General features: G+C 36.1%; 61 protein-coding genes and 1 tRNA gene (1 of these 62 only partly in view). 30 read left to right on the plus strand and 32 right to left on the minus strand.

From position 1 onward, the window contains the following. The 8 genes from EZ428_RS23505 to EZ428_RS23540 all read right to left on the minus strand — a co-directional run. Positions 1–265 (minus strand): hypothetical protein (locus EZ428_RS23505; RefSeq protein WP_131554005.1); only part of this gene is annotated, 265 nt, incomplete at its 3' end. Positions 266–424: 159 nt separating this feature from the next. Continuing rightward, a complete protein-coding gene (locus EZ428_RS23510; RefSeq protein WP_131555793.1) occupies positions 425–1,138 on the minus strand; it encodes a hypothetical protein in 714 nt (237 codons plus the stop codon). After that, positions 1,138–1,713 carry a hypothetical protein gene (locus tag EZ428_RS23515; RefSeq protein ID WP_131555794.1) on the minus strand — a complete coding sequence of 192 codons (576 nt, stop codon included), beginning with the start codon at positions 1,711–1,713 and terminating at the stop codon, positions 1,138–1,140. The genes EZ428_RS23510 and EZ428_RS23515 overlap by 1 nt, the downstream gene beginning before the upstream one ends. A 303-nt stretch (positions 1,714–2,016) precedes the next feature. Next, positions 2,017–2,454, minus strand: coding sequence for an SMI1/KNR4 family protein (locus tag EZ428_RS23520; protein WP_131555795.1), 438 nt, complete (start codon positions 2,452–2,454; stop codon positions 2,017–2,019). A 148-nt stretch (positions 2,455–2,602) separates the two neighbouring features. Further along, entirely contained in the window at positions 2,603–3,091 is a 489-nt protein-coding gene (locus EZ428_RS23525) for a hypothetical protein (protein WP_131555796.1), read from the minus strand. 154 nt (positions 3,092–3,245) lie between these two features. Then, positions 3,246–3,740 (minus strand): DUF4304 domain-containing protein, encoded by a 495-nt coding sequence (locus EZ428_RS23530; protein ID WP_131555797.1) that lies wholly within the window; start codon positions 3,738–3,740, stop codon positions 3,246–3,248. A gap of 146 nt (positions 3,741–3,886) precedes the next feature. Next, positions 3,887–4,273, minus strand: coding sequence for a hypothetical protein (locus EZ428_RS23535; protein WP_131555798.1), 387 nt, complete (start codon positions 4,271–4,273; stop codon positions 3,887–3,889). 109 nt (positions 4,274–4,382) lie between these two features. Beyond that, positions 4,383–4,736, minus strand: coding sequence for a hypothetical protein (locus EZ428_RS23540; RefSeq protein ID WP_131555799.1), 354 nt, complete (start codon positions 4,734–4,736; stop codon positions 4,383–4,385). Positions 4,737–4,971: 235 nt separating this feature from the next. Between EZ428_RS23540 and EZ428_RS23545 the strand changes: the two genes are divergently transcribed. Continuing rightward, the gene (locus EZ428_RS23545) at positions 4,972–5,316 is read left to right on the plus strand and encodes a single-stranded DNA-binding protein (RefSeq protein WP_131555800.1); all 345 of its coding nucleotides are present in this window, start codon (positions 4,972–4,974) and stop codon (positions 5,314–5,316) included. A gap of 464 nt (positions 5,317–5,780) precedes the next feature. Here the strand turns inward: EZ428_RS23545 and EZ428_RS23550 are convergent, their stop codons facing one another. The 6 genes from EZ428_RS23550 to EZ428_RS23575 all read right to left on the minus strand — a co-directional run bounded on the left by EZ428_RS23550 (position 5,781) and on the right by EZ428_RS23575 (position 12,393). After that, positions 5,781–7,826, minus strand: coding sequence for a TonB-dependent receptor (locus tag EZ428_RS23550; protein WP_225871153.1), 2,046 nt, complete (start codon positions 7,824–7,826; stop codon positions 5,781–5,783). A gap of 185 nt (positions 7,827–8,011) precedes the next feature. After that, positions 8,012–9,325, minus strand: coding sequence for a PQQ-dependent sugar dehydrogenase (locus tag EZ428_RS23555; RefSeq protein ID WP_131555801.1), 1,314 nt, complete (start codon positions 9,323–9,325; stop codon positions 8,012–8,014). A gap of 66 nt (positions 9,326–9,391) precedes the next feature. Further along, positions 9,392–9,937 carry a hypothetical protein gene (locus EZ428_RS23560; protein WP_131555802.1) on the minus strand — a complete coding sequence of 182 codons (546 nt, stop codon included), beginning with the start codon at positions 9,935–9,937 and terminating at the stop codon, positions 9,392–9,394. 43 nt (positions 9,938–9,980) lie between these two features. Further along, positions 9,981–10,484: a YcxB family protein gene (locus EZ428_RS23565; RefSeq protein WP_131555803.1), complete on the minus strand. Its 504-nt coding sequence runs from the start codon at positions 10,482–10,484 to the stop codon at positions 9,981–9,983. Between the two features lie 27 nt (positions 10,485–10,511). Continuing rightward, the gene (locus EZ428_RS23570) at positions 10,512–11,018 is read right to left on the minus strand and encodes a GNAT family N-acetyltransferase (RefSeq protein ID WP_131555804.1); all 507 of its coding nucleotides are present in this window, start codon (positions 11,016–11,018) and stop codon (positions 10,512–10,514) included. A 79-nt stretch (positions 11,019–11,097) separates the two neighbouring features. Further along, complete coding sequence (locus tag EZ428_RS23575) at positions 11,098–12,393, minus strand: alpha/beta hydrolase family protein (RefSeq protein ID WP_131555805.1); 1,296 nt, start codon at positions 12,391–12,393, stop codon at positions 11,098–11,100. A 219-nt stretch (positions 12,394–12,612) separates the two neighbouring features. Between EZ428_RS23575 and EZ428_RS23580 the strand changes: the two genes are divergently transcribed. Next, entirely contained in the window at positions 12,613–14,832 is a 2,220-nt protein-coding gene (locus EZ428_RS23580; RefSeq protein WP_131555806.1) for an NADP-dependent isocitrate dehydrogenase, read from the plus strand. Between the two features lie 235 nt (positions 14,833–15,067). On the opposite strand, the gene EZ428_RS23585 is transcribed toward EZ428_RS23580, so the two are convergent. Then, the gene (locus EZ428_RS23585) at positions 15,068–15,583 is read right to left on the minus strand and encodes a hypothetical protein (RefSeq protein WP_131555807.1); all 516 of its coding nucleotides are present in this window, start codon (positions 15,581–15,583) and stop codon (positions 15,068–15,070) included. Between the two features lie 387 nt (positions 15,584–15,970). Here EZ428_RS23585 and EZ428_RS23590 point away from each other — a divergent pair, with 387 nt between their 5' ends. Further along, positions 15,971–16,387, plus strand: coding sequence for a hypothetical protein (locus EZ428_RS23590; protein ID WP_131555808.1), 417 nt, complete (start codon positions 15,971–15,973; stop codon positions 16,385–16,387). Between the two features lie 44 nt (positions 16,388–16,431). Here the strand turns inward: EZ428_RS23590 and EZ428_RS23595 are convergent, their stop codons facing one another. The 4 genes from EZ428_RS23595 to EZ428_RS23610 form a co-directional block, all read right to left on the minus strand. Next, positions 16,432–17,073 (minus strand): response regulator transcription factor, encoded by a 642-nt coding sequence (locus EZ428_RS23595; protein WP_131555809.1) that lies wholly within the window; start codon positions 17,071–17,073, stop codon positions 16,432–16,434. Between the two features lie 107 nt (positions 17,074–17,180). Continuing rightward, the gene (locus EZ428_RS23600; RefSeq protein WP_131555810.1) at positions 17,181–17,957 is read right to left on the minus strand and encodes a sensor histidine kinase; all 777 of its coding nucleotides are present in this window, start codon (positions 17,955–17,957) and stop codon (positions 17,181–17,183) included. Then, positions 17,933–18,592 (minus strand): hypothetical protein, encoded by a 660-nt coding sequence (locus tag EZ428_RS23605; protein WP_131555811.1) that lies wholly within the window; start codon positions 18,590–18,592, stop codon positions 17,933–17,935. The genes EZ428_RS23600 and EZ428_RS23605 overlap by 25 nt, the downstream gene beginning before the upstream one ends. Positions 18,593–18,597: 5 nt before the next feature. Continuing rightward, positions 18,598–19,248, minus strand: a complete 651-nt coding sequence (locus EZ428_RS23610) for a hypothetical protein (RefSeq protein WP_131555812.1) — start codon at positions 19,246–19,248, stop codon at positions 18,598–18,600. Between the two features lie 806 nt (positions 19,249–20,054). Between EZ428_RS23610 and EZ428_RS23615 the strand changes: the two genes are divergently transcribed. From EZ428_RS23615 to EZ428_RS23625, 3 genes are all read left to right on the plus strand, one after another. Next, complete coding sequence (locus EZ428_RS23615; protein ID WP_131555813.1) at positions 20,055–20,726, plus strand: hypothetical protein; 672 nt, start codon at positions 20,055–20,057, stop codon at positions 20,724–20,726. 80 nt (positions 20,727–20,806) lie between these two features. Beyond that, positions 20,807–21,721 (plus strand): hypothetical protein, encoded by a 915-nt coding sequence (locus EZ428_RS23620; protein WP_131555814.1) that lies wholly within the window; start codon positions 20,807–20,809, stop codon positions 21,719–21,721. Further along, positions 21,705–22,220: a hypothetical protein gene (locus tag EZ428_RS23625; protein WP_131555815.1), complete on the plus strand. Its 516-nt coding sequence runs from the start codon at positions 21,705–21,707 to the stop codon at positions 22,218–22,220. The genes EZ428_RS23620 and EZ428_RS23625 overlap by 17 nt, the downstream gene beginning before the upstream one ends. Positions 22,221–22,322: 102 nt before the next feature. Here EZ428_RS23625 and EZ428_RS23630 read toward each other — a convergent pair whose 3' ends face one another. The 3 genes from EZ428_RS23630 to EZ428_RS23640 form a co-directional block, all read right to left on the minus strand. Continuing rightward, a complete protein-coding gene (locus tag EZ428_RS23630) occupies positions 22,323–22,820 on the minus strand; it encodes a PH domain-containing protein (RefSeq protein WP_131555816.1) in 498 nt (165 codons plus the stop codon). A gap of 2 nt (positions 22,821–22,822) precedes the next feature. Continuing rightward, positions 22,823–24,709 (minus strand): DNA polymerase III subunit gamma/tau, encoded by a 1,887-nt coding sequence (locus EZ428_RS23635; RefSeq protein ID WP_131555817.1) that lies wholly within the window; start codon positions 24,707–24,709, stop codon positions 22,823–22,825. A 552-nt stretch (positions 24,710–25,261) separates the two neighbouring features. Then, positions 25,262–26,134, minus strand: coding sequence for an AraC family transcriptional regulator (locus tag EZ428_RS23640; protein WP_131555818.1), 873 nt, complete (start codon positions 26,132–26,134; stop codon positions 25,262–25,264). Positions 26,135–26,305: 171 nt separating this feature from the next. Here EZ428_RS23640 and EZ428_RS23645 point away from each other — a divergent pair, with 171 nt between their 5' ends. The 5 genes from EZ428_RS23645 (at position 26,306) to rplI (ending at position 29,248) form a co-directional block, all read left to right on the plus strand. Then, positions 26,306–26,899 carry a hypothetical protein gene (locus tag EZ428_RS23645; protein ID WP_131555819.1) on the plus strand — a complete coding sequence of 198 codons (594 nt, stop codon included), beginning with the start codon at positions 26,306–26,308 and terminating at the stop codon, positions 26,897–26,899. 147 nt (positions 26,900–27,046) lie between these two features. Further along, a complete protein-coding gene (locus EZ428_RS23650; RefSeq protein ID WP_131555820.1) occupies positions 27,047–27,793 on the plus strand; it encodes a DUF3108 domain-containing protein in 747 nt (248 codons plus the stop codon). 375 nt (positions 27,794–28,168) lie between these two features. Further along, complete coding sequence (gene rpsF / locus EZ428_RS23655; RefSeq protein WP_131555852.1) at positions 28,169–28,531, plus strand: 30S ribosomal protein S6; 363 nt, start codon at positions 28,169–28,171, stop codon at positions 28,529–28,531. After that, positions 28,531–28,794 (plus strand): 30S ribosomal protein S18, encoded by a 264-nt coding sequence (rpsR, locus tag EZ428_RS23660; RefSeq protein WP_055132310.1) that lies wholly within the window; start codon positions 28,531–28,533, stop codon positions 28,792–28,794. Before rpsF ends, rpsR begins: the two co-directional genes overlap by 1 nt. Positions 28,795–28,804: 10 nt before the next feature. Beyond that, on the plus strand, positions 28,805–29,248 hold the full coding sequence (gene rplI, locus EZ428_RS23665) for a 50S ribosomal protein L9 (RefSeq protein ID WP_131555821.1): 444 nt from the start codon (positions 28,805–28,807) through the stop codon (positions 29,246–29,248). 228 nt (positions 29,249–29,476) lie between these two features. Here rplI and EZ428_RS23670 read toward each other — a convergent pair whose 3' ends face one another. The 3 genes from EZ428_RS23670 to EZ428_RS23680 all read right to left on the minus strand — a co-directional run bounded on the left by EZ428_RS23670 (position 29,477) and on the right by EZ428_RS23680 (position 31,084). Next, a complete protein-coding gene (locus tag EZ428_RS23670; RefSeq protein WP_131555822.1) occupies positions 29,477–29,875 on the minus strand; it encodes a DUF1801 domain-containing protein in 399 nt (132 codons plus the stop codon). Further along, the gene (locus EZ428_RS23675) at positions 29,875–30,675 is read right to left on the minus strand and encodes a 3-keto-disaccharide hydrolase (protein WP_131555823.1); all 801 of its coding nucleotides are present in this window, start codon (positions 30,673–30,675) and stop codon (positions 29,875–29,877) included. Before EZ428_RS23675 ends, EZ428_RS23670 begins: the two co-directional genes overlap by 1 nt. Positions 30,676–30,802: 127 nt before the next feature. Further along, positions 30,803–31,084 (minus strand): helix-hairpin-helix domain-containing protein, encoded by a 282-nt coding sequence (locus EZ428_RS23680; RefSeq protein ID WP_131555824.1) that lies wholly within the window; start codon positions 31,082–31,084, stop codon positions 30,803–30,805. A 253-nt stretch (positions 31,085–31,337) separates the two neighbouring features. Here EZ428_RS23680 and mtgA point away from each other — a divergent pair, with 253 nt between their 5' ends. Continuing rightward, positions 31,338–32,072 (plus strand): monofunctional biosynthetic peptidoglycan transglycosylase, encoded by a 735-nt coding sequence (mtgA, locus tag EZ428_RS23685; RefSeq protein ID WP_131555825.1) that lies wholly within the window; start codon positions 31,338–31,340, stop codon positions 32,070–32,072. A gap of 86 nt (positions 32,073–32,158) precedes the next feature. On the opposite strand, the gene EZ428_RS23690 is transcribed toward mtgA, so the two are convergent. Beyond that, a complete protein-coding gene (locus EZ428_RS23690; protein ID WP_131555826.1) occupies positions 32,159–34,588 on the minus strand; it encodes an AsmA family protein in 2,430 nt (809 codons plus the stop codon). 448 nt (positions 34,589–35,036) lie between these two features. Next, the gene (locus tag EZ428_RS23695; protein ID WP_131555827.1) at positions 35,037–35,522 is read right to left on the minus strand and encodes an ABC transporter ATPase; all 486 of its coding nucleotides are present in this window, start codon (positions 35,520–35,522) and stop codon (positions 35,037–35,039) included. Positions 35,523–35,573: 51 nt separating this feature from the next. Here EZ428_RS23695 and EZ428_RS23700 point away from each other — a divergent pair, with 51 nt between their 5' ends. Together EZ428_RS23700 and EZ428_RS23705 are read left to right on the plus strand one after the other, a co-directional pair. After that, positions 35,574–36,056 carry a hypothetical protein gene (locus EZ428_RS23700; protein ID WP_131555828.1) on the plus strand — a complete coding sequence of 161 codons (483 nt, stop codon included), beginning with the start codon at positions 35,574–35,576 and terminating at the stop codon, positions 36,054–36,056. A 441-nt stretch (positions 36,057–36,497) separates the two neighbouring features. Then, positions 36,498–37,286 (plus strand): DUF3050 domain-containing protein, encoded by a 789-nt coding sequence (locus EZ428_RS23705; protein ID WP_131555829.1) that lies wholly within the window; start codon positions 36,498–36,500, stop codon positions 37,284–37,286. A 791-nt stretch (positions 37,287–38,077) separates the two neighbouring features. Here EZ428_RS23705 and EZ428_RS23710 read toward each other — a convergent pair. Continuing rightward, a complete protein-coding gene (locus tag EZ428_RS23710) occupies positions 38,078–38,866 on the minus strand; it encodes a (Fe-S)-binding protein (protein ID WP_131555830.1) in 789 nt (262 codons plus the stop codon). Between the two features lie 140 nt (positions 38,867–39,006). Continuing rightward, positions 39,007–40,302 (minus strand): (Fe-S)-binding protein, encoded by a 1,296-nt coding sequence (locus EZ428_RS23715; RefSeq protein WP_131555831.1) that lies wholly within the window; start codon positions 40,300–40,302, stop codon positions 39,007–39,009. Positions 40,303–40,534: 232 nt separating this feature from the next. Between EZ428_RS23715 and EZ428_RS23720 the strand changes: the two genes are divergently transcribed. The 4 genes from EZ428_RS23720 to EZ428_RS23735 all read left to right on the plus strand — a co-directional run bounded on the left by EZ428_RS23720 (position 40,535) and on the right by EZ428_RS23735 (position 41,820). Further along, a tRNA-Phe gene (locus EZ428_RS23720) sits at positions 40,535–40,607 on the plus strand. Between the two features lie 63 nt (positions 40,608–40,670). Further along, on the plus strand, positions 40,671–40,880 hold the full coding sequence (locus tag EZ428_RS23725; RefSeq protein ID WP_225871154.1) for a hypothetical protein: 210 nt from the start codon (positions 40,671–40,673) through the stop codon (positions 40,878–40,880). A 48-nt stretch (positions 40,881–40,928) separates the two neighbouring features. Then, on the plus strand, positions 40,929–41,192 hold the full coding sequence (locus EZ428_RS23730; protein WP_131555832.1) for a hypothetical protein: 264 nt from the start codon (positions 40,929–40,931) through the stop codon (positions 41,190–41,192). Continuing rightward, positions 41,179–41,820 (plus strand): zeta toxin family protein, encoded by a 642-nt coding sequence (locus EZ428_RS23735; RefSeq protein ID WP_131555833.1) that lies wholly within the window; start codon positions 41,179–41,181, stop codon positions 41,818–41,820. The genes EZ428_RS23730 and EZ428_RS23735 overlap by 14 nt, the downstream gene beginning before the upstream one ends. A gap of 161 nt (positions 41,821–41,981) precedes the next feature. On the opposite strand, the gene EZ428_RS23740 is transcribed toward EZ428_RS23735, so the two are convergent. Further along, a complete protein-coding gene (locus EZ428_RS23740; protein WP_131555834.1) occupies positions 41,982–42,317 on the minus strand; it encodes a DUF2185 domain-containing protein in 336 nt (111 codons plus the stop codon). 142 nt (positions 42,318–42,459) lie between these two features. Next, the gene (locus EZ428_RS23745; RefSeq protein WP_131555835.1) at positions 42,460–43,209 is read right to left on the minus strand and encodes a hypothetical protein; all 750 of its coding nucleotides are present in this window, start codon (positions 43,207–43,209) and stop codon (positions 42,460–42,462) included. Between the two features lie 540 nt (positions 43,210–43,749). On the opposite strand from EZ428_RS23745, the gene EZ428_RS23750 reads away from it, so the two are divergent. After that, positions 43,750–45,774: a PAS domain S-box protein gene (locus tag EZ428_RS23750; protein WP_165501859.1), complete on the plus strand. Its 2,025-nt coding sequence runs from the start codon at positions 43,750–43,752 to the stop codon at positions 45,772–45,774. Between the two features lie 653 nt (positions 45,775–46,427). On the opposite strand, the gene EZ428_RS23755 is transcribed toward EZ428_RS23750, so the two are convergent. Then, on the minus strand, positions 46,428–47,315 hold the full coding sequence (locus EZ428_RS23755) for a hypothetical protein (protein WP_131555837.1): 888 nt from the start codon (positions 47,313–47,315) through the stop codon (positions 46,428–46,430). Between the two features lie 364 nt (positions 47,316–47,679). Here EZ428_RS23755 and EZ428_RS23760 point away from each other — a divergent pair, with 364 nt between their 5' ends. The 11 genes from EZ428_RS23760 to EZ428_RS23810 form a co-directional block, all read left to right on the plus strand. After that, positions 47,680–47,904, plus strand: a complete 225-nt coding sequence (locus EZ428_RS23760) for a hypothetical protein (protein WP_131555838.1) — start codon at positions 47,680–47,682, stop codon at positions 47,902–47,904. 126 nt (positions 47,905–48,030) lie between these two features. Further along, positions 48,031–49,671 (plus strand): ATP-binding protein, encoded by a 1,641-nt coding sequence (locus tag EZ428_RS23765; RefSeq protein WP_131555839.1) that lies wholly within the window; start codon positions 48,031–48,033, stop codon positions 49,669–49,671. A gap of 11 nt (positions 49,672–49,682) precedes the next feature. Beyond that, the gene (locus EZ428_RS23770) at positions 49,683–50,351 is read left to right on the plus strand and encodes a response regulator (protein ID WP_131555840.1); all 669 of its coding nucleotides are present in this window, start codon (positions 49,683–49,685) and stop codon (positions 50,349–50,351) included. 146 nt (positions 50,352–50,497) lie between these two features. Continuing rightward, entirely contained in the window at positions 50,498–50,830 is a 333-nt protein-coding gene (locus EZ428_RS23775) for a hypothetical protein (protein WP_131555841.1), read from the plus strand. Next, entirely contained in the window at positions 50,830–51,120 is a 291-nt protein-coding gene (locus EZ428_RS23780) for a hypothetical protein (protein WP_131555842.1), read from the plus strand. Before EZ428_RS23775 ends, EZ428_RS23780 begins: the two co-directional genes overlap by 1 nt. Positions 51,121–51,337: 217 nt before the next feature. Further along, positions 51,338–52,399 carry a type I restriction endonuclease gene (locus EZ428_RS23785; protein ID WP_131555843.1) on the plus strand — a complete coding sequence of 354 codons (1,062 nt, stop codon included), beginning with the start codon at positions 51,338–51,340 and terminating at the stop codon, positions 52,397–52,399. A 102-nt stretch (positions 52,400–52,501) separates the two neighbouring features. Beyond that, positions 52,502–53,101: a PH domain-containing protein gene (locus tag EZ428_RS24270; protein ID WP_131555844.1), complete on the plus strand. Its 600-nt coding sequence runs from the start codon at positions 52,502–52,504 to the stop codon at positions 53,099–53,101. A gap of 38 nt (positions 53,102–53,139) precedes the next feature. Next, on the plus strand, positions 53,140–54,165 hold the full coding sequence (locus EZ428_RS23795) for a coiled-coil domain-containing protein (protein WP_131555845.1): 1,026 nt from the start codon (positions 53,140–53,142) through the stop codon (positions 54,163–54,165). Positions 54,166–54,174: 9 nt separating this feature from the next. Beyond that, positions 54,175–55,107, plus strand: coding sequence for a hypothetical protein (locus EZ428_RS23800; RefSeq protein ID WP_131555846.1), 933 nt, complete (start codon positions 54,175–54,177; stop codon positions 55,105–55,107). A 2-nt stretch (positions 55,108–55,109) separates the two neighbouring features. After that, complete coding sequence (locus EZ428_RS23805) at positions 55,110–56,684, plus strand: hypothetical protein (RefSeq protein WP_131555847.1); 1,575 nt, start codon at positions 55,110–55,112, stop codon at positions 56,682–56,684. Next, positions 56,684–56,778: the start of a retropepsin-like aspartic protease family protein gene (locus EZ428_RS23810; RefSeq protein WP_131555848.1), read on the plus strand. 469 nt of this gene lie beyond the right edge of the window; 95 of the gene's 564 nt are visible here — the first part of the coding sequence; the start codon lies at positions 56,684–56,686; the stop codon falls past the right edge of the window. Before EZ428_RS23805 ends, EZ428_RS23810 begins: the two co-directional genes overlap by 1 nt.

Consider the following 56,778-nt stretch of genomic DNA (forward strand, 5'->3'; position numbering starts at 1 on the left):
AGTCTTTGTAATACTCAATTCTGCTTGTAAATAAGTCAAAACTTTCAATGTCACAGTTGTCCTTGAGTTTTGTTATTGTTTGGTCTATGTATGTCTGAGCTGCAAATCTTTTGTTTATTAATTCAATATCTTGATAAAGACCGTCAATGAGAGACCAATCGTTATTGTCAAACAGTTTCTTTTCAGACTCACGACCAACTCTTGCAAGTCCGTCAATGTCTCCACCATAACTATCAAATATTTTGATTTTATCTATTGTAATCATCGGTCGTGTTAAAATAGCACATAACGTTTTGCAGATTTGCGATGGGCGGGAATTTTACCACGAATGTTGGTACAGAGCACAAAACTTTCGGCTACCACAAAACTGTTTGCGGAGCAAGAAAACCCGCCTATTGCAAATGTGCTGTTAGCAGCCGTTATTCTATCTGTTTGTCTCAATGTAATTCCTAATTTTGGTGTCCAAATTTTGTTTTATCCATTGTCCATATGCTTTCTCTTCTTTGTCCCTGTCATACTTTTCATTTTTGTAGCCACTTTTGTCAAGCCACTCATTCCAAGGAGAACCGATATTAAAAGTGTCTTTAGAAATTTTTAAATCATAAAGTCCAAAATAGTAACCACCTCTTGAGAAAACTAAATGTCTGTTATTAATTATTTCAAGTTTGGGATTTGATGTAAAAAGTCCAGCTTCGTCATAATTAAATAAAACTTCTTTGCTTCTTATCCACTCTGTGTCCTCAGCTTTAGTTCCTTTATTAAAATTCCAGTTAATATATAATTTTTCGGGGTCAACTTTTTTGTCAAGCTTTAAAACGTAATAACCAGGGTCGCCAATACCAACATTGTCAAAATAGAGGCAATAATTAAAGTTTCCGTCTGGAGATTTCACATGTTGTGAATAGTCCAAATAGTTCGTGTTGCACCCTAAAATGGAGGTCGTTAAAAATAAGGTCAGTGAAAGTTTTATTGTCCTGTTGAGTGGCATGTTTTGTTGTCCGCGGGTTTTCCTAAAATGGCTGCTAACGCCCCAAGGCTTTGCGAAGTTGGCGGCTCGAGATAAACCCTTATGCAATATAACAGGTTGAAGATGATTTCCCGCCAATTTTGCAAAACCTTTGTTAGGTGCAGCAAGCATTATTGTAATTGAACATTGTCTACAGTCCATTTATCTTCGATTTTTGTTAATTCTGATTTTGCAGAGAAATTACCCTTTGCTCCAACAATTGTAAAATAAAATTCAGCGTCCCCAGTTTCATCATCTGCTGTAATTTTACCACTCACGAAAATCCCAAAGTATTTGATTTTACCCGTTTTCAATAAAATTTCTTTGTTGCTTTTACAATAAGCTTGAGTTTCTCTAAACGCATTTGACTGTTTAAATATTAAATCAAAAACTAAAGTACTGATCATCCAAAATACAATTGCTAAAGTCCAAAAGCTTAATACATTTTTAAACAGAAAAATAATGCCATTAAATGGATTAAGTTTCATTTTACTAAGATATTCCTTCCATTTTTTAAAGAAATTTGGGTAATGTCCTTTAGTAGTCTTATAAAATTTTAACCAATAGATAAGCCCTATAATTGTTAAGATAGGCGATAGTAATAGACCTGCTGTTGAGTATGGCTGATAGTTTGCGGTTTCTAAAAAAAAGGATATTATGTAGAGAATGCATCCAGTAGTAATCAGTAATTGATGTTTGAACTTCATTTAGAGCTAATTCTTTTTAATAAAGTTAATATTTTAATGTGTTTTATCTTTAGTTAATGATTTTACCATTTCATTATTTTTAGATAGATAATTGCAGATATAAGAAATGGTGGGTATGCGCCCAGAGTTGCACCTAACGGTTTGCAGATTTGCGAAGGGCGGCATTTTTACCATTAATGTTTATGTGGAGCACAAAATTTTTGGCTACCACTAAACTGTCTGCGGAGTGCGAAACCCCGCCTATTGCAAATGTGCTGTTATAGGCTGCCGTTATTTCTGTTGTCAAATATTTCGTCACGTTATTTATTTACTATTTTCTTTAAACCATTCTTGTCCATTGTCTAAGCGAACTAAAAAGTCTGTGAATGAAGTTCCGATTTCAATGTGATATTGTTTGTCCAGGTCAATAAATGGAGAAAGAACAATTCTATAAATGCCACTGTCAACCAGCTCAATTGCAATAAACTCACTACTCCCGTTTCCGCCTATTCCAAGTGTGTTTGGTAAGTTGTCGAAAATTTCATAGTCTTTATTTGTTTCTAATAGCTCGTCAAAATCCCATAGTCGCATAAACTCTTGTCCGATGTGCCCTTCAAAACCTAAATAGTTTTGAATATAAGTCTTGTAGTCGGTTGGAAGGTTGAATTTTACAATGCTTTCAATTTGGTCAATTGTCGTCAATGGTTTTTCAGTCCGCTTTGGGCAATTATACTTGTTAAGAATTTTTTCAAATATTTCCATTGTCTGCTTGAGTATGTCTATCGTCCTACGGTTGCCTATAACGTTTTGCGGCTTGGCGAAGGTGGCGGCTCGAGATAAACTTACTAAAAAACTGTGAGGGTTGTATAAGACTTCCAGCCACTTTTGCCAAACCGCTGTTATATGCAGTTTAGTCATTTTTCTTATGGAACTTAACTGTCCTAATCGCATCCAAAAAGATTCTCTCATTTTCTGGTTTCAGGTTATGCCCGTTCAGCTGAAATTTGTCAATACCAGATCCTGCTGTCCAAAGGCTATCAATATATATTCCCGTTGTCCCTATTCCAGTTTTTTTAGGTTTAATAATAACTGCTTTTTTATTATCAACAATTTCTACGCTTCTTTTACTTTTCAATCTTTTTTCTAAAGCAACAGTGTCCTCCCCAAATGGGTGTTCTTCCTTTAAGTCATTGGAATACCAACCCAGGTCAAAAGAAAGAGTATCTCTATTGTCTATTGCAATTCTTCCTATGTAAGAATCGATTCCCTTTTCCTTAATTGCAATCCAATTTTTGGGCACTTCAATTGTGAATGTCTTAAAATCCAATGTCTGGGTTTTCTTGTTGCAAGAAAGTATTAAGATCAACACTAGAAGAGATATAGGTATGCGATTTTTCATTGGCGTTTATAATTGCGTATAACATTTTGAGGCTTTGCGATGGGATTTCGAAGCACAAAAGCTGGTTTATTACTAAAGTTTAATTGAAAAACTGCTGTTGGATTTTGCAGTTCAGCCCGCCTGACGCAAAACCCTTGTTAGCTGCTGCTGAATTCTACATTTCAATATTTTCAAGTAAAGAAAGATAGTTTTTTCGTTGCCCTTCAGTAATTCCTATCCAGCCACCGTCTCTCCAAAGTGTAGCCAAGTCACTTGTACTTTTAAGAGTGTCAAAGTTCGGTATTACTTTTTCTATGATAATTTCAATAATTTCATTTGCGGCTTTTTCTGCTGAGTTAATGCTTTGGAGAGTCCACCATTTGTCTTGTTTGTCATCAAGGTAAAATCCTATTCTTCGATTATAATGACATTGATGTTCTATAGGCAAACTTATGTCGTCAAGTTGTGAAATAATTGCAGATGCAATTTCAGTATTCACAGTCAACTTAAGAACATCTGCGGTCGAATTTTGACTGCTTTGGACACCAATGAAATAGGTCAAGTCTCCATTTGAAAAGCTAAATACATTTCCTTTTTTCTTAAAATGTCGCTCTTTTAGCTCAGTTGTCAATTTGTCTGTAATTACTTTTTTATAGTCTTTTGAATTCATTCAGTTTGTCTTTACAGTTGCAGGTAACGGTTAGGGTTTGAGTTGTGCCCGAGTAACAGCACTTCACTGTCGCCCATTAAAAGCAGAAAACTCGAGAACTACATCCAGCGGTCATAACTCAAAATCGATGTTGACTGCTGATTTTTTTAGTCCGCCGCTAATTTTACATAAATTATTAAGGTCAAAATTAAAAGTCCAAAAACGAGTCGTAGGCGCTTTTGCTGCTCTGCTTTTTTTAAATACCCGTCTTTCTTTAATTCCCAGGAGAATAGTACTTCAAAAAGAGTTCCAGCGGGTTCGAAGATAAAATCACCGACAGCGTAAGATTCTTTTGCTCTTTTTAAGTCTTCATATTTATCCGCTTTTTTTGAAAGGTATTCTGCGTGTCGTATTTGGTCTTGAGGAACATTTCTTAGTTTTAATTCTTTTCTCGCTTGTTCCACTGCATCACCGTTCCATTTTTCAATTGCTCCTACAATCTTCAACAACTCTTTAGTCGTCCTTGTTGCTATGGGTGGCTTAAAGTCGGTCATTTTAAATTTGCAGGTAACTCCTAAATATACGCAAGTTTTTTAGAAGACAAATAGTTAGGGTCTACACAAATGGTAACGTAATTAATTTTGATTGCCATATAATTCTCATCTATCTCTCCTCTCTTTTCACTAACAAAAACTCATCATTTTCCAATGGGAGATAACCTTGCTCATAACAGAAAATATAAGTAGTGCCTTTTTGGGTGGCATAGGTATGGGTGTGGTAATTAAAATCGAAGCCTTTACGCAGTAAAACTTCTCTTTTAACTTTAGCCTTTCCATCTGGATTTTTTGACCGTAGAATATCTCGGTTCTTTTTTAAAACCCGATTAACCTCATTCAAGAAACCGTTGTCTTCAGTTCTTAAGTGGTTATTGTAATTGGTGCGACATTGGTCGTCACAGAATTTTTTATCAGCCCTGCCATTAACAACGGCGTTGCAGTCGAGACATAAACGTTCCATAAGGTTTTTGTTTTATCAAGGGCTGATGATTAAAACTACTAAAAAAATGAAAAAGCAAAGAATTTGAAAACGGCTTTTAGATAGCGTAAAGAAGGTTTATCCGTGTTTAAACGTTTATACACGGTTATAAATGTTTAAAATCCGACTAAGTTCCGTAGCTGTTTGCAACTTTGTTCTGTCGGTAGTCGTGGTGACTATTGTTCGTTAAACATTTAGAAACTTAATTTTAAAGATCATGGAAAACGTAGTAAACAGAGTAGTATTGAGCGGATTTGCAGGTAGTGATGCAGAGTTAAAAGCAGTAAGTGGCAATCAGAAATTGGCACGTGTAAACATGGCGGTGAATGAGAACTTCAGAAATGGAGCGGGAGAGGACGTGAGAAAAACCCACTGGTTTTCGCTAAGCTTCTGGGGAGCAAAGGCAGATATCGCAGAGTTAAAGATTAAAAAAGGCACACGTTTTACGATCGAGGGAAGGTTACAAACAAATAACTATGAAGCAAAGGACGGCACCAAACGTTACGTAACTGATATCGTGGTAGAAGAGGTTGAGGTGAAAGAATTAGAAGTAGCGAATTAGTTTTGTTATTAACCGTTAATGGGCACAGATAAACACACGTTTGTTTGTGCCCATTTTTAATAGTTTCAAACACCAAGACACAAACCTGCCTGCCTTGTAGGCAGGGAACACTAAGTATAGTTTTGATTACTTTGCGCACTTCATTTCTTTGCGGTTAAAAAAAGGAAGATCCAGTTTTTTGGCGGACGATTTGCCACAAAGCCACGAAGACACAAACTTTTTTGATGCTAACTCTGTCCTACTTGATTAAAAACAACTGTTCTTTAAATCCCTCTCTTTCAGGAGAGGGAATGCTGTAATTAGCCAACTCACTACCATTAATAGGGTGAGGTTGATTGACCACAAAGGCACCAAGACACTAGGCATTTTGAGGTAATTTTATCTCAATGATTAAAAACCACAATCCTTTAAATCCCTCTCTTTCAGGAGAGGGAATGTTATGATTTTGCCAATGCACAGTCCTTTCACAGGGTGAGGTCTAGACTAACATAATAATTCCTTTTCATTGCTGGATTGAAGTATCTATTATTTGCCGCATTTAAATCATTGCCCAAACTGTAATCTTGATTAAGTAGATTGTTTACGCCAAAAGAAATATCCAAAACTGTTTTACTGATCTTCAAATTTCTTATTCCCGTTTTTACATCTGCCAAATGATACTTCTTGGCAAAAACCGTATTTGCATCATTTAAAGGAATAGTTGATGTGTAATTGTGTTGGGCGAATAAATAAATTCCCTTTTGGAAATTGAACATTAAGCTACTCACAATTGTTTGCTTTGGCACCCCAGTTAATTTATTTCCAGAATAATCTAATCCAGCATTTTTAAAATCATCAAATTTAAAGTGACTATAGGTAAAACTATTGCTAACTAGTAATCCATTTAAAAATTGAGTTGGATTTGCTTTAATTAACCATACACTCATTTGAAACTCTGTGCCCAATTGTTTGGTGCCACCTGCATTGATGAAATATTCAACATCACTACTATTTAATCTTCTAACAATTGCGTCCTTTAAGTGAAAATAGAATAGCATGCCATCAGCAAAAAATCTTTTGTTCTTGGTTTGAAAACGTAAGCCAGTTTCATAATTCCATCCAGCTTCTGCTTGTAAGCCATTATTGATGATATTATCTGATGAACGAACTTCAGCTAAAGTAGGAGGAGAGTATCCTTTACTAACCGAGGCTCTAAAAGTTAGATTCGAATCAACCAAATAAGATGCCGCAATCTTGGGCATCAACCTTGTTTTAAAACTTCTTTGTTTTTCGGCTATGGCAACTGGGAAATAACTTTGATAATCGTAACTGAAGAAATTTAAACTTGAACCAAGTTCAACCAATAACTTTTGTTTAATGTCGAGGTTTAGTTTTAAAAAACCAAAATCCTGATGTGCTTTTAAATCGTCGGATGCTGTTAGATTAATGGCTACACCTTGTGCATTCCCATAATTGTTAATTTCAGTTTTAGTCCTCGAACTTTCTAAACCGCCTTGTATATTGTATTTGATATTATTAGTGATTGTTGCGTATTCTAAAAACGTTCTTATGCCAATGGTACTTTCTTTTCTCTTTTCGTAATTAGTGATGAAAGGGTTCTTGAAGTCTGTATTTGAAGTAAACAAGGCAATAATATGCCGAAAGTGCTGATTAAAGCTATAATTGTTAGATAACCCAGCAAAGAAGGTTTTATTGTAAATGGCTGCTTTTTGAGTTATTGCGCTAGGTAATGTTGGTGTTGCTGGTCTAGCAGCCCTTGGGTTAGTAGCTAATTGAGCTGCGGTTAATCCACCTGGAGTTTGATAATCTAAATCGCTATAAAAAACAAAAGCCTTTAGTTTGCCTTTAACACTATAATCCCACAGTTGTGAAGTCTGAATATATCTTCTTTTTAATTCGCTATTTTCTCTATAGCCATCGCTTTGTTGGTAGCCACCTGTAAAATTGAAATTGAAATTTTTAGTGGACTGATTCAGACTGGCGGTTTGGTGAAATAGGCCATAAGAGCCAGTAGTAGTTGATAAATTTAAACTGTTAGCCTTTTTTAAAGTTGAATTAATTAAGACAGCTCCACCAGTATTGGCGCCGAAGATACTTGCTTCGGGGCCTTTATAAATTTCTAGACTTCCCACGGCTGCAACATCCAATGAGTTTAGGTAAGTATTGCCGCCAGCATCTGTTAAAGGAAAATCGTCAATATAAATTTTTACATTTCTTATCCCAAACGGAGAACGCAATAAACTCCCTCGTAAAGATAAACGGTAGCTGCCAGGTGAACGTTCTTCCATTCTAACCCCAGGAGCAGTGTTTACTAAACCAACTAAAGCACTGCTTGATTGGTTTTTAATTTGGTTGCTATCTAAAATACTAACCGAACCAATTGACCTCATTAAAGGTTGTGTATTGTAATAGCCTTTAACTGTAACTTCATTTAACTTTTTTACAGTGTCAATTTGTGCATTGGCACTGATGGAGAAAAGAATTAGAAAAGCGATTATAGTTTGTTTCAAGGTTATAATATTTTACGTTATATCGAAGGAGGTACGACTGCCTGTCCCGATACTTCATCGGGAAGATATCTCTGAGCTATCACTTGCCATATTGATAACAGTCTGCGAATTTAGGTTGGTGCTTAAGAAACTTAGAGATTTCTCCTCGTGAAGAACTCGTTCGAAATGCCGCAAAGTAAGAAAAACTACTTCGCAGCAACTCTCCAAATAATTCCACTTACATCGTCTGCAACTAGCAAGGCACCGTCTTGCGCAACTGCTACGCCAACAGGTTTGCCATAAACTTCTTTCTCGTCTTTCACAAAACCAGTTAAGAAATCTTCTAATTGCCCAGTGGGCTTCCCGTTTTTAAAAGGAACGAAGGCTACTTTATAGCCTACGAACTGTGAGCGGTTCCATGAACCATGCTGACCAATAAATACACCGCCTTGATATTTAGCTGGGAATTTTTTGGCAGTATAAAAAGCTAAACCCAAAGAAGCAGTGTGTGCGCCAACAGGAATGTCAGGAACAAGTGCTTTTGCTACCAAATCAGGGTTTTGCCCTTTTAATCGAGGGTCTTCATTCTGGCCGAAATAAGAAAAAGGCCAGCCATAAAAAGCACCTTCCTTAACACTGGTAATGTAATCTGGCACTAAATCATCACCTAAGCCATCACGTTCGTTTACTGCTGTCCACAGTGCATTTGTACCCGGAGCCCACGCCATCCCCACAGGGTTGCGTAAACCACTTCCATATATTTTTTCTCCAGTACCATCTGGATTAAACTCTAAAATATTTGCTCTTCTAATTTCATTTGGTAAACCACGTTCTGCCACATTACTGCCAGAGCCTACAGTAACATAAATTTTAGTTTGCGCTGCGTTTACAATTAAATTTCGTGTCCAATGGTTATTGTAACCACCAGCTGGCAATTCTAAAATCTTTTTACCAGCAGCTTTAATTTCTGTATCTCCAGCTTGGTATGGGTACATCCAAACGCCGTCTGTATTGGCCACATAGAATGAGTTGCCTATAAAGGCTGCGCCATAAGGCTGATTTAGCCCTGTTAAAAAAGTGAAGATTACTTCAGGTTTTCCATCTTTATCAGCATCTCTAAATAACATTATCGTATTTACACTCTTGCCTTGAACTTCAGATTTCGCTTTGCCGCTTATTTCATTGGCCGCTTGTTCTACCTTTGTTCTTTGCGAATTAGAAAGTACTACAATAACATCTCCATTAGGTGCAATGACAATATTTCTAGGACTTTTCATACCCTCTGCAAATTTAGTAACCACAAATCCTGCAGGTGCAGTCGGTGTTTTGCCTTCTGGCCAAGCTACCACTTTACTAAAGTTGGTCTTACTAGCTTTTGTATCTGCTTCAGGTAACTCTATAGTTTTGCCTACCCCTGTTTTTACTTTTGCAGCTGGTGTAGTCTGGCTGTTTGAATTGCTATAACTACCCAATAAGATAGCGCTTGATAATAGGGTTAAACGCAGGAATTGATTTTTCATTTAATGACAATTAAGGATGTTAATGGCTAACATTCAAATTTAGAAGTTGTTTTCTTGTTTTTGGTATTAATAAGAGATGTATTCATTTTGTTGCGAAAGTATAATGACAATTGAAGCTAATATTAATAACCACCAAATGGAACCAATAACAATCAGGAAGATTTGTCTGCCATTAAAACGGTCTTGCACAATAACTTCATAACCAGTATCATTCATTTTTGCATAGTTTAATGCTTTAAATGGTTTAATAAAACAGGTTAATGCAAAAATTGACATTAATCCATAGGGCTCGGGTAAATAAGACAATAAAATCAAGAATAAGTACGCAATAAATAGTAAGCTTGGCGAATAATTTTTTTGATAATTCTTTGCTTTTGCAAGATCAATTATCTTGCTAAATAGCCTGATTAAAAAGAAGATACCGAAGATGGTTCTTATGGCAGGCATAATGTCTGTATTTTCTTTTTCTTGAAAAAATCTCCAGGCTTTATAATTCCACCAGATGGAGTAAAGGCCAAAAGTGATAACTGATAAGAAGATAAATTTATTTAAGCTAATGATGTATTGGGGCTCGATGGTTTGTTCTGCAATAGAAAGTTTGTCATCTAACATATCTTTTTAATTGGAAGGTTAAGTTTTGATTTCTGTTAATTGATTAATTTTCTAGCTTAATCTTAACATTCTTCAATTTTTTAAATATTTCACGAAGTGCTAAAATTTGATGTTCATTTAACGCTTTTTTTGATATCAGATTAGTAGAACCTTTTGCCAGGTGTATGATGAACCAATTCTTAAGTTCTTCCACTTTATAAAGGGAGTTTAACTTGATTTTGGAATTAAAGTTCGAACCAATTATCCTTAGATTATCATTATCAAACTGATATTCATTTGCACCATTTAAAACATTATAATTCTTAAAGTTTTTTTTTGCTGAAAAATATATACCCAAAGGCATCATAAAGACAATAACAAGCCCTAATACAGGTTGATATGAGGGATAACCCTCTATAATGTCATAAATTTCAAAAAAATCTATTATTGAAATAGTAATAAATATAATTCCGAGAAGTAATGTCAATATAGAGCCAATCTTTTTATAAAATAATATGTAATTCAATTTCAAATAGTCACTGAATTCAATTTTATTGTGAAAGTTCATTTTCTTTATTCTTTTAATTTTAAAAATCTATCCAAACTTCAATCTCCAACTTAGCAAGTTTCCATCCTCATCCACTTTTTCGAAGTGATTACTTTCTAAAATATGCCAAGAAGCCGGATTGTCTTTTGCGGTTTGGGCGAAAATAGATTTCACGTTGTCTTGCCTTTTGGCCCATTCAATGATACAGGCTACAGCCTCGGTCATGTAACCTTTGCCCCTAAAATCTTCATAAGTTCCATAACCAATTTCTATTTCTCCATCTTCTGCAGGCTCTCCAACAAAACAAATGTCACCAACCATTCTGCTTTCTGCTTTTAAAATGATAGTCCACAAGGTGGAAAAAAGATGATTTTTGCCTGTATCGGCAACGTTTGGCAAGATTGTTTCTGCTAATGCCTCTCTTAATTCTGGCGTAATTATTTTCTTGGTTGGATTTAATTTTAATTCCGCCTCCAAAGAATTGTCATTCGCAATATACTTGATCAATTGGTCGTGAGAAAGCGGTTTTAGGATGAGATTTTGGCTGGAGATCATTAGAAAATATTAGTATCAGGAAGGATGTTTGCTCAAAAATATGAAATATATTGAAGCAAATAAGATTTTAATAATCCTACTACTTTTTACCAATCTTTCTGTCTATTAGCCATTGCTCAAGTGTCTCCCAAAAACCCATTGCGTATTCAAAGCTCAAAGGTTCATTGTAGTAACCATTTTTTGCAACCATCCCATTGTGTGCCATTTTAGGAATAATAGCAACTGTGTAATCATTGTTTTTTGCTAATTGCAAGGCAGATTTAATTCTAGGATAGCTCTTTTGTGAATTTACATTACAGTCTTTTTCGCCCATTAACCATATTGTAGGTGTTTTAATATGCTGTAAGTAATTGTAGCTGTCGTAACTTAAATTCTTGCTTAACCACGTCCACCATTTTAATGAGCTCAAAGTTTTAGTTCTTTCTTGTGGATATACCTTTTTAAACCATTCTTTATCTCTATAACTCAATATTTGTTTATTTCCATCTTCCCAAGTTTTGCCTTTTGCTGCTAAATCCCAATTAGCATGATACATAGCCATGATTTCGTTTATTTCACTGGTTGTAAAGCCATCTGCTAGTAACGAACTTTTATATTCATGGCTAATGGTGTTAAAAACATTTTCACCAGCCCCAACCCTCATTACCAAAAAAGCAAGATCTTTAACTTTTGAGGCAGCAATACTGCCAGTCCATCCGCCTTGGCTATTTCCCATTATCCCTATTTTATGAGGATCAATGCTTTTGCTCGCCTTTAAAAAATCTACACCAGCTATTATATCATTAGCCAACTCATCAAAACTTGCGGTTTCCCAATCACCACTAGATGCTCCTGCGCCTTGTTTGTCGAAAGTAAGTATACCAATTCCCAACTGCAGAAAAAAGGTAGTGAAAAATCCAACACCCCTTGTTGCTGCACCTGAACCATGGGCAAATACCACTACTGGATGTTTTCCTTCTGTGGCGGGTAAGTAAAGATCACCTTTGATTAAATTTTTGCCACTCTGAAACGATATGGATTCAACTTGATGTGGCGCAACCTTTTTGGCAATAGCTTTTGTTTTGTCATTGACAATTGCTAAGCCATCAATTTTGTTGTCTTTTGAAATGAACGCAAATGTTTTGGTGCTATCATTTATGTCTCTAAAATTACCGGGTGAGGTGGGATTGAGCAGTCCAATTTTTAAAGTTTTAAGGTCAAGATAAGCTAAGCTCTGATTTAATTCATCGAAAATCCCAAGCGTGATGCGATGCTCATTTCCAAAATCATATGTGCCTTCATATTGATATAATTCATTTCTTGATATTGACTTTTGCTGAGCTTGACTTACTCCGTAGGTGAAAAAGAGGAGTGCAAAAAGATATTTATAACACATAAAATAGATTTGATTGCTCTTTTGACGCTTTAGTTCAAAAATAGGTTACATCTATTAGCTTATTTCATTAATGATAGCCGTTAGACCATTATGGTCTTTATTCAAAATCCTTAATTAACAATTCAATGTCTTTAAATTCATCTGATTATTTTATCTTTAGGCGATTTTAAGAAAAGGGTTAATTTCAAAACCCAATCCACCTAAACAAATACCAAAATTATGTCAAATACATCTAAGATCATCTACACCAAAACAGACGAGGCGCCAATGTTGGCCACTTATTCCTTATTACCTATTGTGCAAGCTTTTACTGCTTCGGCAGGTATTGATGTAGAAACTAGAGATATTTCATTGGCAGGAAGAATTTTAGCAAACTTCCCAGAATATTTAAAAGACGATCAAAAAATAGGTGATGCTTTAACTGAGCTTGGTGCACTAGCAACAACCCCAGAAGCTAACATCATCAAATTACCAAACGTTTCTGCCTCTATTCCGCAGTTGGTAGGTGCAATTACCGAGTTACAGGCCCAAGGTTACGCCTTGCCAAACTATCCTGATAATGCACAGACAGAAGAAGAAAAAGCAATTAAAGCTAAATACGGCAAGGTATTGGGGTCTGCAGTAAACCCGGTTTTACGTGAAGGTAACTCAGATAGAAGAGCACCTAAAGCCGTTAAGAATTACGCAAAGGTTAACCCACACTCAATGGGTGCTTGGTCTGCAGATTCTAAAACTCGTGTAGCGAGCATGAGCGAAGGTGATTTTTACGGTTCAGAGAAATCTGTAACCATAGCAGATGCCACTCAATTTAAAATAGAATTTGTAGCTGAAGATGGAGCTGTAACTGAATTAAAAGGTTTGGCTAATTTAAAGGCTGGTGAAGTAATCGATAGCTCTGCTTTAAGTTTATCAGCATTAAAAGCGTTTGTGGCTAAAGAAATTGTAGCCACTAGAGCTGCAGGAACATTATTGTCTGCTCACTTAAAAGCAACAATGATGAAAGTTTCTGATCCGCTAATTTTTGGTGCAATTGTAGAAGTTTACTTCGCAGATGTATTTACAAAATATGCAGATTTATTTAAGGAATTGAACGTTGATACAAGCAATGGATTAGGTGATGTTTATGCAAAGATTGCTGGTAATCCTAAACAAGCCGAAGTTGAGGCTGATTTAGCTGCGGCTATTGCAAACGGCCCGGCATTGGCAATGGTAAACTCTGATAAAGGAATTACTAATTTGCACGTACCATCAGATGTAATTGTAGATGCTTCTATGCCAGCAATGATTCGTACATCTGGACAGATGTGGAACGCAGCAGGCAAATCTCAAGATACTACAGCTTTAATCCCTGATCGTTGTTACGCTGGCGTTTATACTGCCACAATAGATGATTGTAAAGCCTATGGTGCTTTTGATGTAACTACCATGGGTTCTGTGCCTAACGTAGGTTTAATGGCTCAAAAAGCTGAGGAATATGGTTCACACGATAAAACTTTCCAAGCAAAAGCAAATGGAACAATCCGTGTAACTGATGCAGAAGGTAAAGTTTTCTTCGACCAAAAGGTAGAAAAGGGCGATATATTCCGCATGTGCCAAACTAAAGATGCACCAATACAAGATTGGGTAAAATTAGCGGTAAATAGAGCTCGTTTATCTGCAACTCCTGCTGTTTTCTGGTTAGATGAAAATAGAGCACACGATAGAGAGATTATCGCGAAAGTGAAAAAATATTTAGCTGACCATGATACTAACGGATTAGATATTCAAATTTTGGCTCCAGTAGAAGCCACTAAATATACTTTAGAAAGAATTAGAAAAGGATTAGATACCATCTCGGTAACTGGTAACGTATTACGTGATTATTTAACAGACTTATTCCCAATTTTAGAATTAGGAACTTCTGCAAAAATGTTATCTATCGTTCCGTTGATGAATGGTGGTGGCTTGTTCGAAACAGGTGCCGGTGGTTCTGCTCCAAAACACATTGAGCAGTTTATTGAAGAAGGCTATTTACGTTGGGATTCATTAGGTGAGTTTTTAGCATTACAAGCTTCTTTAGAGCATTTGGCACAAACTCAAAACAATGCTAAAGCACAAGTATTAGCCGATGCATTAGATGAAGCAAATGCATTATTTTTAGCAAATGACAAATCTCCAGGTAGAAAATTAGGAACCATTGATAACCGTGGCTCTCATTTCTATTTAGCTTTATATTGGGCTCAGGAATTAGCTAAACAAACAAAAGATGCTGATTTGCAAGCAAGATTTGCACCTTTAGCAAAAGCATTAACTGATAACGAAAGCAAGATTGCTGAAGAGTTAATAGGTTCACAAGGTAAACCGCAAGAAATTGGTGGTTATTATCATCCAAATGATAAGTTGGCATATAAAGCAATGCGTCCAAGTGAAACATTGAATGCTACGTTGGCAAGTTTGTAAGATAAAAAGTGATTTCCTTGGTTGGTGGCTCACCAACCAGTAGTATAGATCAGTCGTAGCTTTTTGTTACGACTTTTTTGTTTTATATCTTTTGCCCGCTGATATCGGAGATTTCGCAGATAAGGAATAAAAATCTGCGTCATCAGTGTAAATCTGCGGGAGAAATTAACTGTAAGAAAATCAATTAATTCCCTTGTTTGTGATGACTCGCCAACCATATTAAAAATAACCAAGGCTATCTGGAGTTAATTTGCAATCTAGCTGAAATAACTTTATGATTTTTAAGCAAATAATAAATAGCTGCAAAAAGTAAAGCCAAACAAGCAATAAAACTATATAGCTTTGTATTATTGCCGGGTTTATCAGTTTGATAGATATTTATATCATCAGCTTCTAATGAATAAACTTTTGGGCGTTTTGAGTTAAAATCGGATTTCTTTACCCAAACCTTTACTTGTCCTGCATTTTCTAGGGATAAATCTACTCCGCCAAGCGCATTAAATCCTTGATAAACACTATCAATATTTAATTTTATAGTGTATAGTCTTTTGTCGTCTCTTAAAGTAAAATATAGTACAGCACATTTAACTGTTTTATTATCAATCATTATATCCTCAACAGTATTAATGGGTTTATTATAGAGTTGTCCTTTTATCATTATCAGATTGTTTTCTCCAAACAAAAGCTGAGTGAACAATACATAAAAGCCATAAAAAATGATAAATAAGATGATGATTAATATAGCTCTCATTATATTAACTAACTATTTAGTTAAATATAGTTAACTTATTTATTAAAACAAATTTCCAATCCATTTATTCCTTGGTGTCCTCACCCGCTAATTAAAAGTCCTAGCATCTCGTTACGACTTTTTTGTTTGCAATTTTTGCCCGCTGATATCGGGGATTTCGCAGAAAAAAAGGGATTAAAAATCTGCGTCTTCTCCGTAAATCTGCGGGAGAAATTATCTTGCTTTCATTTGCTAACTATAAAAGTCTCACTATTAAACTTCTCAATTCAATAATCTATCTGTGTCCATCCTTTTTATCCCTGCCTGCCGCCAGGCAGGTGCGGTTAAATTTTCCAAAACAAATTTCCAATTCATTTCGTTATATTCATACCATAAATCGGATATACCATGAGTACAGAAAATCAAAATCATAAACCATCAAATGATAAATTACATCCAAGTGATCTTGGAGAAACCAAAGACTTTAACGATTTATCTTTTGATGAAAATAAACAAAGTTATGAGTTAGATGTAAAAGGGGAGGATAAAGATTACGACCATCCGATGCCTTATGAAACTGTTGCAACTGGTGCAATTGATGATAATTCTACTTTCGATGAAGCGAATCCTTATGTTGGGGATGAATACGCAACTGATGTAGACAAAGTAAACGATAAGTTAGATGAATTGGGAATGCATGTTGATAATACAGGTGAAAGTGTATTGCTAAGCCCTGAGGATGAAATTCTTGCCCGTACTGAGGAAGATGAAAGAGACGACTTAGATGAAGAGGGTTATCCTAAAAATGATGCGCCGAATGCTTAGTTAAGGTATATTATAAATTTATCTTATAAGAATTAGTTGACGGTTTAGCTGTCGAAGCCATTTTTTATGGCATAAACTGCTAAACCCACACGTGTTTTTAGTTCTAGTTTCTCGAATAAACTATCTCTGTAGCCTTCAACAGTTCGTGTGCTACAGTTCATTTGATTAGCAATTTCTTTATAGCTCATTTCGGTCACCGTAAAACGTAAAAACGTTTTTTCTCTCTCGTTAAAATCTTTTTTATCGGATTGTTTGGCTCCGTTACTGATACTCGAAAATAATTTGCTAGCAGCCCAATCTGGGTAGTAGTGCCCGTTTTTGACTAAATGATTTAGCGCATCCGCCAATACTGTAGGGTGTACGTTTTTGAGCAAATATCCCTTAGCACCACTTTTAATCATCTTTATAAGACTATGCTCGTCATCTTGCATGCTTAAAGCCATAATTAACACATCAGGGTAGGTTTCTTTAAGCCAAGCTGCAGTTTCAAATCCATCCATTATTGGCATGCTAATATCTAACAATACCACATCGGGTACATTTCTGGGGTGCTTACATTTCTCTTGCAAATCTTTGCCATTCTCGCATTCGTAAAGTACTTCAAACTGCTCGAAATTTGCTAAGATAGTACTTAATGCCTTTGCAATTAAAATATGATCATCAACGATTACAATGCTAGTTTTCATCAGTATAATTTGTTTTTAATGGTAATGATGTGCCAAAGGCATCCCTTTGGGGCCGTCATAGGTATGGTCACGATGCGTTGTGAACGTATGCCCATAGGAGTTTCATTTTATATCGAAATTTCTATGGTTAATTTTGTTCCATCCCCTTCTTTACTTTCTATATAATAACTACCACCAATTAAGGCTATTCTTTTCTTTATATTACTTAATCCAATACCTTTTCCTGCCATTTTTTCAGTATTAAAACCTTTTCCATCATCACTTAAAGTTAGTATTAATTGGTTATCGTTTTTAACTAAGGTTGCCGAAATTGTTTTACAGGCAGCGTGTTTAATGCTATTTTGTATAAACTCTTGCACAACTCTTAATAATAAACTTTTAGCTTGATAACTTAATGGTATCGACTCAAAATCGACCTTTAAATTAAGTTTGTATTTTTTTAATATTTCAATTCTAGCAAACTCTTCTTTCAATAAAATAGAAATATCGTTTGTGTCAATATGATTGTCTGTCAAAGATTTAGATAAGTGCCTTAACTCTGACAAAGCATCATTTATAAGCTCTCCAATCCCTGTAATCTTATCGTTTATTGGCAAAGCTTCATTTTCGAAAGCTAATTGCTGGGTATATAAACTCGCTAAAGTTAGTTTTTGGCCAACGTTGTCATGTATTTCGCGACCAATGTGTTGCATGGTTTGGGTTTGTATCTCTATTTGTGTAGCTAACAATTCTTTTTGATGTAAAACATGTTGCTGCTGTAATTGAGTTATACTCTCTTTTTTTTTGTTTTTATATTGAATAACAAAGGAAATAGCAGCCACAATAAATGCCACCAAAAAAATATTGAATAAAATAATAACTAATAGATATTCGGTTTGCCCCATATAAACGCTGCAGTAAATAACAAATACATCAAGTGATTAGCGATCAGAAAAAAGGTGTAATAATTACTCCACAAATTAGCTTCATTCAGCAATAAATTATAAAATGAAAAAAATGGTAATGTGCCTACATAAAGTAGCATAATGCCAATATTTATGTAAAACATATAATTGGTATGGAATAAAAGTATTTTTTCTGATTTTATTTGCTTAAAAATTTCTAAAATAACTAAAAACATCAATAGTACCGTGCCAACGGTATAACTTAAAGACAACATCATACCCGGCTTATGAATAATTGTAAAATAAGGTAAAAACGAAACACAAAATAAACCAGTAATAATCCAAAACAATTTTTGCCTGTTTAAAGATTTTACGGCGTATAGCCAATAAAAGAATACAAATTCAATGGGTATAACGAAAAAGTCATAATACGTACTTATGTATGAAGGATAATTTTTTAATCCCCATTTAGCAAATGCCTCCATTAAAAAGATTGCACAACAGTAAACAATAAACCATTTCCAATGACTTTTTTTGAGTGCGGGAAAATGAAATAAAGCAACAAGCGCTGTTGAAAACTGCACCCAAATCAGTGTTTCGCTCAATATCTTTTGGGTATTGCTAAATAATACCATGATTATTAAAAAGATTGCCCCTCCTTTGATGCTGGTGGTATTATTTGCCCATGATTTAAAGACATCACTTCCGTATCATCTCTTTGATCTCTTACCATGATATAACTCATTTGTTTAAGATTTTTCTTCATGAATCCTTCGTATGTATTGACATCTAAAGGATTAAAATCAGTGTAAACGCCTCTTGTGTTTTTAATTACGGGTAACAGAATTAACGTGTGTTTTCTTTCATAAAGTCTAGTAATATCATTGTTTAATAATTTTTTTAAATTTTCATACCCTGGATTAGCCCACTTTGTATTTAATGGATATGCTGCATAATACATTCTTATGGCCAGTTTATTATTTGCATCTGGTTGGTTATGTTTTACATTGCTTTCAATATCATTAATGAATTTTTTTAACGTGTCTAGATCAAATAGGATAGAATTTGCATCATTTTCCACCCCATTTTCTCTGTCATTTTCTATGGCTTTGAGCTGCGTTTGCCTATAATTATTAGTCATTTCTTGTATTAAACTATACCGTAATGTACTTGGCTTAGAACTTGGTGTATTAGGGTCAGTATCTGTTTTTTTTGGTGGATAGTAATAAGCATATACGCCAAAAGCAATAATAAGTACCGCAATAATGAGAGTTAAATGTTTCTTTTCCATTTGATTAATTTGAAATTATATAATAAATATACTTTTTAATTATACAAAATAGCTAAGGTTTAGTTAAGAAAACTAGGGGTATCCGCTCGTTTTTAGTATCGCTAAACAACGGTAAAATTTACCGCTGTTTAAACGTCAAAATTCAGTTGTATAACCATTAACTGTTGCCTCTAGGTATTGCACCTTTGTAAGGTGTAAGACAGTTGACAAATTTTAGTTGTACACAATTTATAAAATAGAATTGATGAGAAAAAACTTTAGAAGAATAAAACAGTTTATCAATTTGGTACGAGTGGAAATAGAATTTTGCAAGACCATATTTTATAAACTATAAAACACCCTACATCTACCAAAACTAATCCCATAAGATTTGGTTATAGTTACCTGTCCTGGTTTCAGGCAGGTAACTTTTTAAAGCTGTTATTCTAGCTATTCTAAACTCCTTGTAGTCTCTGTTTCGGAAAACCGAAGCAAAAAAGCCTAAAAACTAATGTTTGTAAATTCTTATGATTAAGGGTTTGCTCAACTAAACAAGTATGTCTAATCTTTATTCGGTTAAATGCCTTTTGGTGTTTAGGCGCACCTAGCCTAATGTAAGTAGTTAAACAACGGTAGAATTTATAGCTATTTAAACATTCAAATACAGTTTTATGCACATTGATTACCAATCAATTGCGCTGCAAATTTGTGTCAAGCAATCTGTAAACGATGTCTTATAGATGAGTTAACTCATGCATATATTTTAACTAAAAGGAGTATTCCGAAAATCCTTAAAAGAGTAGGAATAAAAATTAAATCTAAATATTATGAAAAAATCAATTCTACTACTAATCGCTTTAGCTTTTAGTACGGTTGCATTTTCGCAAGTAAAATTTACTAAAGCAGAGCAACAACAAATGCAAAGAATTCTCGGTAACGATTTCACCGCAGTATTAGGTAGGCAGGGACAGCTGGCAGTTGTTACACCAGACAAAGTTGGACAATTGACATCTACCGCAAAGGGAAGTTTTAAAGGAATGCCTGGACTTGCGGCTAATGCAGTTTTAGCAGCTAACGAAAAATGGTGGGTTTACAAACAAAGTGGCGATTTGCTTAAGTCAAAATTGGGAGAAGAACGTTTTAACCAATTAAATAAAATCCTTACTAAAAAAGGATTAAATATTAATGCTGTTGAAAAACCAGTAGCATTTACTAGGGCAGAGCAACAACAATTGCAGAAAGTTTTGGGCAGAAACTTTACAGCAGTATTAGGTGAGCAGGGACAATTGGCAGTTGTTACGCCAGACAAAGTTGGACAATTGAAATCTACAGCAAGGGGTGGTTTTAGCGGGATGCCTGGCCTTGCAGCTAATGCAGTTTTGGCAGCGAACGAAAAATGGTGGGTTTATAAACAAAGTGGTGATTTGCTTAAATCTAAATTAGGAGAGGAACGTTTTAACCAATTAAATACAATCCTTGCTAAAAAAGGATTGAACTAAAATTTGCCAGTATAGTGTAGATGCAATTCTACACTATATTAATTTTATTTAAATCAATAGAGTACCTAAAAATACCGAAAATGAACTCATATACAATTAAAAGTGTTTTGAAGGATAATGTTTTTTATAACATTACCTATTGCTATAATGCCAACCAATTAGAGGTTTTTAGAATTTTGGTGGCTCTTTTTGCAATTATCTCAATGTATACGTTGGTTTTAGATTACGATGTTTTTTTTGCGCCAAATGGCATAGTTAATTGGGAAGTGTCTAATGCAAATGCACTTTGGTTTGAGTGCCATCCACAGAAAATTGCCGATTTTTTAAGCATATCGCCCAATTATGTAATGATTGCAATTCTTACGTTGTATTTTTTAGGCCTTATTGCCTTATTATTGGGGATTTATACTAGGCTGTCAGCTATTATTTGCTTAATTAGTTTTACATTAATTACCAATGTAATGTCTTCTTTCGCATTTGGAGTAGATATTTATCAATCAGTATGCTTTTTTTTCCTAACTATATTTCCAACAGGTTATAGTTTATCATTAATCAAAAAAGATAATTATCCTAATCTTAACGAGGTTAAGCAAATATGCATTAGGGTATTGCAGCTATACTTAATTATAACTTATATATCAGCTGGATTTGAGAAAGCATTCATGCAAAATTGGTGGAATGGGAGGTTTATCTATTTCCTTAGCAATGACCCAACCATAATGACAACAAACTTTTTTCCAAAAGACCAAAATAGCCTTTTCTATGTCTTTTTTGGGATTATGGTGGTATTTATAGAATCATTGTATTTCATGTTAGTATGGTTTAAGAAAACTCGACTGTACATACTCATCATAATTATATCAATGCATTTGTTTATTGCACTCTTTATGGACTTGTTGTTTTTTGGGTTGCTACTAATTGTGTTAAATGTAGTTTGCTGGTACCCGGCAATTTTTGCTAATCTTAAAATTAAAGAAAATGATAAAAGCATATAAAATTACTTTCAGAATAATATTGTTAATTGTTTTGTTATCGGTGATGAAAGTTAGTGTGTGGATTGATAAAAATATTGATTGTTATCCCCTTTCAGTTACACAATCCTTTATTTTTAGAATTACCAGGTTGAACTGGCAGTATGGGTTTTTTACCAGTAAGTCTAATAATTATCAATTCATTAAAAGTGATATTAGCTTAGTAGATCCTGCTAATACTTCGAGAAATATAATCATTGCAAAGGACAGTGGTTTGGATAAATTGGTTTTGCCAATAAACGCAGTTAGAGTTAACTCTTCAATTCAACAAATGGTTAGGGATACACTTTATTTAGAGGCTGGATCTAGGTCTATAGCTTTATACTTATTTAAAAATTTTCCATCATATAGAAATATAGATTTCTCTATACAAACCTATAATAGAAAAATTAAAGTGGATCAGACTAGGTTTAAACTTACAACTAAACTCGATACGTTATTTAATCGTAGAATTAGTTATTAAGCGAAAAGACTAAAGTTGATAGTTAGGTCGAATTGTTACTATAGACAATGGAATTTTCAAGAAATTGTTAATGGAGTTTTAATTATCATTAACAATTTGGGCCTATGCTTGTAACTTTTCGATCTCTTCTTTCCAGTGTTTTCTGCCATTAATCACAAATTTTTCTACTTTGCCATCTTTAGTAGTTATTTGTAATCCGTTAGGGATAATTCCCAAAGAATTATAGAGTGTTACTCCTGTAATGCTTGCAATGTCAATGCATTGTTCATGATTTTGAATATTAAAACCATGAGATTTAAATTCTAGCCTACCTTTAAACAGATATAATTTTCCGCCAACTGCCTCTGCACCTTTAAAATGATTGGCTCGTCCAGAAAGAATGATTTCTTCTCCATTGCTATTAATACTTGTTTGCTTAGCTACGGTTTTAGAACCAGCAAAGAAATAAATGAATACCCCAAAAAGCACACCGCCAATTGGAGCTGTAACAGCTGCAAAGGGAATGCTAACCATATAAGTCTCAATAATTCCAAAAACTACAGCGAAGATTACAGCAGCATAAAATGAATCTCTTAAAAGAATTTTCTTTTCAGTAGTCATGATTAAGGATTAATATCCAGGTTAAACCTTTTGCGCATTTCCTCTATCTGTGGATTTTTTTCGACCATATAAGCGTATTTATCTTTGTTGGTATAAATCCTCTTTTTGGTTGTATTTTCACCTTTTTTGGATACAATTTGTAAGTCGTAGTTTTTTAGTGCAGAACGAAGAAAATTTAATAAATCTACCTTTTCATCTTGCAAGGTACTTTCTAAAGCTAAATTCTCTACCAATACCGTAATTTCAGTCCCATTAATAATTGGGTCGTTATTCATTAAGGTATACAAGTGAATCTTATCTGCATCCTTGGCTTTTTGAGTGTAAACTTTCCAAAGGTCTAGAAATTGCTCCTCAGTAAAACTTTCCTTTTCATTGCCCGTAATATATTTAGGCCCTTTATCTTCGTCACTTTTAGCAATGCTTTCTAAATTTGTAAGTGATGGAATTAAGGAAGCAATAGTGTTCGTGCTTAAAGGCTGAATTTTTATTGAACCAGTAGAAGGTTTAGGTAAGGTAATAGGCCTGTTCGGCTCTGGTGCTTTTGTAGGTAAAGGAATATCTAAGTGGTCAGGTAAATCTTGCAATTCTTCTCGCTCAACAAAGTCTTTAAGGTCAGCTACACTAGCGTTCTCAACTTTCAGACTTTCGGACTTTCCGACTTCCTGATTCTCAGTTCTCTGCTCTTCAATTTTCGGACTTTCCGACTTTCCAACTACTCGACTCCCCGAACTAATTAAAGTTTTTTTTTTATCCTGATCTGAGTCAGTTGCTGTAGGTTGGTTTGCAAGTTGGATTACCGAAGGAATGTGGCACATTTTAATGAGCGACAATTCTACTTGCAACCGTTGATTTTTACTGTTTTTATAAACTAAATCGCATTGGTTGGCCAAGTTCAAAGCAGTTAAGATAAATCCTAAATCAGCAGATTTGCTTTGAGCCAAGTATTTTTGCTTAATGGTTTCACTAACTTCTAACAATTGTACGGTTTGCGCATCTTTCCCAACCAAAAGGTTTCTAAAGTGACTAGCCAAACCATTGATGAAGTTATTGCCATCAAAACCATTATTTAAAATCTCATTAAATAAAAGTAAGGTCTGGCTAACATCGCCACTGCATAAAAAATCAGTTAGCTTAAAATAATAATCGTAATCTAATATGTTAAGGTTGTCAATTACTGCTTTATAAGTTACGTTTCTATTGGTATAACTTACAATCTGGTCAAACATTGAAAGTGCATCACGTAAACCGCCATCAGCTTTTTGAGCTATAATGTGTAAACCATCACCATCAACAGTAATGTTCTCACGAACGGCAATTTTGTTTAAGTGACCCGCAATGTCTTCAACCTGTATTCTGTTGAAATCAAAAATCTGACAACGAGATAAAATAGTTGGCAAAATTTTATGTTTTTCAGTAGTTGCTAATATGAAAATAGCATAAGAAGGTGGTTCTTCTAATGTTTTAAGAAATGCGTTAAATGCATTTGCCGAAAGCATGTGAACCTCATCTATAATATAGATCTTATATTTCCCTGCTTGTGGTGGTATACGAACCTGCTCAATTAAGCTCCTGATATCATCAACAGAGTTGTTTGATGCCGCATCTAATTCATGGAAGTTAAAAGAATGTCCTGTTTGAAAAGAAACACAACTTTCACAAGTTCCGCAAGCTTCAGTTTCTGCAGAAAGATTGGTGCAGTTTATTGTTTTTGCCAAAATACGGGCGCAAGTAGTTTTACCCACACCACGCGGACCACAAAACAAAAATGCCTGGGCTAGTTGGTTGTTTTTGATGGCATTTTGCAAAGTTCCCGTAATATGCTGCTGCCCAACTACGGTTTCAAACGTAGCCGGACGATATTTACGTGCCGAAACAATAAAATTTTCCATCGCAACGAAAATAGGAATTTTTGTCGAGGTTGAAATGTTGAAAGTTATAATGTTGAAAAGTTACCTTTTGAAACGGCCGTCATCCGATGAGTATATGGTTCCTGCAAATCTCATCGGATGACTAGTTTTGGTTTTTTTGAAAATCCAAATCAGTGCTATTTGGCGACTGCTGTCCTGCTTTCAGCTATATTTTTTTATGTCCTTCGACTACCTGCCTACACGCAGGCAGGCGCTCAGGATGACATAAAAAAGGATGCCGCTTCAATCCGGTTTATGATTTAAGTTGGTGCTTTCTACTTCTGTTGTATGATGCTAAGCCAACTATGACGGGAAATCTCTGGCCAAGAGCCACTTTCTATGTTATATAAACCCCTGCCTGTCCGGCAGGCAGGCGATAAATGGCGGGACTGAAGTAGCGAGGTAATACTGAGACTGTTTTTCAACCGATAATGTTAATCTGCACTTGATTGTGTCTCATGCTGAGCGTAGTCGAGGCACTCCCAGTAAACTCTTCGACTAAGCTCTGAGTGACATTTAATTTTAGGAACAGAATTATTTAATTATCGATTTCAATTCTTTTCTATATTCAGACGCACTTTTGCCTGTAAACTCCTTAAACAACTTATTAAAATGACTGAAGTTATGAAAGCCACTTTCGTAACTGATGTTTGCAATACTGATGGGTTTTTCGGCTAAAAGTTTAGAAGCATGAACAATTCTATACTCATTTACAAACCTGGTAAATGTCTTTTTGGTAATCTTTTTAAAATACCTGCAAAAAGAAGGAACCGTCATGCTAGACATTTCTGCAATGTCTTCTAAGCTAATCTCTTCTAAAAAATGGTCTTTAACATAGTTAAAGACCATATTAATCCTGTCATTGTCTTGAACTTGCATTTCTAGCGAGAAATTCTGTGCATTTAACAAGGTATAGTCTGATGCTTGTTCAAGTTCTCGTAATACACTTAAGAGCGCAAGTAACTTCTCGAAAGACCATAAGCTATTCATTTTTTCTAAAGTAGGTCCAACAAGTTTCATCGTATCCTTGCCAAAGGCAATACCGTATTTAGCTTTTTCGAATAAGTTGGCAATACCTTTGGTCTCCTTAAGTGATAAAAAGTCGGCCCCTAAAAAATTGGGCTTCATTTGTATAACAACTTCATTTTTGTTGCCAGTGGTTTCATCCGTAAAGCCGCAATGAGGTAAATTGGTGCCTATTAATATCAAGTCGCCCTCAGTATAATAAGAAATATGACTCCCTATTTGGCGCTTGCCAGCCCCGCCATTTACAAATACCATTTCAATTTCTGGATGATAATGCCATAGGTGAGCCTTGTTGTTGGCATTCTCTACGTATTTAGAGTAAGAGAAAGAGCTTCCAAAAGAAGGCTCAACAATTTCGAAACTTGGGCGTATCTTTTTCATATTGCATACAAAATTACCCTAAAATTTATGGTCTATTGTTAATTTACTGTAAATAAACTATTCTACTGGGTAATTTTGCATAGATATAAGAGAATATGCCATAAAAATGCGGTTAGAATCGATAGTACATTTGTATATCACAAAATTGATAACCCTTTAAACAATATAATCATGAAAAATTTCTTAAAAATCGGATTGTTAGCAGGTATATTATTAACTTCTTCAGCTGTTTTTGCAAATGAAGATAACTTTTCATTGAAAGCTAACGCTAAAACAGAAAAATCTATAGTTTTTTTAATATCAGAAGCGCAAGATATTAATATCACAATTTACGGAACTAATGATGAGCTTTTATACGATCAAAAAATACACGCATCAAAGCCATCTACTAAAATCTATAATCTTGAAGAATTCCCTGATGGAAGCTATACTGTAAAATTAGAGAACGAAACAAAGTTAATTGAATACAAAGTAACTATAGAAAATGGTAAAACTGTAGTTTCTGAGCCCGCAACAATTGAGCTTTTCAAGCCTGTATTAACAAAAGACAAAGAAACCATTATACTTAACATGGAAAACACGCCAAACGGTGAAGTTGAGGTTAAGATCTTAAATGAATATAATGAAGAATTATATACTAAAGTTTTTGCAGCTAAAACTAAATTGGTTAAAAAGTTTAACGTAGATAAAACAGACGCAAAAGAATTAACATTTATTGTTAAATCTAAAAACCAAGAGTTTGTTAAAACTATTCAATTGAATTAATACTCGAAAAATTAACTGAAAGGGATTGTCTGATAAAGACAGTCCCTTTTTTTGTGCTTTAAATTTATTTTATCTATCCCATAATAATAGCCTTTGTAACTATTAGGGAGGTTTAAAAGTCTTAATAGAAAATAAACCTATTTAACAATGAGAAAATCCTTACTAATAACTGTTGTGTTGTTTGTGCTAGCTACTGGTGTTAAGGCGCAAATAGACACCATCAATGCCAAAAACAATAAATTGCAGCTGCAAAACTTAAAACTTGGCACGAGCGAATATTTAGTTTACATGACAGATTCACTTTTTACAAAAAGAACCATAGGTGATATTTGGCAAAGAACTACTTCAATTAAAATTTTTCAAAATAAACAAGCTGTAGAGTTTAAGTGGAATTGGATAAAAAATGATACTACACTTGCTACAATCATTAACATATGTGATGGTAAAACACTAGCGCCAATTTACCATTATGCGAATTATAAGGGTAGAGGTATTATTGCTTACGACTATCGAGATGGTTTTATGATCCCTTCAGACACCATTAAAAATAACATGGCTGTTAAAAAAGGTAAGGTAGAATTAACCATTCCAATTATAAGCTGGGAACAAGATTTAGAAACCTATGCTTTATTACCTATTAAAAAGGTAGGTCAAAAATTTGACATTTCTTTTTTTGATCCAAATGAGGCGAAACCAACTTACCACAGGTATGAAGTTGTAGGCAAGGAAGAATTAACGTTAAATAGTGAAGTGAAAGTTAAATGTTGGTTGCTTAAAATTAACTATACGTCAGATAGTTATGCCACTTTTTGGTTAACTGAGAAAAATAAGGAAGTAATTAAAATGCAAGAATACTTTAAAGGTAGGTATAGAATTAAGGTGAAACAGTATTAATATAGTCCGAAAGATGGGGTAGGTAAAAGCTTGCAACACTTGTTGATATGGGGGTATGTAAAATTGTTTCCAAGAACTGCAAATTTTGTTCTATAAACCACATCTAACAGAAATACTTTTACCAAGCCCCTTCAGGCGATTTAAGTGTAAAAAGATTGGAGTTGGGGCGGGAGAGGAATGCTGATTGCCAATACCCATCTTTTCCAAATCATTTATTTGCTAATCAATAGGTTATAAAAATTATCTTTCTGACTTTCAGGCATTCGGACTTTCCGACTTTTTTCACCTAACATTTTGATTTAAAGAATAATCTCACTACATTTGCAACCCGTTTTAACCGACGGGAATAAATATTAATCACTTTAAAAAACAATGATGAATCAGTACGAAACTGTTATCGTTCTTACCCCGTTGTTGTCAGAAGATGTTGCGAAAGAGGCTTTAGCCAAATACAAAAGCATTATTACTGATAGCGGAGCCGAAATTATCGCAGAAGATAATTGGGGTTTGAGAAAATTAGCGTATCCGATTGAAAAAAAAGCAAGCGGATTTTTCCACCTTACAGAATACAAAGCTGAAGGGGATTTAATTAACAAGTTAGAGTTAGAATTAAAACGCGACGAGCGTGTTTTACGTTTCTTAACTGTAAGATTAGATCGCCATGCGATTGCTTACAGCGAGAAAAAACGCAGCGGAGCTTTTAACAAAAAACCTAAGAAAGAGGAGGCTGGAGCATAATGGCAAAGGATCAAATACAATATGTTACCGCTCCAAAAGTGGACGATAACAGAAAAAAATACTGCCGTTTCAGAAAAAATGGTATTAAGTATATCGATTACAAAGACGCAAACTTCTTGTTAAAATTCATCAATGATCAAGGTAAGATTTTACCTCGCCGTTTAACTGGTACTTCATTGAAATTTCAACGTAAAGTGGCCCAAGCGGTTAAACGTGCACGTCACATCGGTTTGTTACCTTTCGTTACTGACCAATTAAAATAAGCGCAGAGAAATGGAAATTATTTTAAAGCAAGATATCAAATCACTAGGTGAGAAAGATGATATCGTTACGGTAAAACCAGGTTACGGTCGTAATTACTTAATCCCTCAAGGATTTGGTCAATTGGCTACACCGTCTGCTAAAAAAGTATTGGCAGAAAACTTAAAGCAAGCTGCTTTTAAACAAGATAAAATTAAGAAAGATGCAGAAGGTATCGCAACTCGTTTAGCTGATGTTAAATTGAGCATTGGTGCTAAAGCTGGCGAAACAGGTAAGATTTTTGGTGCTGTAAACACTATCATGATTGCTGATGCATTAAAAGCTCAAGGCTTTGATGTAGATCGTCGTCGTATTACTTTCGAAACTGAACCTAAAATGGTTGGCGAATACGTAGCTAACTTAAACTTACACAAAGAAGTGAAAGTTAAAGTTCCTTTCGAAGTAGTAGCTGAGTAAGATTATCTTATTAGATATAGAACCGCTTCCGATTTTCGGAAGCGGTTTTTTTATGTCTTTTAATTGCCGTCATTTCGAAACGGAATGCCTGCCTGTCCGGCAGGCAGGCAATGGAGTGAGAAATCTCTTAGTTTCTTAACCATTGAACGAGGTTGTGCGATAATGAAGTTAGAGGGGGGGATGGAATAAATATCTCAGTCGTTCCTCCTTCGATATGACGCTAAATTATTACTTCTCTACCATCCCTAACCAATCTTTAATTAATTGTTGTAATTGATTTGTGGTAGTAACCGTTAAATCGTCAATGGTAACGATCTTTCTCCCATCAGGATAATCTTTTCCTTTTAATGAGCTTGTTACCTTTGCACCAGTAGGGAAAACCAAGAGGATTTTTCCCCTATGGATATTACAAACCACAATATCCCTTTTATACTCTTTTGGATCAAACGGTTTCATTTCGCCAGTAAAGTAAAAACTCGGACTATTCCATTTTACTTGTTCTGCAATTTCGGGGTCGGTTGCTAAAATTAGCGCTCTGATAGTTTGTACAGTTGCCTTAACCTCATCACCTAGTTTGGTGATTAATTCATCAACCTGTTCGCTATCCGAAGGTTTAGATTTTGCCATTATTTCTTTTGATTGGAAGGAAGTACCTTAATTTCTATTTTCCTGAAATCAACAGGCTGACCTTCACTTTGTAAAGCAATGAAACCACTTTTTAATAGCTTTCCATCTATTTTAATCTTTGGGTCGTATCTATTGGCAACATCTCCGCCAATTTGAGGTTTCGAGTATTTTAATACGGTATCTCCATTAATAATGTGTGTAATTAGCGAATCTCCCAGTACAATTAGTTCTGCTTTAACCCACTGATCGCCATCATAGGTTTTTGAAGTAGAATTGATGCAATGATCTGCAGCTATTTTTCCATTGTAAACTACGTTTGTGCCGGGCGAGCACATATTGCCTGTTGGTCTAGGCTTGCCATCTCCTAAACCTGCTAAGAATTGCATTTCTATAGATATTGGCCAATCTTGTTCCTTAGGCATTGTTTTAGGGTCTTGTGAATGAAACATTATGCCACTGTTTAACAAGGTATAACTCGGTGCTCCTTTATGAAGTTTACCCACAAAACGATATTCTAATTTTAAGTGATAATAAGAGAATGGGGTTTTGTAATAAAGGTGCCCAAATTGGTCGTTAAAATCGCCATACTGGTCATACCTTACTTTAATTATGCCGTCTTCTACCCTAAAAGTATTACCAAAGTTTACATTGTAATCATGATGATGAATTTTTACGTTCCAATCTTTAATGTCCTTGCCATTAAATAAAGAAATCCACTCTTTTTTTTCATTTAAGACAGGTTTGGCAGCTAAAAAAATCAATAGAGCAACTAAGGCGAAACAGTAAGGTAAGGTTTTCATAAATGGTTATTTTTTGTCCAAATTAAAAATAAAATGTATCGAAACAAATAAGCTTGATTCCTTGGTTGGTGTCCTCACCAACCAAAAGAAGCCCAAATATTTTTAGCTTCTTCCTCAGCTATCTTGGTTAGCGGAAAGAAAAGGTCAATCCATCTTTATTCAATGCATCTTTAAGCCTTCCCATTGCATTTGGTCCCATTCCATGTAAAGCTGCAATTTCGTTTTCTGTAAATTTAGCCAGCTCTAACAAGGTTGATATATTTTTACTTGCCAAAGCTCTTCTTGCTGGTGCTGCTATTTCAGCAAGAAATCCTGATGAGGGTTTGTGTTCCTCCTCACAAATAGGGCAGGTGGGGCAATCACTAGATTTATGAAGTTGATGACCAGATGGACAAATTTTTAAAGGCATTACAAATGTTTATACAAACTTAATGCTTGCTGTTTAAATTTTTAGGGTTAAACGAGACAATAAAAAGGTCAATTAAGTTTTGCTTTACTAATCAACTGCTGTCTCCACCTGCTAATAAGTGACCAGTTTCGGTCGGTGAGACGCCGGCCGATAGTCTTTAAAATTACGATGTAAAGCCAAGATTTATTGTTTTTTTGAAATGAATTAAATCGTCAATCTAAAATCGTAATTCATTTTACATACCTTTGCCTTAATGGCCAAAAGAACTAGCAAAACAACTACCAAACCATCTTTATTTAAGCGCTTACTAATTATTTCGGGCAAAGTTGTGCTTTGGTTTATATTGTTCAGCGTAATTTGGGTATTGGCTTATCGTTTTATTAATCCACCGATTACCCCTTTAATGGTGCAACGAAACTGGGAACGTTCTGCAAAAGATTTACCGGCAAAAGCAGATCGCAAATGGGTTAAGTTTAAGGATATTTCAGATAACATGAAACGTGCTGCAGTATCCGCAGAAGACCAATTGTTTTTGCAACACATGGGTTTTGATATTAAAGCCATAGAAAAAGCTTATGCTGCAAATGAAAAGAAGAAAAATCAAAAAAAGAAAAAAGTAATAGGTGGAAGCACCATTTCACAGCAAACAGCTAAAAACGTATTTCTTTGGCCTGGCCGTTCGTATATTAGAAAGGGTTTTGAGGCCTATTTTACCTTGTTGATTGAATTACTGTGGAGCAAGGAGCGCATTCTGGAGGTTTACCTCAACGTAATAGAAATGGGCGATGGTATTTACGGGGCAGAAGCAGCTGCACAAGAATACTATGGTAAATCTTGTTCAAGTATGACTAAAAGTCAAGCCTCTTTATTAGCAGCGTGTTTCCCAAATCCTAGAAGATGGACTCCAAACAAACCAACAGCATACATTAGGCACAAGCAATATCTGATCATGAGAAACATGAGGAGATTGGGGCCACTTGATTTTTAGTCTTAAGTAATCTGTCAGTCTGAGCTTGTCGAAGACTTGGCGAATAAAAAAGATTTCCTTCGATAAACTCAGGATGACAATCTTTTTTATTCGTGATCCTTATTCCATCTTACCTTCATTCCGCCTTTACCATCGTCCATGGCCTTTAAGTGTAAAACGATGCCCTTCATCCTGGCAATTTTCTTTTCTTCCTTGTCCGTTATTCCTTCGTCTTTTTTAGGGTTTCTTAGCGGGATATCCATGGCAATGTCTGTTCCGGCACCTAAACCGTAAATGCCTTGCATGTTAAAGTTTAAAACACTGGTGTTCACCTGCATGGGGCTAATCAAAACCCTATCGCCATTTAAGGTAAAGGTGCCATCTAATTTATCAATGGTAATGTTAGAGAAGTCTCTATTGGCAAAAGCTAATTTTTGTACTTTTTGCAAAGGCTCAAAGTTTACTAAGGCAGCATTGCTCAAGTTAAAAATAACTTGTCCATACATTGCTCTTTTAACAATTTCTCCCTTATCAGTCATACTGCCAGATGCATTTACCTTGGCCGATAAATAACCCTTTAAATTCTGATTGGTAATGGAGGTTTGGCCGAAATTATCAAATGCATAGAAGAATTCTTTTACATTTACCTTGCTAATAACAGAGTTGATGGTAAACTTATTAATAGCGCCAAGCTGTTTAACATTACCTGTTAAGTTTAGGTTTCCTCCGGCGTGGCTCACGTTTATTTTATTAAAGTAAATCCCATCATTTAATAAAGAAACATTGGCGCTTAAGTTATTAGCCACAAAACGCTTGTAAATGGCCTTGTTTACATTTAACTGAATTTGAACCTTAGCTGCCTCTAAAACTGCACTCAGTTGATCCGAGACTTCCTTAACTGCATTTTTAGAAGCGGGTTTTCTTTTAACAGTTTTCCGTTGCCCCAAAAACGACATGAATTCCCCTAGGTTCAACTGAGGACTATTCATGTTTAATTTAACTAGAATTTTCTCGGGATTGGTATAATAGAAATTAAGGAAGTTTTGAATAGAGCAACTCATGTTTAACACACTTTTGCCAAGCTGAAACCTGCTTCCGGTAATGTTTAAATCCTTTTGGTTAAAATTTAAAGTCAAAGAGCTATTTACCAAAGTCAAATTACGAGGTATGTAGGTGATGTCTGCATTCTTAATATCTACAAACCCAGTTAAGGTAGGTTTGGTAAAAGTGAAGTTATCTATATCAGCCTTGCAGTATAAACGAACATCGGCTGTACCATTCTTAAAATTGAAGGTTTCTCCACCAATAGAGCTATTTAGTTTTTCTAAGGGAAATTGAGAAGTGATAAAACCTGTTGCAATAGGCCTTGCTAAATTACTCACCAAAAATGTATCAACCTTAATAGGAGCATTATAATAATCGGCAGTTAACCCGTAAAATTTAATGGCAGAGTTTTCATCGCCTATCGGATGTGCAACCGTATCCTTATTGGTAAAAGTGCCAGTGAAATTACAATTGGTTAATTGTCCCGATGGAATGGTTACTATATTATCTTTTACATTCATCCTCACATTAATTAACGGGTCTTTGCCAGTTTTACTGCCATCGTCAATAATATGCCCTATGATATCAATGGGCTTATCAATGGCAAATTTTAACAGCTTTGAAGAAATATTTGGGGAAAGTAATAGCGCAATGTTTTTGTATAAAATCTGGTCGGCCCTAATGTCTATCGCAAAAGCCGATTCGTTTTTTGCCAAATCTATCTTGGCGCCAATAATAAATTCATCTCCACCAATAATAAGCTTTTCTGGGTCAATGGTTACCACTTTCTTTTCACTATTGTAATGCGCAATTAAAGTTCCTGCTAAGGTTTTGTCTTTAATAAAACTTCCTTTTCTGGTATTAAATGCAAAACTGTTAACCATTGTTTTAAGTTTCAATTTCCCGTTCCAGCCAGAATCTGGATAGTCGATTTTGCCGTTCACTTCCTCAATCTGAAAGTTAAATAGCTTAAATCGCTTCTGGTTATCAATTATTAGTTTTACGTTGTTAAAATCTACGTGTTTAATTTCAAATGCTGTTTGATCTGCCTTTGACTTTGGTGTGCCAGTTGCCCTAGGCTTAAACATACTTGTATTGGTATAACCAGTAGTGTCGGTATAGATATAAACACCAGCATTATTGATCCCGATTTTATTGATTTTAATGTTTCCCGCAATCAGCGAAAAAATGTTAAGTGAAACATCTATATCAGCTGCATTTAGTAAATCGTGTTTATGTTGTGCCCACAAGCTATCTCTTAATTGCACTTTTTTTAATGAAACAGATACTCCAGGAAATCCTTTAAGTAAAGTAGTTTCCATACCACCAACCTCAATTTTGCCATTTACGTTGGCGTTAAGCTGATTAAGAATAGTGTTTAATATCGCCTTGTTATTATGGTTGATATAATAGGCCGCACCCAACCATACAATTATGATGAGCACAAAAAGAGAAGCTAGAACTTTAAGGGAGATTTTGAGCCAGCGAGCCATAAATTAATTTAGATGTTATATTAAAGATAACAAAAAAATGGCTTTAATGTTTTTATCGGTTCATTGGTTCGTCAGTTCATTTGGGCCGATTCAAAAATGTATAAACTAGTTAAGATTTTGAAAAGCAAGGGCAGTAGTTTCTGGGTGAGGAAATCCCTGCTATTCGTTTCAATCTTTTGTCCTTCGACTACGCTCAGGATGACAAAAGGATTTACACTACTATCAGGTTTAACTTACGCAGGTTTGTGCTACTATGAGGGGTTTTCCTTGCACGGTCTCCTATTCAATAGCCCTGATTGCAGCGAACACGAAGCGTAGCGAAGTAAAGCGGGAAGCAGGAATTACATTAATAGTAGCAGAATTATTGCGCTTCAAATCTTATAAAATCTTTTGTGATTATAAGTCTCCTTTAGAGCCTGCTCCGATTTTAGTCTGAGGAATTTAGGGGTTAAGCGCTCAACTGCTCGGCGAAAATATTTTTATGCCAACTGTTTTCTAATTCAACTTCCCATTTGTCTTCAAACTCTGCCAGTGTTTGCACCAAGTTGTTAAAAACAATGGTCTGTGGGCCTATTTGTTTAATGGAAATTAAAGTCTCAAAATCTTCCTTGCCTGCTACATGTACTTTATCATCGATTTTATAAGCCATGTTAAAACGGTTGAATAAATCAACACCATAAGCGTTTTCGATTTCCTTGATTACCCTTACAGAAGAGTCGATAGAACAACCAGTTGCCGAGGCGGCATCTTGGTCTACGGTTAAAACAATAAAAAAGTTATAAGGGATTTCTGCCTTGGCTTTTAATTGATGGCCATGAGCTGTCCACTGTGCTGTAAAAGCATCCAATTTTTGCTGTATTTCGGCAGCTTCTGTTGGGGTAAACTGACGGCTACTTTGGTAGATCCAAACTTTAGATTGTGGAGAAAAAATCATATTTCAAATTTATCATTTATTTAATTTACTTTCACTAAAACGTTTCCTCTAATGAAAAAGTTTACATTGAGCTTAAAAAGGTGTGTTTTCTTTTCTGTTTGCCTAGGTTTTTTGGTTTTATCTGGCTTTGATTTGCCAGAAGAACAGACCTTTTTTATACAAAGTTTCCTGACCAAATACTACGATAATGATGCCCAAATGAAAGACATTAAACGTTATGAAATTAATGTTACTAACACTGGTTTTTGTCGTTACCGCAAGGTTTTTAACAATGGAAAAGAAGAGTATTTTGCCTTCAACTTATCGAGGTTTAAAAGTATGGATTATTACGGCACAACAACCAAGGGTGATTTATACTTGCGGACCAAAAAAGACGATGTAATTGTACAAACCAGAAACGATAGGAGCGGAGAAATTGACTCAATGGGAACTTATGTAGTTATCCCGCTAAAAAATATTGATGTACAACAGTTAAATGAATTAGCCGATCGCTTTAAACGAGTTAACGAAAGTTTGTTGGCGAGTAACCGTTGAGCGTTGTTCGTTTGCCGTTGTTCGTTGACCGTTGTTCGTTAATAAACGACAAACGTCAAACGATCCCCACTCCGTCATATCGAACGCAGCGCAGCGAGGAGATATCTGGTTCCCAAAAACCACTACCTTTATTCTCCCACAAGGCTGTTCAGTGCTCAATAAACTTAGAGACTTCTACCCAGTGAAGGTTTGAGTTTGAAGCGATGGTTAGGGCAGTGCTTAAGTGGGTTAGAGACTTCTACCCAGTGAAGGTTTGAGTTCGAAGCGATGGTTAGGGCAGTGCTTAAGTGGGTTAGAGACTTCTCCCCAATGAAGTATTGGGTTCGAAGTGACGGTTAGGGTGGGGTCAGTGCATAATGAAAGTCTTTTCTAGGTCAAAAATTAAACGGTAACGAAATATTAGCCTCTTAATTAGTAATGAAGGGTATATTTGTGCCCAATATGAATGAGAATTTAGCAAAGCTTCAAAAAGCAATAGAACCTTTAAGACAAGAAATTATAAACCATAAAGTTTATGCAGCAATTAAGGAAATAGACGACCTTAAAATCTTTATGCAATATCATGTTTTTGCAGTTTGGGATTTCATGTCATTATTAAAGTCATTGCAAATTAATTTAACCTGTACTTCTATTCCTTGGTTTCCAAAAGGAGATGCAAACACACGATATTTAATTAATGAAATTGTGGCTGGTGAAGAATCTGATGTTGACAGCAATGGAATTAGAAAGAGTCATTTTGAACTCTATCTTGATGCCATGAAACAATGTGGTGCAGCTACAAAACAAATAGAAATTTTTATTGAGAGTTTGAAAGAAAATGGTGAATTGTCTTTAGCGTTTGATGCAGCTGCTGTTCAACCTAAAGCAAGGGAATTTGTTGAATACACCTTTGAAACAATCAATAGCAATAGGGATTATCTCCAATCTGCTGTTTTTACTTTTGGTAGGGAAGACCTTATCCCGAACATGTTCATTTCAATTGTGAATGATATTCACCAAAACTTTCCAGAGAGCATTTCAGAATTCAAATACTACTTAGAAAGACACATTGAAGTAGATGGCGATCATCATAGTCACCTAGCATTAGAAATGACCGCAAATCTATGTGGCAATGATGAACAGAAATGGTTAGCCGCTGAAAAAGCAACGATACAATCTCTTCAAAAACGCATCAACTTATGGGACGGTGTTTTAGAAGAAATTATGGAGAGGAAATTGACGGAAGTTTAGGTTTCTTTTATAACTAACGGAGCGAAGTCTTTCCCATTCCCGTCATATCGAAGGAGGAACGACTGAGATATCTCTTTCCTAACAACCACTGTCTTTATTCTCGCACAAGCTTCTTCAGTGCTTAAGTAACTTAGAGACTTCTCCCCAATGAAGAATTGGGTTCGATTGACGCGATCCCCGTTCCCGTCATATCGAAGGAGGAACGACTGAGATATCTCTTTCCTAACAACCACCGTCTTTATTCTCGCACAAGCTTCTTCAGTGCTTAAGTAACTTAGAGACTTCTCCCCAATGAAGGATTGAGTTCGAAGTGATGGTCAGGGCAGTGCTCAAGAGGGTTAGAGACTTCTCAATCGCGAAGAGCTCATTTCGATTGACGCGATCCCCGTTCCCGTCATATCGAACGCAGCGCAGCGAGAGCTTGTCCCGAATCTTCGGGAAGATAGCTCTTTCCTTTAAACCACTTTCTTCATTCTCGCACAAGCTTCTTCAGTGCTTAAGTAACTTAGAGACTTCTCCCCAATGAAGAATTGGGTTCGATTGACGATCCCCCTCTCCGTCTTATCGAACGCAGCGCAGCGAGAGCTTGTCCCGAATCTTCGGGAAGATATCTCTTTCCTTTAAACCACTACCTTTTTTCTCGCACAAGCTTGTTCAGTGCTCAAGAGGTATAGAGACTTCTCAATCGCGAAGAGCTCATTTCGAAGTGACGGGTAGGGTTGGGGCAGTGCTCAAGAGGCTTAAAGAATCTCCTCAATGAAGAATTGAGTTCGATTGACGTAGATGGAATCTTACAATCCATTCGCTCTCGCCGTAATCTCAGCGATATCCAATACTTTCACTTCCTGATCTTTATCCTTTAATTTAACCCCATCACTTAACATCGTCATACAAAACGGACAACCGGCGGCAATTACTTGCGGCTCGGTTGCTAAAGCTTCTTCAATTCTTTCGATGTTAATGTCTTTAGTGCCTTTTTCTGGTTCCTTAAACATTTGTGCACCACCGGCGCCACAGCAAAGTCCATTGCTTTTGCAACGTTTCATTTCTACCAATTGTGCATCTAAAACTTCTAATGCCTTTCTAGGAGCTTCATAAACCCCATTACCTCTGCCTAAATAACAAGGGTCATGGAAAGTGATTTTTTTGCCTTTAAAGCTTTCGCCGCCTTCGGCTTTTAACTTGCCTTCGTTAATTAAATCTTGGATAAGCTGTGTATGGTGTATCACCTCATAAGAACCACCAAGGCCTGGATATTCATTTTTAATGGTATTGAAACAATGCGGACAACCAGTTACGATTTTTTTGATGTTGTAACCGTTCAATACTTCAATATTAGTCATTGCTTGCATCTGGAATAGAAATTCGTTCCCAGCTCTTTTAGCAGGATCTCCAGTACAACTTTCTTCGGTTCCCAACACCGCATATTTAATACCTACATGATGTAAAATCTTGCAAATATCACGCGTAATTTTCTGTGCCCTTTCATCATAGCTTCCAGCACATCCTACCCAGAATAATATTTCAGGCTCTTCGCCCATGGCCATTAATTGGGCCATTGTTGGTACTTTGAATTCCATTTTTAAGTATTTAGTATATAGTACTTAGTATTTAGACCAAGCTTACTTAATTTTTGCTCTTTGTTTCCGACTTTCGGACTTCTTTTCTTCTGCTCCTTTATCTTCCTGACTTTCGGTCTTTCCGACTTTCGGACTCTCTTTTAACTCTGCTCTGCCCAATTCAACCTATCTGCCGGAGAATATTTCCAAGGGGCGCCATTATTCTCAACATTGCCCAACATCGCATTGATGCTTCCTGGTGCAACAGATTCTTCCATCACTGCATATCTTCTTAAATCTACAATGATAGCAAGTGGATCTATATTAATCGGACAAGCTTCTGTACAGGCATTACAGCTTGTACAAGCCCAAATTTCTTCACGAGTGATATAATCATCTAATAAAGCTTTCCCGTCTTGGTGATCGGCTCCATGTTTGTCTATGTTTTTACCAACTTCCTCAAGGCGGTCGCGGGTATCCATCATGATTTTGCGGGGCGATAATAATTTTCCCGTTAGGTTAGCCGGACAAACAGAAGTACACCTGCCACACTCTGTGCAAGTATAGGCGTTCATTAAATTAATCCAACTTAAGTCATTTACGTCTTTAGCTCCAAACTTTCCAGGCGCAGTTTCTGCAGGCACAAATGATGGATCGAGCATGGCCTTAACCTCATTGGTTACACTCGCCATATTGGTAAATTCGCCCTTTGGCTCCAGATTTGAAAAATAGGTGTTTGGAAAGGCAAATAAGATATGGAAGTGTTTAGAGTAGGGTAGGTAGTTTAAAAATGCAAATATGCCGATGATGTGAAACCACCAACAAGCTCTTTCTATCATGACTAAACTGGCAGCGCTGCTAGGCAATAAGCCTTGCAGGTAAGCACTTACCGGAAATGCACCAGCGCTAATGTAATGGCCTTCGTTTAAAGCTTGTAGTTTAGAATCAGCTGCGTTCATTAATAAAAATGCCGACATTAATAAGATTTCAGTGATTAAGATGTAATTCGCATCAGACTTTGGCCAGGCTTTCATCTCTACGCCACTAAAGCGTTTCAACTTTAAAACATTTCTGCGGATTAAGAAAATAACACAAGCTAACCAAACACCTAAAGCTAAAAACTCAAATGAACCGATCAGGAAATCATAAAAGCCACCTAAGCCAGCAAAAACTCGATGCGTACCAAAAATACCATCGATCATGATCTCTAATACTTCTAGGTTAATGATCACAAAGCCCAGGTAAACCACTAAGTGTAGTAAAAAAGGGATTGGTCTAACCGCCATTTTGGTTTGCCCAAAGGCAACCTTAAGCATGGTCATGAATCTTTTTGCAGGTTGATCATTACGGTTAGCTGGCCTACCGATCTTGATATTACGAATAACTTTACGAGCATTAAAGCTAAATAAGCCAATTCCTGCTAGGGTAACAAGGATAAAGATAATTTGTGATGCCATTTTATTTGCAATGATGTAGCTAAGTTAAAAGATTTAATCTTAAAATATATTACTATGCATGCATAAAATTAAAATTTAGAATAGATATGAATAAAATGCATTTTTTTTGAGTTTGTAAATTGCTGATTTATAGAGGAACTCTGCCTTTAATTGCCTTTTAAGAAAAGAAAAGTAAAAAAATGTTTTGCCTTTCAAAAAAAGACACTACATTTGCAATCCCAAACGGGAAGTAGGTACGGTAGCTCAGTCGGTAGAGCAATGGACTGAAAATCCATGTGTCGCCGGTTCGATCCCGGCCCATACCACTTTAAAACCTCAGAGCAATCTGGGGTTTTTTTGATTATACGTGGTTTTATTCTTATCTTGTTATGATGAAATTTGTATTAGAGGTAAAAGAAAGTAAAGTAGAAATGTTAATGGCGTTATTAAATGATTTGCCATATGTTAAAACTAAACCACTTACTCCTTTTAAAGCAAAGGTACTTCTACATGTAAAGGAGGCAGTTGATGAACTAAATTTAGTTTTGTCTGGTCGGCTTAAGGCCAGAAATGCTGAAGATTTGCTAAATGAGCTTTAATATAAAATTTATTCTTTGTATTTTTAATTATCAAATTAGATATGAGCTATGGTAGATCTTGAACTAGAGGAAAAACATAAAAAATACCTGGTTACGATAAAATATTTGCGTCACAGGAATTTTAGCAACAATCTGCCTTTTCTTATTCTTTCTGAAGACCTTCCCGACGGACAGGTCTACAAGGAGTTTCCAGATGGCAGGATTGAAATTCAGGAAGTGAAATCTGCAGGCAAAAAATTCATCACACGAGTGGTCAAAATACTAAAGGAACGACAGGCTGAAGAAGTTCGCAAGTCCTATGGATTACTCTAGGCCAACGCTGCTTGTTATTTCAGGCCCAAATGGTTCTGGTAAATCTACCCATATCCAGACCATGTTACCTCTGGCCTTTGAAGGCATAGTTTCATTTGACAGGGATAATGTTCGGGTTGAATTCGAAGCGAAGCTAGAAGAGGTGGGCGTTCCTAAGTCCGAGCAAACGCCACGCGCTACAAGGTTAATGGAGGCCCAACTTAAGGGTAAAATGATTGAGGCAATAGATTCTCGCTCACATTTTGTACTGGAGACTCCACTTTCCCATCCGGATTACTGGAGATACATTGACATGTTTGAGGCTTCGGGTTATCAAGTCCAGCTCAATTATCTGTGTCTTGATAAGGTCAGTGACTGTATTGGTAGGGTTGAACAACGTGTTTTGGAAGGAGGCCATTATGTTAGGCCCGATACCATCAAAGGTGTTTATGAAAGCAACCTAATTCATATAAATACGCAATACCAAACGTTTGAAAGGATAGAACTATATGACGGGATGGTCGTTCCGACGCTTCTTTGCAGTATGGAAAAGGCTGGCCTTGAGTACCTTTCTGCAAAGGCACTGAAAAAAAACTGGATTAAAAAGGGGATGCCGCTTATGGCAGCTGAATTGGCCCGGTTAAAGTAGGGTATGCCCTATGGTCGGTGTTATTCCCGTACCACGTGTAATAAGTTAAGTCATTGGTGAGAACACCAACAGCAAGTACAATCTATATTGTAAATAGTTTGGGTTCTGCATACTAATTAAACCTCAGCGCAATCTGGGGTTTTTGCGTTAATGGCAATTTTTTATTGTGGTATGATTTGAAACTTGGCGGTCCCTACAATCCTTTCCAGTTCCGTTCCATAAGGTAGATCTAGGTAAGGGATTATAGCTGGGTCATAGTTGGCAATGGTATTCGCAGAATAAATCCCAATGTTATTCGTATCGTTAACATAGTCGTCACTTTCAGTTCCTTCGAAGAATCTCCATCCATTGTCAAGCTCTTCTTCGGGTTCTTCTCGATACATATAGCCAATTTTTAATCCCTCTACTGTAATTCGGTCTGTAGCAAAGCAGCCACCCATTTCAGGTATAAGCTGTATAATTTGCCCTGCCTTTAGCTTATATTCTTTTTTGACCATAACCTTTAGCTTGTTTTCTTTTTGGAAGATAAGTAAATATGGGATTGCTACAAAATCGATATTGCTGCTCTAGCTGTAGCCAACGCCCAACGAACAACGCCCAACGCCCAACGCCCAACGCTCAACGCTCAACGTCCAACAACTACTCTTTAACTACCGTAACACTCGCCACCGTTTGCCAATTCGCAATTACCTGATCATAGAATGGTTCGCTAGCAGAGCCTCCCTTATAGATTACATACATTTTTTTTCCGTCTGTGCCGTTATAAAATCTTGCTCCGTTTTCTAACATAGCAGTGGAAATCCCTAATAGGACTCTGTTTAAGTCGAAGTTAAATGTAACCTTGTAGCTGTCAGACTGCTTGATGGTAATATCTGGTACAGCAAGATTAGCTTCAAAAGGTAGGGAACTGCCAACTAGTAGACTATCTACAGCCCCTTTTTTATTCACAAATGTTCCTTTAAAGGTAAATGCCCTTTCTGAACTGAGTGATTTTTTACAATATAATTTAACCTTAACATCCTTGTAAGAACCTGCAGGTAATTTGATTACCCCAGCCAAGGTGTTTGCACTAAAAATATTAAGGTTTTTTTCAATGATAATCGTGGTATCAAGCAAATTATTGCTCCTGCCTGTAAATGATATTTTTTCTACGTACACAGAGGCTGATGACCAAGCAGTTTTAACCACGCTGTCGCCATTAATGGTAATAACGCCGATACCTGATTTCACAGGTTCTAAAGAAGCTTTTGCAAAGTAGGCAATGTTGCCAAAGCTTGATGTTTTGGTTTCGGTGCTTTCGGTAGCTTCATTTTTTTTACAAGAGATGAGCACTAATGCTAGTAGAAACAAGCTAAAATTGAACTTGGCAAAAAGGGAGAGCGATTTCATGAAAGGTTTGGTATTGGTCTGAATCAAATATATATAGAAATTATAAATTCGTCAAGCTACAATTATATGCAACGAAAGAAGTTGGGAGTTGTTGAGTTGAATAGTTGTGGAGTCGCAAAGTCGGTGAGCTGTGGAGTCGCAAAGCCAATTATAGGGCCTATTTCTTAAACGAACAACGAAAGAGGTACGAAAGTCCGGAAGAAGGGAAAAGATGTTTAGTTGTTGAGTTGTTGAGGAGGGAAGATGTAAAACGATCAACGGACAACGAGCAACCCTGCCTGCCGGCAGGCAGGGAACAACGAAGTGTCTACTTTTAGGATAAACCCCATTATCTAGGAAAATATCCTATTAACCCATATATTTTACCTAAGTTGGCTCACTGCCCCGAAAGTTCATAGGTCAGTTATCAAGCGCTACCTGCTCACCTCGCCTTATCAATTAGGATACACGTTCTGCAAAATAATAATCATGCCTGTTCAAAAAGCGTTAACTGTCTCTGAAAGGAATCTCTTGCTTAAACAGCAAAACCATCTGAAATTGATGGACTCAGTAATTAGCCATACAAAAGATGCAATTATGATTACCGAGGCTGAGCCCCAGCAAGAACCTGGGCCAAAAATCATTTATGTAAATAAAGCATTTACAACAATGACAGGATATGCTGCTTCAGATGTTATCGGGAAGTCGCCAAGAATTCTCCAAGGCCCCAAAACAGATAAAAATGAACTCAGGAAGATGAGAGAGGCCATGATCAAGTGGCAGCCTTGCGAAATAACGATCTTGAACTATAAGAAAGATGGCGAAGAATTCTGGCTAAACATTTCCATATCGCCGGTTGCAGATGAAAAAGGCTGGTTTACCCATTGGATTTCAATTGAAAGGGATGTAACGGAAAGCAGGAAACTTGAAACACAATACAATGAAATTTTTCAGCAGGTTCCTGATGTAATTTGTACAGTGGGGATAGATGGCTATTTTAAAAAGGTTAATCCGGCCATGTGCAAACTAATGGAATATACCGAAGAAGAACTATTGGCTAAACCCCTTGTTAAACTGATCCATCCAGAGGAACAGGCAAGGATCATGACCAGCCTAGAGAAGCTGAATAAAGGAGATAAGCCTTTCTATTTTGAAAATCGGTGCATTACCAAATCTGGAAAGGTCAAATGGCTTGCCTGGACTTCTACTCCAGCTTCAGAAGAAGGGTTAATATTTACCGTGGCCAAGGACATAACCGATAAGAAGGAACTGGAAGACCTCCTGCACAAGGCCACAAATCTAGCTGGTATTGGGGGTTGGGAGTTTGACATTATCAAAAAAAAGGCCTATTGGTCTGAAATGACAAAAATTATCCATGAAGTGCCCGCAGACTATAAACCTAACCTAAAAAAAAATATTAACTTCTATAAAGGGGCCACTGAAAAACGGGCAATTAGGCAGATGATGAAAAAGGCAATAACATCCTGCATCCCTTTTGATACCGAAATACAGATTATCACTGCAAAAGGTAACCTCAAATGGGTGCGTTTAATAGGTGAGCCAGAATTTTATAATAATGTGTGTATCCGGATAAGGGGAAGCTTTCAGGATATTGATTTGCATAAGAAATCGGAACTTGCCATAGAAGCTTTACTGAGGGAAAGAAATACCATTTTAGAAAGCATAGGCGATGCTTTTTTTGCAGTTGACAGGAATTGGGTGGTTACCTATTGGAATAATGTTGCCGAAAGTGCGTTGGGGAAAGCTAAGGAAATGATGTTGGGGCATAATTTATGGGATGTTTTTTTTGATTCAATAGACTCTCATTCCTACAAGGAATATCATTTGGCCATAAAAGAGAATAGGATTGTTCGGTTTGAAGATTATTATGCTCCACTTGAAAAATGGTATGAGGTTAGTGCTTATCCCTCAGATGGCGGACTTTCTGTATATTTTAAAGACATTACTGAAAATAAGGCAACAGAAGCGCTACTGATAGACTCAGAAAAGAGATACAGTGAACTTTTTCAGCTAAGTCCGCTGCCAAATTGGGTTTTCGATGTTGAAACCTTAGCGTTTTTGGATGTTAACCAGGCGGCAATCATGCATTATGGATTTACAAGGGCAGAATTTCTTTCCATGACGATCAGGGATATTAGGCCCCTAGGAGAGATGCCTGGATTGGATGAAGTGCTGGGTGCTACACAGCGAAGAACACAGTTTGTTAAACAAGGCATTTTTACCCACCGCAAGAAATCTGGAGAACTGATAAAAGTAGAAGTGCAAAGCAATAGCATTATCTACAACCAGCGAAGTGCAAAAATTATTATAGCAAACGACATCACTAAAAACCTTGCCTATGTGGAGGCCGTGGAAATACAGAATGAAAAACTAAAGGATATTTCATGGATGCAATCCCATTTGATCAGGGCTCCTTTGGCAAGGATCATGGGGCTTGTAGGGCTTTTCAAGGATACTGAAGGTGCCAAGGAAAGCAACGAAACCCTGGATTACTTATTGCAATCTGCAAACGAGCTTGATAAGGTTATCAACGAAATTACCAAAAGATCCAAGATTGCCAGGTAAATTGCGTTATCGGCTGTATAATCACCATACCAATGTAATAAGCTTAGTGATTGGCAATGGCACCAACCACAATTAAGAACCTGTAGTTAACGAACAACGGAAGAAGTCGGAAAGTCCGAGAGATGCACAGCCCCTTCATTATGCCGTCACCTCGAAGGAGCGCCTGCCTACCGCAGGCAGGCAGCGAGGAGAGGTCTCTAACCCAAAAGCACCTCTTCAAAAGCTCTGTAAAACCAATGATACTAATGAACCAATGAACTCCCAACCTTCGCTCACCGCTCCTCGCTCCATAGCCTTTCCTTCGGTTCTGCATCATAACAACAACCTAACAGGGAGCTAACAAGTTATGTACTCGGTCGTCTGTTTGTCGTCCTTTCTTCGCTCCATGACCGAAGCAGTGGCGACGCTGTTACGACGCAGTAGCGACGTTGTGGCGAGCCTGAAACGAAGCCGAGACGAACGAACGACGAAGGAACGACGACGCAGAGACGAAAAACGAGCGAAGGAATGGGCAGTTAACCAATTAACCAACTCACCAATTAACCACTTACAACAGTTAACCGTGTCTTATACTTGATTATCCTTATTGATTAGATCCAATAAAAGCCCATTCTGCGCACTCCCATACACAGATGTTAATTAGATTTATTTACTCATGTGAACACTAAATATTTACGTGCTATGATAACAAGGAGCCATAATAAACCAATGCCACCCAATGCCCAAAATAGAAGATTAAGCAAATACCTATAATAGGAGGTATGGGTTTTTAACATATAGTCAGTTAATGGTCTCAATACTCTATTGGTATCTATGGGGTGCATACCGCTATCTGTATAAAATTCTACTTTGCGATATATCTTCGCGTACCAAACCTTACCCAAATCGTACTTGGTTAATTTGTCTGGTGTGTTGATTTTTTTAAAATGATTTAATTTTTGAAAGTCGATGCCTATGATGGGTGTGGTACTGGTTTGGGCGGCACAAGAAATAGGTTCATAACGATTACCTGTCCAATGCATACACTTTTCTTGTGTAGTTGCAGGCAGATAGACCTTATTTGCCCCATAGTTTAGATAAGAATAAATTGCAAAACCTAAAAAAGCAATTAATAATACGGTTATAATAGCTTTAGATAGTTTAGGAGTTGGTGGCTCAGGAGGTAATGTTATTTTTCCTGGGTTTTTTTCTATTAACCAAACCGGATAGGGCCTAGGCTTAAAATCTATCAGCCATGCCAATAGTTCAACTACTCTTAGTTCTGGATTGGTCGTTTTCCCAACTATAAAGCTTTTTACAGGTCTGAATTTATCAATATCTACATTTTCTATGATCTCTGTGTATGATGGTGCTTGATTTCTGGAACCAAAAAATGACCTTAAGGTTCCTTCATCTTCATCAGAGGGACGTTCTTTATAAACATTGATACATTCATCTCCCAACTGCCCTGGGCTAAGGCCAATTAAATTAATAGAAATTAGACCTTCACTTTTCTTTTTTTGATAGGCATCGAGTACTGCCTTTTGATATTCCGAGCGCATTATTTTAGGGATTTACCTGTAAATATAGGTCGGAATTTTCGGAATTTTTACGGTTTTCCGGAATTCTATCGGAATTAAAGGAATCATCGGAATTCCTTAACTAATAGTGAATTACAGCCCCCATCTTTGTTTCCAGAAGTCGGGACAGTCGTTTACGCCAAACAAAGTAAATGTATCAAACAGATTTCAAAATGAGTGGATATCACGGTGGTAAGTAACCGGTTTGGGAAGCAGTTATAAGCTCCCGTGATTGAACCTCATCACTTCCCAAAAATTTCAGAAGGCCTTCTGATTTACCAACGTAGTAAACCCCGCGTAAGGCGGGGAGCTACATAGTATTTCAACTTTTAAATTTTTGAGTATCATGTTTATACCTTTATTTATTGCCATCCTATTAGGATTGGTAAACCCATCATCGTATCCTGCCAATTGCAATACACAAACCACTATCGTAAATACAACCAGTGGTGATACTGGAGATCCGGAACCAGACCCTGAGCCAGGAGACGGAGATGGCCCAGGTACCGGTACAGGTACTGGCGGCGGTGCTGGACAAAATCCTCCACCTCCACCACCAAAACCAGAATAAGATAATGGGGCGACTGGTTCGCCCCATTTCTTTAAATTAATTTTTTATTGTTAGGAGAAACTTTTTTATTCTATAACTTAGTAGAAAACAGGAATTTTGAAACGTCTCTCTCTCTTTACGCTCTTTATGATTATCCTATCTGGTTGTTCAAAAGAGCAACCAAAAAAGGAAATAAAAGTCCAAAAAAATATAAACCAGACAAAAGCATATAATTATTCAATCTCAGGAAAAACTGACAGTGCCTTCAAATATTATAGTCTTGCAAAAGACGAATTTCTAATTCAAAAAGATAGCATTGGTGTAATTTATTGTCTGCTTAGCATGGCAATCATTTCGACCGGTCAAGGGGATTATTTTGGGGGACAAGAAATTTCACTAGCTGGACTTCCTTACTTGAACGAAAAGAACAAAGATCATTTATGGTATATCCATTCCAATTATAACAATATAGGACTTGCTAATTATCGTCTAAAAAATTACTCGGAAGCAATAAGATTTTATAACCAGGCACTAAAGTTTGCTACCATAGATACCGACAGATTTATATATCTAAACAACAAGGCGAAAGTTTATGAAGAGCTTAAAAATTTTGATGCGGCCATTAATATTTATGCACGTATTGTAAGGAGTGTTCCGAAAGAAACTATTAATTACGCAAGGGCTTTGGCAAATCTTGCAGCGGCTAAATGGCTCCAAAACCCTGACTATAATGCTGAACCAGAATTATTATCGGCGCTAGCTATTAATGATAAACTAGGAGAGAAATTTGGACAGAATTTCTGTTATGCTCGATTGGCCGATTTTTACAGTAAAAGAAATAATACGATTGCAGTTGATTATGCAAAGAAAATGTTGGTAGTTGCTAAAGAACTGAGCAGCCCAGACGATCAATTAGAAGCGCTATATAAATTGGTTAAACTAAGTTCACCGAAAGCAACTAAGCAATATTTCGTGCAATATGAAAAGCTTAGCGATAGCTTACAATCAGCACGAGCGAGAGCAAAAAACCAGTTTGCATTAATTCGCTACGACACACTTAAACTTCAAAAAGATAATACCGAAAAGAAATATCAGATTGCTAGAAGAGAAGCTTTAATTGTCATCAGCCTAATTGCTATTATTGCCTTAACTGGTATTTTCATTATCTGGTATAGAAAAAGAAAGCAAAAAATAGAATTAGAAACCCAAAATGCCATCCGTGAAAGCAGGCTCAAGACCTCAAAAAAAGTGCATGATGTAGTAGCCAATGGTTTGTACAGGGTAATGACAGAGATAGAGAATACAGAAGGATTAGACAGAGAGGAGATGTTGGATAGACTAGACCAGATGTACCAAAAATCTCGTGATATTTCTTATGAGGTGGAGGAGACGAAACCTATCGTGCACAACTTTAGCCTTCAAATAACAGCCCTATTACAGGCTTTTACCACTCCAACAACCAAAGTGATCATTAAAGGCAATACAAATGAGTTGTGGACAAGGTTAAATGACCCAGCGAAACATGAAATTGAACATGTGCTGCAAGAATTAATGGTGAACATGAAGAAACATAGCCATGCCACAGCGGTTGAGCTATTGTTTGAACAAAAAAATAAACGCATTTATATCAGCTATATAGACAATGGCGTTGGCATGCCAGAACAGGTGCAATACAAAAATGGACTCCGTAATACGGGAAACCGTATAGAACATATTGGAGGCGAAATTAACTTTGACACCAAGTTGGAAAAGGGACTAAAGATTCTAATCGTTTTTCCGGTTGTTTAGCTACCTCATTTATGTTTAAAAAAGTATTAGTTGCCGAAGACCACGAGAGCGTGAGTATCTCTGTTCAAAAAACATTGTCAGAACTCGAAATTGTGCATGACAATTCAAATTATGTGTTTTATTGTGATGACGCCTTCAATCGGGTAAAAAAAGGAATTAGAGAAGGGCAGCCCTACGAATTGCTCATTACAGACCTTTCTTTTGAGGATGACAGGCCACAACAAATCTCTGGTGGTTCAGCGCTCATTAAAGCAGTTAGAGAAGTACAGCCAAACTTAAAGGTATTGGTGTTTACGATAGAAAATAGACTTGCGGTGGCGCAAGCCTTAATGAAAGATTTAGGTATTGATGCTTTTGTACCCAAGGCACGCCATGATGCCAAGGACTTAAAATTAGCCATACAAACCATTGCCAACAACAAGACTTACCTCTCCCCAAATCTTAAACAAGGTCTGAAAGACGAAAACTCATATGTGTTTACCGATTTCGAAAAAACAATCATTTCCTTATTGGCCAATGGGATGCCACAAAAGGATATCCCCTTCTATCTAGAGCGGAATAACATCAAGCCCTCGGGTTTAAGTAGCATAGAGAAACGTTTAAATGCCGTTAAAACGATATTAAACTTCTCTACCAACGAACAACTCATTGCGCATTGTAAAGATAGGCACATCATTTAATTATACTCCTTAAATAGCCTTGGCCATTCAGTACGCATATAGGGCTAATGGTCTTAAGGATGAAGATTTAAATCTTTTCCAATATTTTCCTGACTTACGGATATCCGTAAGTAAGCCAACTCGTGGTACTTTATTTTTGGTGTACCATGAAAAAATTATTAATGCTCTTATTACTTGTCTTTACGGTAACTGCCGTTCATGCACAAAAAACCGTTGTTTATCAACAAATGAGCCCAAGGTTAAACAAGAAAACCGTTGAGGGTATCATCACCGAAACCTATGTTACCCAAAGGAAAGGTTTAACATTTATTTGGTTCAGGTTAGGGAATGATACCCTGGTACACGTTTGGAAAAAACACTTGGATACAACCAAAATGAAGGTAGGTGCCAAAACAACTTTTCGCTCCATCAAACGGCTTCAAGGAAACCTCTGGAGAAAAGAAAAATCGGAAATCCCTCTACCACCAAAGGCAAATTAATGAATCACCTAATTGTTGCCCTTAACAAAAGACTTCTTTTTTTAGCTGCGGCCATCAGCATTACCTTAAGCGCTTGCCTCACCAATAACTTCCAACACCGTAAATATTATAACCGAACAGCTACTGGTGTAATTACTGAAATTTACCGGAATAACCTTGGTGGTAACACCATCGTGCTAGATGGTAAGGTTAATATCAACGTATGGGATGAAGACCTGGACAGCACCATGGTAATAGGTAACGTAAAAACATTTCAGTTTAAGTTACTTGGAAAGAGCGTGAGAAAGTAGTTGACCGCACACACTTTCATGGTAAAAATGCTATCGTGTGCAATGTCAAATTTTCTTCGGTTGAAAAATACAGTGCTGTATGGCGTTTATGGCCATCTTTTGGCCTGTTTGAGCCTTTGTGAAAAATAATCCGACTTTACGGTTTCCCGTAAAGAACTCATTTTCTTGCTAGTTACTTTTGATATCATCTCAGTTAATTAATTCTCTTAAAGCAAAAATGGATTTCAAGGACGAAGTAAAACAGCTAGGTATCAGAACCAATAAAATGATACCACAAATACAAACCGAAGAGGCCACCAAAAATGCCTTGATCATGCCTTTTATTAAATTATTGGGTTTTGATGTGTTTGATCCATTTGAGGTTAACCCAGAGTTTATTGCAGACATTGGCATTAAAAAAGGGGAGAAGGTAGATTATGCCATTATGAAAGATGGTGAACCCATCATTATCATCGAATGCAAACATCACCTAGAAAAATTAGATCCACATAATTCGCAATTGTTCCGTTATTTCCATGTGTGCAAGGCAAAATTTGGCTTATTAACCAATGGTTTATTCTATAGGTTTTATACCGACTTAAATGATGTGAACAAAATGGATGAGAAACCATTTTTCGAATTTAACATTGCCGAAATAAAGGATGCACAAATTGAAGAGCTAAAAAAGTTCCATAAGTCTTATTTCGATGTAGAGAACATTTCCAATACGGCATCAGATTTAAAATATACCAATGAGCTTAAGGCACTGATAACTTCAGAGCTGAGAGATCCTTCTCCGATTTTCGTTAAACATTTTGCCAATCAAGTTTACCAAGGCAAACTAACAGAAAAGATCTTAACCCAGTTCTCTGAACTCGTACAGCGATCTTCTAACCAGGTATTAAATGATGCCATTACCGACCGTTTAAAAACGGCATTGGGCACAGAAGAAGCCAATAGCAACGATAAAGAGATCAAGACCACTACACAACCCATCATGGCCGAAGATAAGGTGCAAACAACCGATGAAGAGTTAGATGCCTTTCAGATTGTTAAAGCCATTTTAAGAGAAAAAATTCCTTCAGAACGCATCTCACCCCGAGATACACAATCTTATTTCGGGATTCTTTTAGACGATAACAATCGTAAACCCATCTGTAGGTTTCATTTCAATACCATCAATAAATACCTAGAGGTTTTTCATAAGGGTAAAGATGCTGGAGAAAAAATACAGTTGAACAGCCTTGATGAGATTTATGGGTTTAGGGAAAAGTTGCACCAGACGGTGGCTAATTATTAAAGTAAATATTAAGCCTATAAATGAAAGAAGCTGTAGCCGTAAAGTGGTAGCTTTTAGTTAACAGAATTAAACTTATACAAAGCTAAAAACATTACAAAGTAGATGATAAACGATTTAAAAAAGTTCTTAAACGAAGAACAAGATCCAAAAGCAGTAGAAAAAACGCTAGGAAGAATTAATAGCCTACTTACTTCAAATGAACAGGTAGAATACATTGCTGTACAAAAGAAACCTGCAATTAACTTCTCACCTGATTGTATTGCGCTCACAAATAAGAGGATTATTTTTTGTAAGCCTAAGAACTTTGGTTTATCAATGGACTTTCACGATTATAACTGGAAGGATATTGCCGATTGCCACATTAAAGAAGGAATTATTGGGTCTACATTCACGATGAGGACAGTAAGGAATCTCAATAACATGATGGATTATCTCCCAAAAAACCAGGCGAGAAAACTGTATCAATTTGCACAGGAGAGAGAAGAAGAAATGAGAGAATTTAGAAGGCAAAGAGAATTAGAGGATAAAAGAGCCGCTGCTGGTGGAGGTATCGTTGTTAACAACGCTCAAACACCAAATGAAAGCCTGCAACAAGAAGACCCTTTTGCAGTATTGCAGAAATTAAAAGCTTTACTGGAAAACGGAATTTTATCTCAGGAAGAATTTGACAATAAAAAGAATGAGATTCTTTTACGGATGTAAAACCATAGTTATTTAAAAATAAATTAACCTCGACAAACATGTATAAAAAATCAATTACTGCAGCTGACCTATTTTTGGCAATACTTGCAGTATTATTAATCAGTGTAAGTTTCTATCAAACTTGGTTAGGTCTGCAACAAATTTTTGGTGGTAGTTCTTTCGTCATTGCATTAGTACTTTCTTTAATCCTACTTTTTCTTCTTTGGCAAATTAGGATTGCCAAAACAATAGGGAATGCAACTGCTTCTTTGGGTTGGATCTATTTCTTTTTTGCTTCATTTTGTTTCATTGCCAATTTCAATGCATTGTATACAAGATTTATGAAAACTGATATTTATAAGACAGAATTGAGAGAAATTAATGAACAATATAATTTCTTAGAAGCCGACATAAAGAAAAAGCTCAACTATTCCATAACTGATGAAAAAGCACGACAAGCTATAGTTTCAAAAACACAGCAGTTGACAAAACAAATTACGGATAAAGGAACACCTGGCTTTGGGAATAAAGCCTTGCAATTAACAGGCGAAATAGAAAAAATGCTTGGACAAAAGTTAACTCTATTAACCGTATATAGAGGAGATTACGAAGACTTATCAAGAAGAATGGAAGTTCAGATCATAGATATGATGGATCAGCTTTCACCTGCCGAGAAGACTTTGAAAAATGATGTTGAAGATGCAAAACTACATTGGAATAGGCAAATCGAAAAACTGCTTCAAATGTCGAAAGAACAAATTGATGACCTAGCACAGGGTGAGATTGATAAATCTTTGCAACAGTATAACGATTTAGTCAATAGAGCAAAATCTGTTTTGGGGGAAGAAAAAATAAAGACAGAGTTGGTTCACTCTAAAACTCAAGAAGTCGGTAAAATAGGTTATGCCTTTGATCACGCTATTAAAAACTTCGGAATGTTTCAGTTCGTAGTATTGGCTGGTTGTGTTTTATTGGATTTTGGAATTATGTTCATAATTCTATTGATACCCGCCGACGAAAGGGACAAAATTGGTAAGGGTAGCATTTTAAATACAAGAAAAGGAAAAACTTTAATTACCAAATAACTAAAAAGAATGAATAACGACAACGAAGAATTGAAACCATTGTCATTTGATGAAAATGAAGATGGATTAATGCCGATGTCTTTTGGCACAGGCGAAGAAGCTATGGTAGATTCGATTCCATTAGTTAAAACGGCAACAAATGAAATAAAAAATCGTGATAGCAATTTTGTTTTTTTCTTTGGTAACCCACAATCAGGAAAGTCTGTGATACTTTCTTCTATGTTGTATCACTTAAGTTCGCAAGCAGGAGTTTTACGTCCTAAAATCGGAACCCCGAATTCTCATGAAGCTCAAACCCTTCTTTATGATTTTTACGAAAACATCCGTCAAGGAATATTACCAGAACGAACAACTGTTGGAAAGGTCTTAGAACTGGATTTGGTTTTTGAACCTAATAACAAATCAAAAAAAGTCATGCCTATAAACCTTACCTTTTTGGAAGCCTCTGGAGAAGACCTCAGGGCTATTAAAAGAGGAGGTAATTTCAATAGTCATATTTCTAAATATTTAAGCTCAAATGTGCCTTTAACATTCATAATCGTAACCAGTTACGATACCGCAGATAAGGATGATGCACTTATAAACGAGTTTCTTGACGAACTTGAAAGGAAAGGGAAGAATTTAAGGCCGATAAATCTAATCCTTGTAATTTCCAAATGGGACAAGTCTGGAAGAATGGAAGTTGAAAGTGAGGAAGAACTTGATAATTTCATAAATGATAACCTTCGTAGAACAAGCCAAAGAATCAACGCTTATGAATTAAGTAAGACCTTTTATACCATTGGTAACGTTGAAACTGCAGGGGGGAGCCAGCGAGTAACGCTTTTAAGTTTAGATACTGCAGGAATTCTTTCTAATTGGCTATATAATAGCATTACAGGATTTGACATAAATTATGAGGGTACGTTTCTGGAACGCTTAAAATGGAGTTTATTTAATTGATAATGGGCATTAATTATTTTATTTCAGCATTTGGCACATTCGGAAATCCAAACGGTTTCCAGCAATCATATTTGTTGTCAGATTTAACAACCAACATCGCAAGAAATATTAAAACATTTGATTTGAATACTAATGCGATAAAACTGTTTCCAGATACTAAAATATATTCAATCAGAAAAGAAGTTGCAGACGACCATTTTATCATATCTTATTCTGTTTACTCTTATGCTAAAGAGCCAGATTCAGATAGAAGTGGCACCTTTATAGGTTCCAGCTTTTTATTTGTTGATAAGTTTGCAGAAGAAAATATTGTTATTCGAAATCTAAACCAATTTCAAAATTCATTAGTTGAAAAAAATGTTGACAACAATACAATTATCGTACGGCATTCCAAAGACTTTTTTCTTTCCAATCCGAAAGATTTTGATAAGATAGATTTTCATTTGAAGTCTGCAAAAAACTTAGATTTCAATCTAAACTCCAATAAAAAGTTGGTAGTATTTTGTAGAACGAATAGTAAAACACTAGAATCTTTTTTCAAAAAATCTGTGGATTTAATGGATGTTTATGACTCTATTTATTTCACGGACAGCAAAGAAATAGCGGAGTTTGTTCGACAAAAAAGAATATTTATTGCAGTTGACGAGAGTAATTTTGAAACTGAAATCCTAAAGTTAAAAGAAGAAAAGAAACGCAAAATACAACAAGCCGTAGATGAATTTGCTCAAGAAAAGCAAAAATTGGATGACGCTCGTGTGAAAACATACGAAGAATTTAAATCGCAGCTTGACAGGAATAGAGAACAACACTTGCAAAATGAAAAAACAATAGGAGAGGCTGAAAAAAACTTGCATAAAATCAATAGTTTTTACGATGACTTCGCTCGCGAAATTGATCAGCTTTCAAATAAATTGAAATTAGGTAGTGAAAAATTAAACGATGTAAAACAAATCTACAATCAAAACAAAAAAGTTTTCAGGGAAAACATCGGTGATTTAACCAAGGTCAATTTTATCAATACATTTTCTCAGCCCAAACCAACAACTGATATAAGAGAAATATTTCATCAAAGTTATAATTGGGATAGTCAGCAAAATAGTATAAGAGTAAAGGATATAAGGGAAAGTCAAAAGGAGGATAAACAAATAATTTTCAAGGTGCTAAGTTTGGTTTTTCTTGTTTTTTGGATTGTTACGCTAGCTTATTTACTGCTGTTCAATATGCCTAACAAAGAAACCGTGATAATTAGTGAGCCAGAACAGCAACAGGAACAGGTTGAAAAAAATATGGTACCAACAATTGAAAAAGAATTGGTTCCCGCACCTAATGCTGAATTGAGTGAAAAAGACTATGGGCTCGTCGATAAAAAAGTTAGAACCAATATGCCTATTGATGAAATTGTCCAGATAATTTTTAAAACTAATCCTACAGACATAAACAGCTTTTACTCCCAGCAAATAGATGAATATGCCAATGAGCTTTTTAAGAGAAATAAAACAAGCTTCACTGAAAAAGATAATCGATATTTTTTTGTAACAGATACTTTAAAACATATCCCTTCTTATAGAAACAAATAATGAAATTGCTATCAGTTATTTTCCTTCTGCTTTTGGTTATAGGATGCAGTCACCCTGAGGATAAGGATTTTGAAAGAAACAAAGGTGTGAAATC

Origin of the sequence: Pedobacter frigiditerrae (genome assembly GCF_004331645.1) — a bacterium.
Classification (GTDB): domain Bacteria; phylum Bacteroidota; class Bacteroidia; order Sphingobacteriales; family Sphingobacteriaceae; genus Pedobacter; species Pedobacter frigiditerrae.

What these genes read in the sequence shown, in the direction of transcription:
- EZ428_RS23785 (WP_131555843.1), top strand. Translation starts at nt 51,338, where the DNA reads ATGGATTTCAAGGACGAAGTAAAACAGCTAGGTATCAGAACCAATAAA.
- EZ428_RS23740 (WP_131555834.1), bottom strand. Translation starts at nt 42,317, where the DNA reads ATGGTCAAAAAAGAATATAAGCTAAAGGCAGGGCAAATTATACAGCTT.
- EZ428_RS23695 (WP_131555827.1), bottom strand. Translation starts at nt 35,522, where the DNA reads ATGATTTTTTCTCCACAATCTAAAGTTTGGATCTACCAAAGTAGCCGT.
- EZ428_RS23630 (WP_131555816.1), bottom strand. Translation starts at nt 22,820, where the DNA reads ATGACTACTGAAAAGAAAATTCTTTTAAGAGATTCATTTTATGCTGCT.
- EZ428_RS23645 (WP_131555819.1), top strand. Translation starts at nt 26,306, where the DNA reads ATGAAAAATTTCTTAAAAATCGGATTGTTAGCAGGTATATTATTAACT.
- mtgA (WP_131555825.1), top strand. Translation starts at nt 31,338, where the DNA reads ATGGCCAAAAGAACTAGCAAAACAACTACCAAACCATCTTTATTTAAG.
- EZ428_RS23650 (WP_131555820.1), top strand. Translation starts at nt 27,047, where the DNA reads ATGAGAAAATCCTTACTAATAACTGTTGTGTTGTTTGTGCTAGCTACT.
- EZ428_RS23620 (WP_131555814.1), top strand. Translation starts at nt 20,807, where the DNA reads ATGAACTCATATACAATTAAAAGTGTTTTGAAGGATAATGTTTTTTAT.
- EZ428_RS23585 (WP_131555807.1), bottom strand. Translation starts at nt 15,583, where the DNA reads ATGAGAGCTATATTAATCATCATCTTATTTATCATTTTTTATGGCTTT.
- EZ428_RS23615 (WP_131555813.1), top strand. Translation starts at nt 20,055, where the DNA reads ATGAAAAAATCAATTCTACTACTAATCGCTTTAGCTTTTAGTACGGTT.
- EZ428_RS23540 (WP_131555799.1), bottom strand. Translation starts at nt 4,736, where the DNA reads ATGGAACGTTTATGTCTCGACTGCAACGCCGTTGTTAATGGCAGGGCT.
- EZ428_RS23795 (WP_131555845.1), top strand. Translation starts at nt 53,140, where the DNA reads ATGTATAAAAAATCAATTACTGCAGCTGACCTATTTTTGGCAATACTT.
- EZ428_RS23745 (WP_131555835.1), bottom strand. Translation starts at nt 43,209, where the DNA reads ATGAAATCGCTCTCCCTTTTTGCCAAGTTCAATTTTAGCTTGTTTCTA.
- rpsR (WP_055132310.1), top strand. Translation starts at nt 28,531, where the DNA reads ATGGCAAAGGATCAAATACAATATGTTACCGCTCCAAAAGTGGACGAT.
- EZ428_RS23735 (WP_131555833.1), top strand. Translation starts at nt 41,179, where the DNA reads ATGGATTACTCTAGGCCAACGCTGCTTGTTATTTCAGGCCCAAATGGT.
- EZ428_RS23515 (WP_131555794.1), bottom strand. Translation starts at nt 1,713, where the DNA reads ATGAAGTTCAAACATCAATTACTGATTACTACTGGATGCATTCTCTAC.
- EZ428_RS23670 (WP_131555822.1), bottom strand. Translation starts at nt 29,875, where the DNA reads ATGGCAAAATCTAAACCTTCGGATAGCGAACAGGTTGATGAATTAATC.
- EZ428_RS23710 (WP_131555830.1), bottom strand. Translation starts at nt 38,866, where the DNA reads ATGGAATTCAAAGTACCAACAATGGCCCAATTAATGGCCATGGGCGAA.
- EZ428_RS23755 (WP_131555837.1), bottom strand. Translation starts at nt 47,315, where the DNA reads ATGCGCTCGGAATATCAAAAGGCAGTACTCGATGCCTATCAAAAAAAG.
- EZ428_RS23725 (WP_225871154.1), top strand. Translation starts at nt 40,671, where the DNA reads ATGATGAAATTTGTATTAGAGGTAAAAGAAAGTAAAGTAGAAATGTTA.
- EZ428_RS23555 (WP_131555801.1), bottom strand. Translation starts at nt 9,325, where the DNA reads ATGAAAAATCAATTCCTGCGTTTAACCCTATTATCAAGCGCTATCTTA.
- EZ428_RS23545 (WP_131555800.1), top strand. Translation starts at nt 4,972, where the DNA reads ATGGAAAACGTAGTAAACAGAGTAGTATTGAGCGGATTTGCAGGTAGT.
- EZ428_RS23575 (WP_131555805.1), bottom strand. Translation starts at nt 12,393, where the DNA reads ATGTGTTATAAATATCTTTTTGCACTCCTCTTTTTCACCTACGGAGTA.
- EZ428_RS23730 (WP_131555832.1), top strand. Translation starts at nt 40,929, where the DNA reads ATGGTAGATCTTGAACTAGAGGAAAAACATAAAAAATACCTGGTTACG.
- EZ428_RS23690 (WP_131555826.1), bottom strand. Translation starts at nt 34,588, where the DNA reads ATGGCTCGCTGGCTCAAAATCTCCCTTAAAGTTCTAGCTTCTCTTTTT.
- EZ428_RS23565 (WP_131555803.1), bottom strand. Translation starts at nt 10,484, where the DNA reads ATGAACTTTCACAATAAAATTGAATTCAGTGACTATTTGAAATTGAAT.
- EZ428_RS23595 (WP_131555809.1), bottom strand. Translation starts at nt 17,073, where the DNA reads ATGAAAACTAGCATTGTAATCGTTGATGATCATATTTTAATTGCAAAG.
- EZ428_RS23570 (WP_131555804.1), bottom strand. Translation starts at nt 11,018, where the DNA reads ATGATCTCCAGCCAAAATCTCATCCTAAAACCGCTTTCTCACGACCAA.
- EZ428_RS23535 (WP_131555798.1), bottom strand. Translation starts at nt 4,273, where the DNA reads ATGACCGACTTTAAGCCACCCATAGCAACAAGGACGACTAAAGAGTTG.
- EZ428_RS23760 (WP_131555838.1), top strand. Translation starts at nt 47,680, where the DNA reads ATGTTTATACCTTTATTTATTGCCATCCTATTAGGATTGGTAAACCCA.
- rplI (WP_131555821.1), top strand. Translation starts at nt 28,805, where the DNA reads ATGGAAATTATTTTAAAGCAAGATATCAAATCACTAGGTGAGAAAGAT.
- EZ428_RS23805 (WP_131555847.1), top strand. Translation starts at nt 55,110, where the DNA reads ATGGGCATTAATTATTTTATTTCAGCATTTGGCACATTCGGAAATCCA.
- EZ428_RS23590 (WP_131555808.1), top strand. Translation starts at nt 15,971, where the DNA reads ATGAGTACAGAAAATCAAAATCATAAACCATCAAATGATAAATTACAT.
- EZ428_RS23675 (WP_131555823.1), bottom strand. Translation starts at nt 30,675, where the DNA reads ATGAAAACCTTACCTTACTGTTTCGCCTTAGTTGCTCTATTGATTTTT.
- EZ428_RS23770 (WP_131555840.1), top strand. Translation starts at nt 49,683, where the DNA reads ATGTTTAAAAAAGTATTAGTTGCCGAAGACCACGAGAGCGTGAGTATC.
- EZ428_RS23580 (WP_131555806.1), top strand. Translation starts at nt 12,613, where the DNA reads ATGTCAAATACATCTAAGATCATCTACACCAAAACAGACGAGGCGCCA.
- EZ428_RS23530 (WP_131555797.1), bottom strand. Translation starts at nt 3,740, where the DNA reads ATGAATTCAAAAGACTATAAAAAAGTAATTACAGACAAATTGACAACT.
- EZ428_RS23800 (WP_131555846.1), top strand. Translation starts at nt 54,175, where the DNA reads ATGAATAACGACAACGAAGAATTGAAACCATTGTCATTTGATGAAAAT.
- EZ428_RS23765 (WP_131555839.1), top strand. Translation starts at nt 48,031, where the DNA reads ATGATTATCCTATCTGGTTGTTCAAAAGAGCAACCAAAAAAGGAAATA.
- EZ428_RS23640 (WP_131555818.1), bottom strand. Translation starts at nt 26,134, where the DNA reads ATGAAAAAGATACGCCCAAGTTTCGAAATTGTTGAGCCTTCTTTTGGA.
- EZ428_RS23520 (WP_131555795.1), bottom strand. Translation starts at nt 2,454, where the DNA reads ATGGAAATATTTGAAAAAATTCTTAACAAGTATAATTGCCCAAAGCGG.
- EZ428_RS23780 (WP_131555842.1), top strand. Translation starts at nt 50,830, where the DNA reads ATGAATCACCTAATTGTTGCCCTTAACAAAAGACTTCTTTTTTTAGCT.
- EZ428_RS23605 (WP_131555811.1), bottom strand. Translation starts at nt 18,592, where the DNA reads ATGGTATTATTTAGCAATACCCAAAAGATATTGAGCGAAACACTGATT.
- EZ428_RS23775 (WP_131555841.1), top strand. Translation starts at nt 50,498, where the DNA reads ATGAAAAAATTATTAATGCTCTTATTACTTGTCTTTACGGTAACTGCC.
- EZ428_RS23715 (WP_131555831.1), bottom strand. Translation starts at nt 40,302, where the DNA reads ATGGCATCACAAATTATCTTTATCCTTGTTACCCTAGCAGGAATTGGC.
- EZ428_RS23635 (WP_131555817.1), bottom strand. Translation starts at nt 24,709, where the DNA reads ATGGAAAATTTTATTGTTTCGGCACGTAAATATCGTCCGGCTACGTTT.
- EZ428_RS23600 (WP_131555810.1), bottom strand. Translation starts at nt 17,957, where the DNA reads ATGGGGCAAACCGAATATCTATTAGTTATTATTTTATTCAATATTTTT.
- EZ428_RS23625 (WP_131555815.1), top strand. Translation starts at nt 21,705, where the DNA reads ATGATAAAAGCATATAAAATTACTTTCAGAATAATATTGTTAATTGTT.
- EZ428_RS24270 (WP_131555844.1), top strand. Translation starts at nt 52,502, where the DNA reads ATGATAAACGATTTAAAAAAGTTCTTAAACGAAGAACAAGATCCAAAA.
- EZ428_RS23700 (WP_131555828.1), top strand. Translation starts at nt 35,574, where the DNA reads ATGAAAAAGTTTACATTGAGCTTAAAAAGGTGTGTTTTCTTTTCTGTT.
- EZ428_RS23510 (WP_131555793.1), bottom strand. Translation starts at nt 1,138, where the DNA reads ATGCTTGCTGCACCTAACAAAGGTTTTGCAAAATTGGCGGGAAATCAT.
- EZ428_RS23705 (WP_131555829.1), top strand. Translation starts at nt 36,498, where the DNA reads ATGAATGAGAATTTAGCAAAGCTTCAAAAAGCAATAGAACCTTTAAGA.
- EZ428_RS23750 (WP_165501859.1), top strand. Translation starts at nt 43,750, where the DNA reads ATGGACTCAGTAATTAGCCATACAAAAGATGCAATTATGATTACCGAG.
- EZ428_RS23560 (WP_131555802.1), bottom strand. Translation starts at nt 9,937, where the DNA reads ATGTTAGATGACAAACTTTCTATTGCAGAACAAACCATCGAGCCCCAA.
- rpsF (WP_131555852.1), top strand. Translation starts at nt 28,169, where the DNA reads ATGAATCAGTACGAAACTGTTATCGTTCTTACCCCGTTGTTGTCAGAA.
- EZ428_RS23525 (WP_131555796.1), bottom strand. Translation starts at nt 3,091, where the DNA reads ATGAAAAATCGCATACCTATATCTCTTCTAGTGTTGATCTTAATACTT.
- EZ428_RS23680 (WP_131555824.1), bottom strand. Translation starts at nt 31,084, where the DNA reads ATGCCTTTAAAAATTTGTCCATCTGGTCATCAACTTCATAAATCTAGT.
- EZ428_RS23610 (WP_131555812.1), bottom strand. Translation starts at nt 19,248, where the DNA reads ATGGAAAAGAAACATTTAACTCTCATTATTGCGGTACTTATTATTGCT.